Below are 49,815 nucleotides of genomic sequence, written 5' to 3'. Positions count from 1 at the left end.
GCAGTCGTAAGGGCGTCGAGGGTGGCGTGCACACGGCCTCCAAGGTCGGCGTTGCGTTAGCAGCGCCACCCTTCGACGTCCTTGTTATGTCCCCTGGCCGACCCTTCCCGCCCCAGCCGAATACGGAATCAACCGTCTAGGCCGCCGCTCACTTCCTGAGGGTCTCCGCGTGCACGACGCGGCCGTCGGCGGCGCGCTGGCGGACGCGCACCGGACCGGTGTGGCGCGGCAGCCGCAGGACGAAGACGCGGTCGTGGACCGCGAAGGACCGGTGCAGCCCGCCGGCGTCGGCGGTCACGCGCGCCGCGCCGGGAACCGACAGGCCGAGGTAGACGCCGGAGCTCGAGCCGCTCACGACCCCGACCGGCACCGGCTCGCCCGGCGCGACCGGCATGCCGCTCCCCTGGCCCCCGCGGGGCGTCTCGAGCACCAGGTCGAGGCTCTGGACGCCGGGGATCGTGTCGCGGGCGGCCCGCAGCACCGCCTCGGCCTCGATGCGCAGGCGGCTCGTCGGATCGGGCCGAGCGCGCGCGACCCACGCCAGGCGCGCCGTCCGGCACGCGACGGGGTCGACGATGGCGAGCGACCCGCCGCCGACCTTGGCGAAGAGCACGACCCGCTCGCCGTGGCCGAGCGGCACGGTGCGCGCAGCACCGTCGATCACGGGGTTCCCATGGCTGTACCGGCGCGCCGCACGCATCGCGCCGGGACCGGCGCGGTCCGGCAGGAAGCTGCCCAGGTCGGGGTTGAGCGGCACGTCGGCGAACGTCGGTCCGGCGCCCTCGGGCCGCATGCGGCAGGTCGGGAGGGCCGCGGTCGCCCGCATGGCCTGATACGCCACCTGTCGTCCGCTGAGCGGAGCGTCGTCGTGACCGGCGACCACGCCGAGCTGTGCCGCGGTCGCGACCCCGCCGCCCACCACGAGCGCCGCGACCACGACCAGCAGCCCCCGGCGCCCGCCGCGACCACCGCGCGACCACCACCGGGCCGCGCCGCTGCGGGCGCCGGCACCCTCCCGCCGCTCCCGGACGCTCTCGCGCAGTTGCCGCTCGAGCTCGTCGTATCCGCTCATGCCGGTTCCTCCATTCCACCGCGCAACCGTCGCAACCCTCGATGCACCCGCTGCCGCACGACCGCCTCGGAACACCGCAGCTCCGCGGCGATCTCCGGATACGGCCGCTCGTCGATCACCCGGGCCAGCAGCGCGCCGCGTTGCTCGGCCGGCAGGTCGGCCAGCAGCGCCGCGAGCCGCCCCTCGTCGACCGCCGACGCCAGCTCGTCGACCCGCTCGAGATCGGCGTCCAGCAGTGCGACCGGCTCGTGGCGCAGCCGCTCGCGCGCGCCGGCCTCCACCCGCCCGCGCCGCAGGCTGTCGTGCAGCTTGTGCGCGGCGATGCCGAACAGCCAGCCCGTCGCGCTGCCGCGCGCGGGGTCGTATCCGTCGCAGCCGACCACGACCGCCGCGAACGTCTCGGCGGTCAGGTCGAACGCCAGCTCCCGCCGGCCCGTGCGCCGCAGGTGAAAGCCCGTCACCGCCGCCAGATGGCGGCGGTAGAACACCTCGAAGGCGCGCTCGTCGCCCGCCGCCGTGGCGGCCAGCAGCGCAGCGTCGTCCCGATCGGCCACACGGAGCATCCTCGGTGATTCGCCGCGGCCCGCGCGCTGTGACCGCAGCCACGTGTGACCCTGCGCACCCCCGCCGGGCGCCGGCCTGGTGGAATGTGCGCGTGCCCACCCCCGCCACCGCACCCGCTGCTGCGCCCGCCGCCGCCCGGAAGAAGCTCCTGAACCTCGTGCTGACCGTCGGCCTCGCCGACGCGCTGCTGCTCGTCGTGCTCGTCTACTTCGCGTTCGTCGACCGCAGCGACAACGCCGTCCACGTCCTCGGCCCCATCCACGGCCTCGGCTTCCTCGCGCTGCTGGGCCTGACCGCCAACGGCGCCCTCCAGGCGTTCTGGGGCTGGTGGTTCCCCGCGGTGGTGCTCGTCACCGGCGGGCCGGTCGGCTCGATCGTCGGCGACTTCGTGCTGCGCCGCCGGATCGACTGACCGATCGCGAGAGCGCTGCGGCGCGGCAACACGCCGCCGCCGTTGCGCATCGCGCCTCGCTGCTGCACCATGGAGGCTCCCGAGGCCACGCACCCGCGCGTCGCCGGATCGGACACCTCGCGCCATCGTGATCTCCGATGCCTTCGTCAACCTCCTCGACGTCGAGCCCGATCTCGCCTCGCGCCTGCGCGACGACGACCGCGCCGAGGCGGCGCAGCAGCTGCGGATGCACCTGCTCGACGTCCCCGCCGGCGACTGGCTGGCCGCGGCCGGCGGGCGGCCGGGCCCGCTCGGCTTCATGGTCGTCGAGGGCCTGCTGCTGCAGGAGGTGCGCCTCGCGTCGCGCAGCGCGATGCAGCTGCTCGGCCCGGGCGACGTGGTGCTCCCCGGCTGCTCCTCCAGCGAGATGCTCGACGCCGAGGTGCGCTGGTCGGCCGCCGTGCCCAGCCGCGTCGCGATCCTCGACGAGCGTGTCCTGCAGGGCTGCTTCGGCCTCTGGCCAGGGCTCGGGCTCGGGCTCGTGGAGCGGACCGGCGGACAGCTCATGCGGACCGCGATGCACGCCGCGATCGCCCAGCTGCCGCGCGTCGACCAGCGCCTGGAGGCGATGTTCTGGGACCTCGCCGGCCGCTGGGGGCACGTGACGCCGTCCGGGATCCACCTTCCGCTGCCCCTGTCGCATGAGGTGCTCGCGCGGCTGGTCGGCGGCCGGCGGCCGACAATCACCCTCGCGCTCAAGGCGATGGCCGACCGCGGCATCGTCGCCCGGCGGCCCGACCGCACGTGGCTGCTCGTCGCGCCCGAGCCCAGCCTGCCGACCGAAGGCCTGATCGGCGCGGCGCCGCGGCTGCCGGCGTTCCCTGCCGCGACGATCACCCCGGTGATCCGCAAGGAGCCGTGGGAGCCGGAGGCCCGGCGCGAGCTGCTGGCCACCGCGAGCCGGGTGCGGGCGCTGCACGCCGAGCAGGGCCAGCGCCTCGCGGCCAACCGGCAGCGCTACGAGCAGACGCGCGCCCACAGCCGCGAGCTGCGCGAGCGCATCGAGGCCCGGCGGGCGCGGCGCCCCACCCGACGCGACCGCGCGTAGATGAGTTGTTCCACGGGTCCGCTGCCGCCTCGTGGAACAACCCATCTAGGCCAACGCCGGCTCCATCAGCACGATCACGCCGGTGACCTCGTCGCTGCCGACCGTGAGCGGCAGCGCCGTCACGCGACACCGCAGCGCGCGGCCACGGCGGTCGTTGGCGACGACGACGAGCTCGGTGCGCTCGCCGGCCAGGGCGGAGCGGACGCCGGTCCGGAGCTCCTGCACCGGCAGCCCGATGTCGAGGCCGAGGAAGTGCTGGTCGACGGCCTCGCCGGCCCGGATGCCCCACAGCTCCTCGGCGTGGCGGTTCCACACCTGCACCATCTGGCCGGCGTCGAGCACCGCGAGCGCGACGCCCATGCTCGCGAGGATCGCCTCGAGGAACGCGTTGGACTGGTCGAAGTCCTGCGAACGCGTCCGGAGCTCGTCGTTGATCGTCTCGAGCTCCTCGTTGGTCGACTGGAGCTCCTCGTTCATCGTCTCGAGCTCCTCGTTGGTCGACTGGAGCTCCTCGTTGGTCGTCTCCAGCTCCTCGTTGGTCGACTGGAGCTCCTCGTTGGTCGTCTCCAGCTCCTCGACCGTCGACTGCAGCTCCTCGTAGGCCTGCTCCAGATCGTGCTTGGAGCGCTCCAGCTCGTCCTGCAGGCTCTGCGCGTGCGTGACGTCGACGTAGGAGACGCTCGTCCCGTCGGCGTGGTCGCCGTTGCGCAGCGGCGTGAGCTGGACGTCGAGCACGCGCACGTCGCCGTCGCGGATGTTCCACGGCACCGCCCGCAGCTGCACGGGATGGCCGTCGAGCCGCAGGCGGTCGAGATGGGAGCGCAGCTCGATCGGGCGGTAGGAGAGCTCGAGATCCTGCAGCGGACGGCCGACGCTGCCGCCGTCCAGCGAGAACATCGAGCGGGCCGCCTGGTTGACCGACACCACCGTGCCCCGCGCGTCGAGGATCAGCTGGGCGACGGGGCCGGCGTCGAACGCGCTGTCGCGCAGCGAGGCCGGCTGCTCGCCGGACCCGCCCTCGAGCGGTGGGCTTGCGGCGAAGTCCAGCGGCTCGTCGTGCGCCGCGCGCGCCGTCTTGCGGAACACGCGCCGCTTGAGGTCGGTCGGCGAGAACAGGTCGGCGTGGCTGATGAGCATCTCGGACTTGCCGAGGACCAGCACGCCGGCGGGATCCAGGCCGAAGTGGAAGCGCCGCAGGATCCGCGCCTGCGTCTCCGCGTTGAAGTACATCAACGTGTTGCGGCAGAAGAGCACGTCGATGCGGGAGATGGGCGCGTCCTGCACGAGGTCGTTGCGCCCGAAGATGACGGTGCGGCGCAGGTCCTGCCGGAACACGTAGCCCGAAGGCGAGCGCTCGAAGCAGCGGTCCAGCCCCTCCGCCGGCACGGCCTCGACCTGCTTGGCCGTGTAGGTCGCGGCGCGCGCGGTCGCCAGGGCGTCATCGTCGACGTCTGTGGCGTAGATCTTCACGCGCGCCGTGTACGCCGCATCGCCCAGCAGGGCGGAGAGCAGGATCGCGATCGTGTAGGGCTCCTCACCGGAGGCGCACCCTGCGCACCAGATGCGGATCGGCGCGTCCGGGGCGCGCCGGGCCACGACCGCGGGGAGGATCTCGTCGCGCAGGTGCTCCCACAGCGGCGGGTCGCGGAAGAACGACGTGACGTTGATCAGGATGGTGTTGAACAGCTCGGCGAACTCGTCCGGGTGGACTTCCAGGAAGTCCTGGTAGTCGCCGTGGCCGGCGCAGCCGACCTGCTCCATCCGCTTGCCGATGCGGCGCTGGAGGCTGGAGCGCTTGTACCCGGTGAAGTCGAACCCGCGGTTGCGCTTGACGAACTCCAGCAGCCCGTCGAGATCGAGGTCGGTCCGCGTTGCGGCGTCGACGGTCATCCAGTGGCCTCCTCGTGGGCGGGGACGTGGGTGTGCGTGTCGGTGTCGCCGGTCGGCAGGGCCGCGTCGTCGAGCGACACGATCGCGACGCGGATCGTGGCGGCCTGATCGACCGCCTCCAGGGCGCTGACCTCGAACTGCCGCGCGGTGCGCTCGTTGCCGGTCGATCGTGCGCGCTCGGCCATGCGGCGCAGGAGCGTCGCACGGTCCTGCAGGGTGCGCGCCGCAGTCCACATCGCGCGCTCGACGTCCTCGGCGTGCGCGGACAGCATGCTCCGCGGTGAGTAGAGGTGCCCGACGTGGCACGCGAACTGCAGCGCGCCGCCGCGGTTGCGCTCGGTCATCACGCCACCGCACTCCGGGCAGGTGATGGTCAGGACCACGCCGTCCGCCGCGTCGGAGGCGCGGCGGCCCGACGAGCGCTCCAGCATGGTGCCGCTCCCCGCGACGAGGCGCACGAGGGCCGGCCCGATCGCGGCGGCCGGCAGCACCGCGTCGACGGCCGCACCGGCGATCGCGTTGGCGGGCATGTCGCCGTACTGCGCCTCCTGCGGCTCCTGCACCAGCGCCACGCCTCCGTGTCGCTTGACCTCCGCCAGCCCCGCCGTGCCGTCGTCGCGGGCGCCCGACAGCAGCACGCCGCAGCACGCCGCTCCGTAGCCCTCGGCGGCGCTGCGGAACAGCGGGTCGATCGCCGGGCGGTGCCCGTTCTCCCGCGCGCCGCGCAGCAGCCGGACATGGCCGTCCTCGACGACGAGGTGCCGGTCGGGCGGCGCGACCGTCAGCTGCCCGGGCCTCAGCGCGAGGCCGTCCTGCGCCGTCTCGACCCGCAGCGTCCCGGCACGGGACAGGATGTGCGGCAGGACGCTCGTGCCGGTCGCGGAGACGTGCACGACCACCAGGACGGTCGCGGCGAGCTGCGCCGGCAGGGCCTCGATGACCGTGCGCAAGGGCTGCAGCCCGCCCGCCGAGGCCCCGATGACGATGAGCCGGGTGGGGGGCGCCGCCGTGGTCTGGGGCTCGGTCAAGAGATCCTCACCACCGAACTCTACGCCGAACGCGCCAAGCCGCAGAAGCGCGGCCGGGCTCCCGCCGGGTTGGTTCCCAGCCTCCTGGGCGAGTCGGGCGTGGACCGCGACGGCGCCGAAGCGGACGCCTGACCGCGCACGTCTGCTGAGATGCCGGGCCATGACGCCCGCGCCGCCGCCCGACCGCGACATCGAGCCCGACGTCGTCGCGCAGCTGCGCGAGCGGCGCGACCGGATCCGCGCCGAGATGGGCGGCATGGCCCGCATCGAGCGCCTCCACGCCCGCGGGGAGCGCACCATCCGCGAGCATCTGGACGCGCTGCTCGACGACGGCTCGTTCGACGAGGTCGGCACGTTCGTGCGCTCCCTGCGTCCCGAGGACCACGACGACACGCCCGGCGACGGGAAGGTCGGCGGCCACGGGACCATCGACGGGCGCCCGGTCACGGTCGCCGGCGACGACATCACCGTCAAGCGCGGCTCGTCGTCGCCGATGGGCTCGCGCCGCCTCGGCCGCCTCTTCGCCCACGCCGAGCAGTGCGGGCACCCGATCGTGTACTTCGGCGCCACCGGCGGCGCGCGCATCCCCGACTCGCTGGGCTCGGCCGGGTTCGCGCAGGTCGCCGTGGACGTCAACCTCTTCCGCCGCCGCCGGCGCGTGCCGTTCATCACCGTGATCGTCGGCGACTCGTTCGGCGGCTCGTCGTTCGTCTCGGCCGCGTCGGACCTCGTCATCCAGGTGCGCGGGACGTGCCTGGCGGTCACCTCGCCGCTGGTCGCCAAGATCGCCACCGGCGAGGAGCTGACCAACGACGAGCTCGGCGGCGCCGACGTCCATGCCCGCACGACCGGCCAGATCGACCTGATCGCCGAGGACTACGACGAGGCATATGCCTTGATCCGCCGCGCGCTGGAGCACCTGCCGGCCAACGCCGCGCAGCGTGCGCCGCGCACGGCGGCGGGCGACCGCGCACCGCTGGCGCCCGATCCCGAGCTGGCCGAGATCGTCCCGCGCCGGCGCGCCCGCGCCTACGACGTGCACAAGGTGCTGCGCCGCGTGCTCGACGCGGACTCGCTGCTGGAGCTCGGCGCCGGCTTCGGGCGCGGCCTCGTGTGCGGCCTCGGGCGCCTCGACGGCCACGCCGTCGGCGTCGTCGCCAGCCAGCCGAAGTTCTTCGCCGGCGCGCTGGACCCCGCCGCGTGCGAGAAGGCCGTCAAGCTGCTGTGCCTGTGCGACGCGTTCGACCTGCCGGTCCTGTTCTTCCAGGACGTGCCCGGCTTCTTCGTCGGCAAGCAGGTCGAGCACGACGGCATGCTCAAGCACGCGATCCGGTTGCAGACCGCGCTAGCGCTCTCGGAGACGCCGAAGCTCACCGTGCTCCTGCGCAAGGCCTATGGGTTGGCCTACTTCAGCCTCGGCGGCAACGACACCGGGGTCGACGCCGTCTACGCCTGGCCGTCGGCCGAGATCTCGTTCATGGATCCGCTCGTGGCCGCCAACGTCGTCGCCGGAGGCGACGAGGCGCAGCGAGACGCGCTGGCCGGCGCGATGCGCGCCGACATCGACCCCTACGGGGCCGCCGGCCTGATGAAGGTCGACGAGATCATCGACCCGGCGGACACGCGCCCGACCCTCGCGCGGGTGCTCGGGCGGCTCGAGGGCCGCCCGGCCGTCAACGGGGCGGCGCGGCCGCTGGCGAGCTGGCCGACGTGCTGAGCAGCTCGCCCAGCGCGCCGGGCGCGATCGGGCGGCTGAAGAGGTAGCCCTGGCCCAGGGCGCAGCCCAGGCCCGCGAGCTCGTCGCGCTGTGCGGCGGTCTCGACGCCCTCGGCGACGACCTCGAAGCGCAGCGTGCGCGCCATGTCGAGCACGGCGCGGACGATCGACCAGCCTTGGCGCAGCGACGGCTCGGACGGCAGGAACGAGCGGTCGAGCTTGAGGGTGTCGAGCGGGAACTCGCTCAGCGACGACAGCGACGAGTAGCCCGTGCCGAAGTCGTCGAGCGCGATCCGCACGCCGAGCTCGCGCAGGGCGTGCAGCGCCCGCGTCGCCCCCGCCGGGTCGTCCATCAGCGCGGTCTCGGTGACCTCGACGCAGAAGCGCTCCGCCGCGACGCCGTGCTCGGCCAGCGCCGCGGCGACGTCGCCGACCAGCCCGGGATCGCTCAGCTGGCGGCGCGACACGTTCACGCCGACCGTCAGCTGCGGCCAGCGCGCGGCGTGGCATGCGGCGTCGCGGATGACCCAGCGGCCGAGGTCGACGATGCGGCCGGTGCGCTCGGCGAGGCCGATGAACGCGTCGGGCATGATCAGCCCGCGGTCGGGGTGGTGCCAGCGCACGAGGGACTCGGCCCCGACGATCCGGCCGTCGGCCAGCGACACGATCGGCTGGAAGGCGAGGACGAGCTCGTCGCGCGCCAGCGCCCGGTCCAGGTCGTTGGTCAGCGCGACGCGCTGCAGCGCACGGGTGCGCATCGCGTGCTCGAAGATCTCGTAGCCGCCCGGCCCGGCGGCCTTGGCGCGGTGCATCGCCAGGTCCGCGTCGCGCAGCAGGCCCTCGGCGTCGCCGTCGTCGCCCGCGCCCGCCAGCGCGATGCCGATGCTCGCCGTGCACCGGACCTCCTCGCCGACGACCGGCACCGGGAGCGGCTCCGCGGTCGCCGCCAGCAGCCGCTCGGCGACGCCCAGCGCCTCCTCGGGATCCTCGAGCCCCTCGCACAGCGCGACGAACTCGTCGGCGCCGAGGCGGGCCAGCGTGTCGTTGGCGCGCAGCGCGCCCTGCAGCCGCGGCGCGAGCGCGCGCAGGAGCTCGTCGCCCGCGTCGTGGCCGTAGGTGTCGTTGACGTTCTTGAAGTCGTCGAGGTCGAGGACCAGCACCGCGAGCGCCTTGCCGTCGCGCCGGGCGCGCGGGAGCGCGAGGCGCACGCGGTCGACCAGCAGGGCGCGGTTGGGCAGGCGCGTCAGCGGGTCGTGCAGCGTGCGGTGGCGCAGCTCCTGCTCGGCGGCCTCGCGGCGCAGCGCGGCAGTCAGCACGTTGGCCGCCGAGCGCAGGAAGGCGACGTCGTACTCGTTCAGGCGGGTGCCGCCGCGGGCATGGACGGCCAGCACCGCGAACGGCGCCTCACCCTCCCCGAGGACCGCCACGGCCGCGCCGCAGTGCACGCCGGCGGCAACCAGCGCGGCGGTGTCGATGCCCGGCGGCGCGACGGCCACGTCGTCGAGAACGACCGCATCCGGCGCGTCGAGGACCGCGACCGCGTGGCCGCGGGCCGGCTCGCCGTCCCAGCCCTCGGCGGCGAGGATCTCTCCCGCGTCGCAGGCCTCGAGCAGCGTGGCGTACGGCGCGTCGAGGGTCGCGGCGGCGGTGCGCGTCGCCTCGGCGAACAGGTCGGCCAGCGACTCCACCGACAGCGCGTGGCGGCCGAGCGCGGCCAGGGCGGCCTCACGGCGTCGGGCGGCCACGCGCGCGGTGATGTCCTGCAGCTGCACGATCGCGTGCTGCGCCACGCCGGCGTCGTCGCGCACGAGCGCGACGGTCACCGATCCGTGCCGGTCGTGACCGTGGACGTCGCGGTAGCGGCCGTCCTGCTGGAACCCGTCGCGCTCGCCGCGCAGCAGCTCGCCGAGCTCGGTGCCGTCGAGCTCGTCGGGGTGCTGGAACTCGGTGATGCACGCGCCGACGAGCCGCTGCGGCGGGCCGCCGAGCAGCTCGCACATGGCGCGGTTGACCTTGTGCACGACGCCGTCGAGCCCGACCAGCAGCATGCCGGTCCCGGCGTCCTCGAACGCGCGCTCGAAGCGCCGCTCGCTCTGGCGCATGCGCTCCTCGGCCACGCGACGGCCGGTGACGTCCTCGTACTCGGCGAAGTAGCCGGCGCGCTCGCCGCCGCCGTCCTGCAGGGCCGTCGCGCGGACCGCGACCCACCGGATCTCGCCCCCGGGCCGCACGTAGCGCTTCTCGAACGCGATGTGGCCCTCGCGATGGATGACGTCCATCCAGTCCGCGGTGATCGCGGCGTCGTCGGGATGGCCGACCGCGGAGGGCAGCGTGCCGGCCAGCTCGGCCTCGTCGCGGCCGAGCATCGCGGCGAGCGCAGGGTTGACGCGGTGCCAGCGCCCCTCGTGGTCGAGGAAGGCCATGCCGCGGACGCCCTGGCGGAAGCCGCGCTCGAGCTGCTCCTGCGTGGCCTGCAGCGAGGTGACCAGCCCGCGCGTGATGACGCCGACCACGAGCACCGACCCGGTCGCGACCAGCCACCACGAGGCATAGGTCTGCAACGCGAGCGGATCGTCGACGCGCGCGGCCTGCACGGCGAAGGCGCCGGCCAGCGTCACGGCCGCCAGCGCGGTCATCACGGTGCCGGCCCGGCGCCCGGCCATGAACGCGAACGGCGCGATCCACACGTACATGTAGCCCGCGCCGTAGGGCGTCGGGCGCGAGGCGACCGCGACGGCGATCAGGAAGGTGCACAGCGCGCAGACCCACGCGACGTGCGACAGCGTGACCTCCCGGGCGCGCAGCAGGATCGTGGCGCCCAGCACGACGCCGGCGGCGCCCGCGACACCGGTCGCCACCAAGCTCCCCGCCAGCTCGGCGCGCACGAGCGTCACGAGCCCAGCGGCCAGGATGACCGTGCCGAAGGCACGGACGAGGCGAGGCGGTGCGGGCGTGGACGCCATCAAGAGGGCAGTCGGTCTGCGCGCGCCGAACTTGATGGGTCGTCCTCGCGCCGTGTCTGACCGCGCCGGCGCATCCCCCATCCGGGTAGTCAGCGACGTCCGGGCACTCCCCCCACGCCCGCGCCGACCGGCAAGGTGGGCTACGGTGCCCGCTCACATGGGATCTGGTCAGGACTCCCGCCGGCTTCGGGACGCTGGTAACCGTGAGCGCGTTCCTTCTCCTCTGGTGGGCCGGGCGCTTCTGGTGCCCGGCCCATCGACCCTTCCGCGATGGAGCTGACCGGCGCGCACGGCGGAGCCACGCCGTTCTCCCCCATCGCCTCGCTGCACCTGTTCGTGTCGCTGCTCGGCGAGGTCGAGCACGCCACGCCCGAGGCGCCGGGGGCGTTCTACAACCGCCTCGCCGAGGCCGTCTGCCGGCTGGGCTCCATGCGCCGCGCGGTCGTCTTCGTCTACGACGACGTCGCCCGGCGCGTGCGCGTCGTGGGGTCGCACGAGGTCGACATCGAGCTCTTCGACGGCCACATCCTGGCCATCGAGACCGCGCCGATCGCCGGCCGCGCGCTGGACCTCGACCAGGTCCTGGAGGGCAGCGCCGACGAGCTGGCCGCGCCCTACGACACGCTGCTGGGCCTCGAGCACCTGGTGTGCGTGCCGCTGGCCGCCGGCGGCCGCGGCTTCGGCGTGATCATCGCCGAGGGCACCCAGCGGTCGCTGTCGGAGGAGGAGCGCGAGGCGCTGCGCTCGCTGGGCAAGGTGTGCGCGCTCGCCCTGTCGGCGCGACTCGCGACGCGCCAGCAGTCCGACGCCCGCCACCTCGCCGACCGCATCGACCTCGCGCGCGAGATCCACGAGCGCGTGGTGCAGCGCGTCTTCGGCGTCGTGATGGCGCTGCAGTCCGGCGCGCTGCTGGACGAGGCCGACCAGCGCCGGGCCGCCGCCGAGCTCGGCCACGCCCTGGACGACCTGCGCGACGCGATGGGCCGCCCGCTGGCGGCGACCACGCGGCTGGTCACCTCGACGCTGCGCGACGAGCTCGTGCGCCTGCAGGGCAACGCGCCCGACGGCGCGATCGAGGTCGCCTGGCAGGACGGCCTGAGCATCCCCACCGCCTTCGAGCCCGTGACGCAGTCGGTGCTCGGCGAGGCGATCCGCAACGCCCGCCGCCATGCGACGCCGGGTCACATCGCGGTCGCGGTCCGCGGCGACGCCGACACCGTCGAGCTGGAGATCACCAACGACGGCGTGAGCGCCGCGCAGCGCGGCGGCGCCGGCATGGGCCTGCGGATCGCCGCGTTCGAAGCGCTACAACATGGGGCATCCCTGACGTTCGGACCCACGGGGCCGGAGCATTGGCACGTGCGCCTCGTCCTTCCCCGACCGGAGCCCGCATGACCGACCGCAACCTCCGTGTGCTCGTCGTCGACGACCATCAGGTCGTACACTGGGGCCTGCGCCTCATGCTCGGCCGCCTCGACTGGGTCGAGCGCTGCATCCCGGCCAGCTCGGGCGCCCAGGCGACCGACTTCGCGCGCCGCTACGAGCCGCACGTCGCGCTCGTGGACCTGTTCGTCGGCGAGGAGTCCGGACCGGAGATCGTCGGCAAGATCCACGAGGCCTCGCCGGGCACGCGCTCGCTGCTGTACTCGGGCGCGGGCCGGCTGTCGGCCAAGGCCGCGCGCGCGGCGGGCGCGCACGGGTTCATCACCAAGGAGCGCGACGCCGCCGAGCTGGCCGACGCGATCCGCCGCGTCGGGCGCGGGCTGACGGTGTTCGACGACGCGGCGCCCTCGGGCATGGTGCTCACCGACCGCGAGCGCCAGGTGCTGGAGCGTGTGGCCGGCGGGATGACCAACGCCGAGATCGCCGTCGAGCTGCACCTCTCCCCCAACACGGTCAAGCAGCACGCGTCGGGCATGTTCCGCAAGATCGGCGCCCGCAACCGCACCGAAGCCGTGCAGCGCGCCCAGCGCCTCGGGCTGATCTCCTAGGGGTGCCGTAGGCGGCCAGCGAGGCCGAGGCCCACGACGGCCAGCCGTCGCCGCCGGAGGTGGGTCCCCGGTCGCGATAGCGACACAGTCTCCTAGTTATAGGTCGCTGCACCTGGACCGGCGGTCCTGCACCGCATCGGGTGCTTTGGACGGACCAGGGGTCGTAGAACCGCTGTCGGCGGGGGACCCTGGAGACGTGCTGGAACCCAAAGGCCTGGTGACGCCATGAGCGTCGCCTGCGGCCGGTACGCCGCCGCGTTCACGCTCGACGACCCCGATGCGATCGTCGGAGCGGCCCTGAGCTGCCCCGCCTGCCTCGACGGCGGGACGCGCCTGACCGTCGGCATGGCCGGCGAGCGCCTCGACGCCCGCTGCAGCTGCCTGTCCTGCGGCAGCACCTGGTCGCTGACGCTGGCGCCGCAGCAGGCGCTGCGCCTCAGCCTCGACCCGCCCCGGACGGCCGACGTCCACTTCAGCGCCCAGCTTCCGCCGGCGCTCCTTCCCCTCGACCTGGAGGATCTCGATGCGTGACTCCCGTCGCGGCGGCCTCCTGCTCACCGGCGCCTCGGGCTTCGTCGGCCAGAGCGTCCTTGCGCGCTGGCTCGCCCGCACCGACCGTCCCGTCACCGTCCTGGTGCGCGCCGGCGACGACGACGCCGCCCAGGCGCGCGTCGAGGCGCTGCTCGCCGACGGTCCGCCACGTCGCGCGCCGCTGCGGGCGCTGGCGTCCGACGTCACCGACTTCGACCCCGCCGAGCTGGCCCAGCGCATCCTCGCCGGCGGCCACGACATCGACGAGATCATCCACTCGGCCGCCTGCGTGCGGTTCGACCAGGAGATCGACGACGCCCGCGCCGTCAACGTCGCCGGCACCGCTCGCATGGTCGAGCTGGCCCAGCTCCTGCACGCCGCCCGGCCGCTGCGCCGCTACGTGCAGGTCTCCACCGCGTTCGTCGCCGGCGCCCACACCGGGCCGTTCGGCGAGCGCGACCGCCGCATCGGCCAAGGCTTCCGCAACACCTACGAGCAGTCCAAGATCGAGGCCGAGGAGCTCGTGACCGGCCCCGCCGGCGCCGGCCTGCCGCTGCAGATCGTGCGCCCGAGCATCGTCGTCGGCGACCGCGAGTCGGGCTGGACCGCGGCGTTCAACGTGCTCTACGTCCCGCTGCGCGCCCTCGTGGCCGGCGCGGTCGACGCGGTGCCCGAGCAGGACGCCGGCCTGCTCGACGTCGTCCCGGTCGACTACGTCGCCGACGGCCTGCTGGGCCTCACCGACGCGCCGGCCGACGGCCGGACCTACCACCTGACCGCCGGGCGCCACGCGATCACCGTCGGCGAGCTCGCCGACCTGGCGTGCCGCGCCACCGGCCGCAAGCCCCCGCCGCGCGTGACCGCCGAGGCCTTCGCCCAGACGCTCTCGGCCACCGCCGCCGGCCGCGTGCTGGCCGCCAACCTCGGCGACTACCTGCCCTACCTCGACGTGCGCACGACGTTCGACGCGGCAGGCGCCGAGGCGCACCTGTCGCCGCGCGGGATCCGCGTCACGCCGGTCTCCGACTACCTGCACCGGCTCATCGCGTTCGCGCAGGAGCGGCGCTGGGGCCGGCTGCGTCGCGTCCGCGGCGTCACGCCGTCGCTGACGACCGGCTGACCCCGCGCGGGGCGGCGGCCGTCGCCCTGGCGCTGCGCACGGGCTTCGTCGACTGACCGGCCCCCGGCACGCCCCGCCCACTAGGCTCCGACGCCCATGGCCCGCGCTCCCGTCCTCACCCCCCAGGCCGACGACTTCCCCCAGTGGTACCAGGACGTCCTGACCAAGGCCGAGCTCGCCGACAACGGGCCCGTCCGCGGGACGATGGTCATCCGGCCGTACGCGTACTCCATCTGGGAGCGCATGCAGGCCGAGGTCGACCAGCGGATCAAGGCCACCGGGGCCGAGAACGTGTACTTCCCGCTGTTCATCCCGGAGTCGCACCTCCAGCGCGAGGCCGAGCACGTCGAGGGCTTCAGCCCCGAGCTGGCCGTCGTCACGCACGCCGGCGGCAAGGAGCTCACCGAGCCGGTCGTCGTCCGCCCGACGAGCGAGACCGTCTTCGGCGAGTTCATGGCCAAGTGGATCCAGAGCTACCGCGACCTCCCGCTGCTGCTCAACCAGTGGGCCAACGTCGTGCGCTGGGAGCTGCGCCCGCGGATCTTCCTGAGGACCAGCGAGTTCCTCTGGCAGGAGGGCCACACCGCCCACGCCTCACAGGCCGACGCCGCCGCCTACGCGCGCCGCATCCACTTCGAGGTGTACCTCGCGTTCCTGCGCGACGTCCTGGCGATGCCGGTGCTCGTCGGGGTCAAGACCGACACCGAGCGCTTCGCGGGGGCCATCAACACGATGACCTGCGAGGTGATGATGCGGGACGGCAAGGCGCTGCAGATGGCCACCAGCCACGAGCTGGGCCAGAACTTCGCGCGCGCCTTCGACATGGAGTTCAGCGACGCCGACGGCGAGCGCCGCCTGGCGTGGACGACGTCATGGGGCAGCTCGACGCGCATGGTCGGCGGCCTGATCATGGGCCACGGCGACGACAGCGGCCTGCGGGTCCCGCCCGTGGTCGCCCCGATCCAGGTGATCGTGGTCGCCGTCAAGGACGACGACGAGACGCGGCCGGTGGTCGACGCGATCGACCGCGAGCTGCGCGACGCCGGCGTGCGCACGCGCGTCGACGCGCGGCCCGCCGGGCTCGGGCGGCGCCTGACCGAGTGGGAGCTCAAGGGCGTCCCGGTCCGGATCGAGATCGGGCCGCGCGACCTGGCCGAGGGCGTCGTGTCGGTCGTCCGGCGCGACACGGGCGAGAAGGCCGCGGTGCCGGTCGCCGGCGCCGCCGCCGCCGCCCGCGACCTGCTCGAGACCGTGCAGGCCTCGCTGGCCGAGGAGGCGCGCGAGCGTGCCGCCTCGCTGACGCGCGCCGTCACGACGATCGAGGAGGCGCTGGAGGCCGCCCAGACGGGCTTCGCCACGCTGCCGTGGAGCGCCGTCGGCCCCGAGGGCGAGAGGCGCCTGAACGAGAAGGCGGTCTCGGTCCGCTGCGTGCAGACGGCCGACGGCGGCATCCCGGACGACCTCGACGCCGACGACCTCGTCGCGGTGGTGGGCCGCAGCTACTAGCCGCGCCCGGGCGCCGGGCCCTCAGATCGTCACGTAGCGGCGCGAGACTGGGTCACGCTCCCGAGGGTGCTTACGCTCAGATCGTCACGTACCGCCGCGTGACCGGGCCCAGCTCGGTCTCGTGCAGCAGCGCCAGCAGGCCGTTGTCGAGCCCGTTGCCCAGGCGCCGGACCGTGGCGAAGACGGCGTCGGCGTCGCGCGTCTCCTCCGTCAGCGCCTCGAGGACCGCGCGGTGACCGGAGTCCGACAGCAGCGCGATCCACTCCTCGTAGGCGCCGAGCGTGCGCGCGCCCGGCTCGGGGAGCCCGAGATGCAGGAAGGCGCGGGCGAGGCGGTCGGTCGCCGGCTCGGCGAACTGCTCGTCGAGGAAGTCCACCATGTCGCTCGCGCGCACGTAGTGGCACAGCAGCACGGGCAGCAGCCCGCTGACGTAGAGCAGCTTGCGGCTGGTGCGCAGCTTGGCGTTGCGCATGACGAACCGGTCCTCGCCGGCGGCGGCGCGCGTGTCCTGGGCGACCTTGCCCTCGAAGTCGACGGCGATCGTCCGCCAGTAGCGGATGATGTCGTTGAGCAGGAAGCGCGGCGGGCGGTGCGACCGTGACTGGCGCGAGAGGTAGCGCTCCAGCACGCGGCGCTTGACGTGCTGGTGGATTTCGGGCGCGGTGACGGCGACGGACTCCAGCAGCAGGAGCATGCGGCGGGTGAGGTTGGCGCTGTCGTCCTCGGCTAGGCCGATGTGCTCGACCAGCCGCCAGGCGTGGAAGGCGCCGCCGAACATCTGCTGGCCGCCGGGCGGCGCGCCCTCGTCCTCGAGCAGGAGCCGGACGGTCTCGACGGCGCGCACCACGCGCGGGTCGTCGAGCGGCAGGTCGGGATCGTCGACCACGAGCGCCCAGTCGACGTCGCTGTCGATGGTCAGCTCGCCGCGCCCCCAGGAGCCGAAGAGCACGAGCGCCGTGCGATCGGGCAGCGCCGCGTGGGCGACCTTCTCGCGCAGCGCGTCGAGGCGGGCGGCCGTCGAGGCGCGCGCGGCCACCAGCGTGCGGAACCGCCCGGGCGCGCCGGGCAGCTCCTCGAGCGCGCCGGCGGGGCTCGCTATCGGTCGGCCAGTGGCGCTTCGAGGATCCACGGCACGTCCCGGCAGCGATCCAGCAGCTCGGCGAACCGCTCCTCGTCGGCGGCGGTCAGCGGCCGGTGATGGCAGCCGGCGTCCAGCGACGAGAGGTGGACGTGGCGCAGTCGCGCGCCGTGCCGGTCAAGGATCTCGCGCGCGACGCCGAGCGTGGGATCGACGGACGCGGCGTGCGGGACGTCGAAGCACAGGCCCGCGGCGGGCAGCGCGGCGAAGAGGTCTGCGAGCTCGGCGGCCGTGCGGCCGGTGGCCTTCCGCGCGTCCATGTTCTCCAGGACGAGCGCGGAGCCCAGCGGACGGTAGGCACGCGGGTTCTCGATCGTGTCGGGATGGACGACGATCGCGTCGACCCGGGCGGCCAGGCGACTGAGGATCGTGACGAGGTCGGGCTCCGACAGCCTCCGCCCCTTCGTCGGCGCGTGGACGCTGACGAACAGGAACGGCAGGACCGTGTTGTCCTGCAGCAGCTCGACGAGGTCCGGCAGCTCGGGCTCCGACAGCGCGGACAGCTCGACGGCCAGCGTCGACGTCGCGACCGCCCGCTCCAGCAGCGCCGGCCAGTCGCCGTGGTCGGCGGTCATGTAGCCCGTGGACGCCCCGACGGTGTGATGCCCCGCGACCTGCGGCGATGCGGGAGCGAGGGCCGGGATCATTGCGGTTGACCCTAGCGACGGGGCCAGACGGCGCGGGAGCGCCAGACCGCAAAATCCAGCGAACGGGGAACTCGTGCACCGCGACTCATCGGGCGCGCCGCGCGCCGTACCGCGACGGCGGTGGCGGTGCGTCGCTGGCGCCCACGTGGGCATCGAGCCAGGCGTTCAGCGGGCCGCACGCGTCCCAGACCGCGCGGGCGTGCGCGAGGGCGGTGTCGCGCGGGATGCCGCCGGCGTCCGGCGCGCGGCGGCCACCCGCGACGAGCGACTTATGGCGCAGCAGCGCGACCCGCGGATGGTCGCGCGGGTAGCCGCGCGGCGCGGTCTTCAGCGCCTCGCCGAAGAGCGCGACGCCGGCGTCGCGCGCGGTGGCGATCGCCCGCTCGAGCTCCGGGCCGGTGGCCTCGTCGGCGACCGCGGCGCGGAAGCGCCCGAGCTGGTCGGGCGCCAAGGCGTAGTAGCCGGTCCCGGCGAAGAGGCCGTCCTCGGAGACCTCCGCGTACAGCCCGGCGAGCGTGCCGGGCCGGTCGGAGATCAGGCCGTAGGTGCGCGTCTTGTACGGCGACTTGTCGGCCGAGAACCGCGTGTCGCGCTGCTGGCGGAAGACCTTCACGGCGCCGCCGCCGCCCAGCTCCGCGGCGAGCGCTTCGAGCATCGCTTCGAGCGCGCCGCGGACTGCGGCGTCGTAGGTCGTCCGCTGGGCGGTGAAGTACGACTTGGAGTTGTCGTCCCGGAGCCCGGCGAACCACGCGAACGCCTCGGGCGGGAACCCGGTGAACCGCTGCGGCTCGGGCATGGCGACAGTGTTCACCCTGGGGCGGCGGGTATTGCGGCTCGTGGCCCGTGGCCCGTGGCCCGTGGCGTCCCGCGCGGGCGTGGGCGGCGAGCGAGCGCCGTTCGGGGGCAGTGACGAGTGCGTGACCGGGGGCGCCGGCGCCTGGTGTCCTCCGCGGGCGGCGGGGTGGGAGTCGTTCGGGGCTGAACGGCTGACGGATGGCGGATAGGGGTCGAGATGCGACCCGTAATCGCCATCCGTCTTCGTCCGCCGCCGGCGAAAGGCACCTGGACGTTGAGATGCAACGGCTAGGTGCCGCTCGCCGGCCTCGGGCCGGCGGATGGCGTTTTCCCGTTGAGCTGCAACGTCAACTCGCCATCCGTCGCGCCGACTCGACCGTTCACGCCCGAACGACCCGTCCCACCAGCGCCCGCGGCAGACCGGCGGCGCCTGGGCCCGGTCGAACCTCCGTCGTCACTGCCCTCTCCAGCGCGCGCGCGGCACCGCCGAGGCCCGCACCGGGCGCCAACCACGCCAGCGCAACGACGCCCCCTCACAGCACCCCCAAGATCACCAACAACACCACCGTCCCCACCATCGACAGCACCAGCGACCCAATGCACCCGAGGTTGCTGGAGAAGAACAGGAACATCAGGCGGTCAGCAGGGTCCGGACGCGGTGTTCGACGTCTTCGCGTAGCGCGTCGCCGGGGACGTCGGTGGGCAGCTCGATCACGACGCCGTCGCCGCCGGACTCGATGCGCAGTGGCATGGGGGCGTCGGGCGTGCCGGCGGGCAGGTCGATCACGGTGCCCTGCTCGTAGGACGTGATGACGCGCGGATCGATGTAGGAGGCGCGGGCGACCGCCGGCGTGTTGCCCAGGGCGACGCTGACCTCGCGGACCGCGCGGTTGACCGTCCGCCGGCCGCCGGGCCGGCCCGATGCCTGCTCGCGGGCGAGGGCCACCGCGGCGAGCACCGTCGCGGCCCAGGTGCGGAACTCCTTGGCCGAGTACGGCCCCTGCGCCCAGCAACGGAGCGCGTTGTTGACGTCGGAGGCCGTGACGCGGTGCCAGCCGCCGGCGCCGCGGTGGGCCAGCAGCTCGAGCGGCTCGCCGCGGCGGCGGCACAGCGGCGCGATCGCCACCACGGTCTCCGGGTCGCGCACCGTCATGCGCCGCCGCTTGCCCTGCTTGGCGATGTAGTCGAACTGCGCCGCATCGTCGAGGAGCCTGACCTGCTCGCGCCGCAGCGTCGTGAGCCCGACGTGGCCGTTGTCGCGCGCGTAGCGGTCCCAGCCGACGCGGAAGAGCCCGACGTCCAGCAGCCGGATCGCGAGCGCCAGCGCGCGCTCGCGCGAGACGCCGTCGGCGCCGAGCTGCTCGTGCGCGGTCCGCCGCAGTTGCGGCAGCGCCGCGGCGAAGTCCAACATGTCGTCGAACTTGACCTCGTCGCGCCGGCGGCGCCACTCGGGGTGGTACAGGTACTGGCGCCGGCCCTTGCTGTCGAGGCCCGTGGCCTGCAGGTGCGTGTCGGGCCGCGGCGAGATCCAGACGTCGGTCCACGCCGGCGGGATGCGCAGCGCCTCGATCCGCGCGATCGTGTCGGGATCGGTCACCGGCGCGCCGGAGGCGTCGAGGTAGGCGAACCCCTTGCCGCGGCGCGTGCGCCGCAGGCCGGGCTCCCCGCCGTGGACGTGCACGAGCTCGGTCATACCTGGCGGCCAAGGTAGGCCGCCCCGCCCGCGCCGCAACCGCGGTCAGCTGCGCACCTTCTCCGGCACGACGAACACCGGCAGGTCGCTGAGGTGCAGCAGGCGGTGCGCGACGCTGCCGACCAGCAGGCCGCGACCACCGAGCGCCCGCGCGTGCCGACTGCGATCAGGTCCGCGCCCGCCTCGTGGGGGACGTCGAGGATCTTCGGCGCCGGCCCCCCGAGGACCGCCCGGTGGACGTCCACCGTCACGGCGAGGCCGAGCGCCCGCCGGGCTCCGTCGGACCCGTCATGGCCGACCACGATCACCTTGAACATGTGCCCTCCTCAGTCCCCGAGGAGAACGTCCTCGGGATCCGAGCCAGGCCGCCGGCCGGCCGGGACAAGGCGACCGTCGTCGATGCGCAGGTGGCATCCTGGCGTCCCATGAGCGTCGCGATCGCGATCATCGCCGGGCTGCTGGCCGGCTACGTCGCCCTCGTCGTCGCGCTGCTGCTCGCCGGCCCCAAGGGTCCACGGCTCGTCGAAGCCCTGCGGCTGCTGCCCGACCTGCTGCGCCTCGTCGCGCGCCTGGGCTCTGACCGCAGCCTCCCGCGGAGCGTCCGCGTCCGGCTCTGGCTGCTGCTCGCCTACCTCGCCATGCCGTTCGACCTCATCCCCGACTTCGTGCCGGTCCTCGGCTACGCCGACGACGTCATCGTCGTCAGCCTGGTCCTGCGAACGGTCGTGCGCCGCGCCGGCGCGGAGGACGTGCGCCGCCACTGGCCCGGGACCGATGACGGCCTCCGCGCCCTCGGGCGGCTCGTCGGTCTGGCGCTCACGCCCGCGACGCACCAGACCTGATCGCGGCGCCGAGCGCCCGGCCTCACCCCCAGGCCGACAAGACCTCGTCGGGCATGAGCGCGCCGACCTGCAGGACCGCCTTGGCGTGCATCTGGCAGACGCGCGACTCGGAGACGCCCAGGACGGTGCCGATCTCGAGGAAGGTCAGCTCCTGGTGGTAGCGCAGCCCGAGGACCACCTGGTCGCGAGCGGGCAGGCGCTCGATGGCCGCCGCGATGCGCTCGCGCAGGTCCTGCGCGTCGGCGCTGTCGGCGGGATCCACCGCGGCGGGGTCGGCCAGGGTCTCCAGCAGCGTCGGCTGGACGCCCTCGGCCCGTGCCAGGTTCCACGGCTTGTCCAGCGCGACGATCCGCGCGTCGGCCACGCGCTGCAGGGAGGCGTCGAGCTGGTCGGCATCCATGTCGAGCTGCTCGGCCAGCTCGGCGTCGGTCGGCAGCCGCTGCAGGCGCGTCGACAGGTCGGCCGTCGCCAGCTCGATCTCGCGCGCCTCGGCGCGCACGGTCCGCGGCACCCAGTCCAGCGCGCGCAGCTCGTCGAAGATCGCGCCCCGGATCCGCTGGCCGGCGTAGGTCTCGAACGTCGTGCCGCGCTCGGGCTCGAAGCGCTCGACCGCATCGATGAGGCCGCCGAGCCCGTAGGACACGAGGTCGGCGACGTCCACGTGCGGCGGCATGCGCGAGGCGATCCGGCCGGCCGCGTACTTCACGATCGGCGAATAGGCCAGGATGAGCTGGTCGCGGACGTCGCGGTTGCGCGTGGTCCGGTACCGCCGCCAGCGCTCGGAGAGGACGATGGTGTTGGAGGGCCGCGGCGCCTCTTCGAACGGCATCCGGCACCCACCTCGGTCATGGCGGCGCGGAGATCCCGGAGGGCCCGGCACTCCGACGAAACGCCCTTCAGGCTTGTGTCGACGGATCCACAACCCGGCTTGAGCGGTGCCACCGGACGTTCCCGCCGACCCGCGATGAGTTTCGCCGGACCCGTCAGTCTCTGATCGTGTGACCACCACCCTCGCCATCGAGGCCACCGGCCTCGTCAAGACCTTCGGAACGACCCGCGCCGTGGACGGCGTCGACCTCGCCGTCCCGCGCGGCTCCGTGTACGGCGTGCTCGGGCCCAACGGCGCCGGCAAGTCCACCACCATCCGTATGCTGGCCACGCTGCTGCACCCCGACGGCGGCACCGCCCGCGTGATGGGCCACGACGTCGTGGCCGAGGCCGACGAGGTCCGCGACCTGGTCAGCCTGACCGGGCAGCTCGCCTCGGTCGACGACGACCTCACCGGCCGCGAGAACCTCCTCCTCCTGGGCCGGCTGCTGGGCTACTCGACCAAGCCGGCCCGCGCCCGGGCCGACGAGCTGCTCGGCGCGTTCGGCCTCGAGGACGCGGCGACCAAGTTGGTGAAGAACTACTCGGGCGGCATGCGCCGCCGGCTCGACCTCGCCGCGTCCATCGTGGTCACCCCCGAGCTGATGTTCCTCGACGAGCCGACGACCGGCCTCGACCCGCGCTCGCGCAACCAGGTGTGGGACATCGTCCGCGCGCTCGTCGGCCTCGGCACCACGGTGCTGCTGTGCACGCAGTACCTCGACGAGGCTGACCAGCTCGCCGACCGGATCGCGGTGATCGACCGCGGCAAGGTGATCGCCGAGGGCACCCCCGGCTCGCTGAAGACATCGGTCGGACAGGGGGCGCTGCACGTCCGCCTGCTCGACCCCGAGCAGCGCGACGAGGCACGCCGCGTGCTCGCCCGCGTGCTCGACGACGAGCCGCACACCGCCGCCGACCCGTCCGCGCTGTCGGTGCCGGTCGGCGACGGCGACCGGGCCTCGGAGGCGATCGCCGAGCTGTCGCGCACCGGCATCGGGCTCGCCGGCTTCTCGCTCGCCCAACCCAGCCTGGACGAGGTGTTCCTGGCCCTGACGGGTCACCCCGCCGAGGAGGAGGCCGACGCCGCATGAGCACGTCCCCGACCACCCGCCCGTCGGAGTCCGACGTCGCGCCCGACGCGGCGCGGCTCCACGCCGCGCTCTCCTCCAGCGCCCGCCCGCCGCGTCCGGGGCCGCTGTCGGCCGCGCTGACCTTCGGGTGGCGCGGCATGCTCAAGATCAAGCACGTGCCCGAGCAGCTGCTCGACGTGACCATCACGCCGGTGCTGTTCCTGTTGATGTTCACCTACCTGTTCGGCGGCGCGGTCGCCGGCTCGACGAGCGAGTACCTGCAGTACATCCTGCCGGGCATCCTCGTGCAGTCGGTGCTGTTCACCTGCGTCTACTCGGGCGTGGCCCTGAACACCGACGTCACCAAGGGCGTCGTCGACCGCTTCCGCTCGCTGCCGATCTGGCGGCCCGCGCCGCTCGTCGGCGCCGTGCTCGGCGACAGCGTGCGCTTCGTCCTCGCGTCGACGGTCGTCGTGCTGGTGGGGCTGATCATGGGCTTCCGGCCCGACAACGGCGTGGCCGGCGTCGTCGCGGCGATGGCGCTCGTCGTCGTCTTCGCGTTCGCGCTGTCGTGGGTGTTCACCACGATCGGCCTGGTGCTGCGCTCGCCGAGCGCCGTGATGAACACGGGCTTCATGGCGCTGTTCCCGCTGATCTTCCTGAGCAACATCTTCGTCGCGCCGAGCTCGCTGCCGGAGTGGCTGGAGGCGTTCGTCGACGTCAACCCGATCTCCCATCTGGTCCGCGCGACGCGCGAGCTGATGGACGGCGGCGCCGAGGCCGCCCACGTCGCGCTCGTCTTCGGCGAGGCGGCGGCGCTGACGGCGATCTTCGCGCCGCTCACCGTGCGGCTGTACCGCGGGCGCGGCTGAGCGACGCGTCAGTCGACGCCCGACAACGCCTCGGCCACCGGGCCGAGCACGTCGAGGACTTCGGTCAGCGACGCGCCGGCCAGCTCGGGCAGCGTGCCGCTGGCGCGGGTGAGCGAGACGCCCATCGCCAGCGCGACGAGCAGCTCGGCGCGCAGCCGCGCGTCGGCGGCGCCCCGCGCCTCCAGCGCCGCGGTCAGCGGCTCGACGACGCGGCGGCCGACGACCGCGCGCACCTGCTCGCGCATGTCGTCGGTGAGGGTCGGATCGGCCATCGCGCGCGGCACCGGCCCGATGCCCTGCTCGGCGGAGCGGGCGAGCATCGTCTCCAGCGCGTCGCGCAGGTCGGTCGGCAGCGGCGCCCGGTCGTCCTGCGCCATCGCCGCGAGGTACAGGCCCTCCTTGCTGCCGAAGTACCGGGCGATCAGCGCGGGGTCGATGCCCGCGCGCTCGCCGATGTCGCGGACGGTCGCGGCGTCGTAGCCGCGCTCGTCGAACAGCACGCCGGCGGCGTGCAGCAGGGCCTGCCGGCTGGCACGGGCGTCGTGGCGTCGCCGGCTCGGCTTGCTAGAATTGTCAACAGCTGATGACATCGCCCGCTGACACTACCACCCCGGCGTCGGCGCATGGCGATCCCCACCGCCAGCACTACGGGCTGACGTTCGCCGTCCTGGCCCTCGCCGGCGCCATCTTCCCCATCGGCGGCGGCCTGGGCATCGTCCTGGACGGCCCGATCGTGGACGCGTTCTCCTACCATTGGCTCTTCTGGTTCCCATTGGTCCTCGTGATGATCGCCACGGTGATGACCATCATCTTCATGCCCGAGTCGCCGGTGAAGGTCCCGGGCCGCATCAACTGGGCCGGCGCCGCGCTGCTGTCGGCGTGGCTGGTGTGCCTGCTGGTCGCCCAGACCCTGGCGACGGACGCCGCCTGAGCGAGCGATGGGCTGCTACCACCGGATCCTCGTGGCGGTCGACGGGTCACCGGACGCGGAGGCCGCGCTGCGCCACGCGACGACGCTGGCGCGCGACCAGCACGCGCAGCTCATCCTGCTCACGGTGGTCCCGGCGGCGCCGCCGCAGCTCGTGACGGTCGCCGGGGCGACCGAGCTGATCGACCTCGAGGCGACGTTCGCGCACACGCTGCGCGCGGCCGCGGACGGGCTGCCGCAGGACGTCGGCGTCGAGACGCGGCTCTGCCACGGCTCCCCGGCGCGCCGCATCCTCGAGGTCGCCCGCGACGCGCGCTGCGACCTGGTGGTCATGGGCTTCCACGGTCACGGCCGGCTGCACCACGCGCTCGTCGGATCGGTGTCACGCAGCGTCCTGCACGACAGCCCGCTGCCGGTGCTGCTCATGCGGGCCGGGAAGCCCGAGCCCGTCGGTGAGCCGGCGTAGACGCTAGATCCGCAGGTCGACCGCGACCTCGTAGGTCTCGACCGACGTCCGGTGGCCCACGTCGTCGGTGCTCGGGTTCATGTCGTTGAGCGCCGCGTCGCCCTGGCGCAGGTCCTCCTCGGTCTCGAACAGCGCGACCGCCATGCTGCGACCCGTCTCGGGATCGATGAGCATCATGAAGCCCTTGGCGGGCACCCCCGGCGGCGGCCCCGCGTCGGACTCGGCGTTGATCTCGTCGGCGGAACGGCGGAGCGCGTCGCCCTCCGCGCCTTCCCACTTCGCCACGCGTGCGTACATCGGGTTCGTCCCTTCGCTCGGGACCGCCGACGCTACGCCGGCCGCGAGACCCAGTCAATCGCTGCCGGCCGGCACGGCGCTCGCCTCGACGAGGGGCCGCGTGGCCGTGACCGCGCTCCCCCGTTCGCGGCGACGGCGCGGGACGCCCAGGCCCACGACGGCGCCCGTCAGCGCCAGTGCGGCCGACGCCGCGATCGCGGGCGTGAAGCCGTCGGTGAACGCCTGGGCCGAGGCGTAGCCGCCGCCGCCCGCGAAGACCGCGACGGCGATCGCGATGCCGAAGACGCCGCCGAGCTCCCGCACCGTGCTGTTGATGCCGGTGGCCGTGCCCAGGTCGTCGGAGCGCACGGCGTTGACGACGGCGTTCTGCGCGGACGGCAGGGCCATCGACACGCCGCATCCGGCGACCATCAACGCCGGGACCAGCTCGCCGTAGGCCATGCCGGGATCGGCGATGAGCGCGATCCACCCCATGCCCGCCGCCTGCAGGGCCAGCCCGCCGACGAGGAACGGGCGCTCGCCATAGCGGTCGACGAGCACGCCGGCCAGCGGCGCGACGAAGAACAGCGTGCCGGTCCACGGCAGCAGCCGCAGGCCGGTCGCCATGGGCCCGTAGCCGAGGCCGGTCTGGAGGAACTGCGCGAGGAAGAACACGGCGGCGAACAGCGAGGCGAGCGTGAGGAACATCGCGCCGTTGCCCGCCGAGAAGGCGCGCGATCGGAAGAGCGTCAGCGGCAGCATCGGCGCGGGGGTGCGCGCCTCGTAGGCCACGAACGCGCCGAGCAGCAGCACGCCGGCGCTCAGCGAGGCCACCACCTCCGCGCTGCCCCATCCGGCGCCGTTGCCGCGCACCAGACCCCACACGATCCCGAGCGCCGCCGTCGTGATCAGCGCGAGGCCGGGCAGGTCCAGCGCCCGCCGGACGCGCGCGCTCTCGGGGATCCGGGCGAGCACGAGCGGGACGGCGAGCAGCCCGATCGGCACGTTGATCCAGAAGATCCACTGCCAGGCCACGCCCTCGGCGACGGCACCGCCGATCACCGGCCCGCTGGCCACAGCCAGGCCGGTCAGCCCCTGCAGCGCGCCCATCGCCGCGCCGCGGCGCTCCGGCGGGAACGCCGCCCCGACGAGCGCCAGCGCCAGCGGCAGCACGAAGGCCGCCGCCGCGCCCTGGACGGCGCGGGCGGCGATGAGCGCGCCGGTCCCCGGCGCCAGCGCGCACGCGGCGGACGCCAGGGCGAACCCGAGCACGCCGGCGGCGAACAGGCGCCGGCGCCCGAAGCGCTCGCCGAGCGCCGACGCGGTCATCAGCAGCACCGCGAAGCTCAGGTTGTAGGCGTTGACGGTCCACTCGAGCTCCTCGATGCTCGCACCGAGGTCGTGCCGGATCGTGGTCAACGCGGTCGACACCACGAGGGTGTCCAAGGCCACCATGAAGGAGGCGACGGCCGCGAGGCCCAGGACCCAGCGTTGCGTGCGCTTGTCGTCGGTCATGTCCGGTTGGACCGGCGGCGCCGCGCAGATCCATCGATGAGTTCGGGGCGCCGGCGGGGTCTAACGCACATGGCCTCCCTCACGGTCGACATCGCCGACCAGCGCGCGCTGGTGGCGGCAGCCCAGGCCGGCGACGAGCGGGCGTTCCGCGCGCTGGTCGAGCCGTACGGCCGCGCGCTGGAGGTCCACTGCTACCGGATGCTCGGCTCGCTGCACGACGCGCAGGACGTCGCGCAGGAGACGCTGCTGCGCGCCTGGCGGGCGCTCGACCGCTTCGAGCGGCGCGCGTCGGTCCAGACGTGGCTCTACCGGATCGCCACCAACGCCTGCCTCGACGAGCTCGAGCGCCGCCCGCGCCGCCCCGAGCCCACCGTGGACCCGTATCCCGACGAGCGCCTCGAGCCGGACGCCGCGGTCCCCCACGCTGACCCGGCCGCGCGCTACGCCCTCCGCGAGGGCATGGAGCTCGCGTTGCTGACCGCCATCCAGCGCCTGCCCGGGCGCCAGCGCGCGGTCCTGATCCTGCGCGACGTGCTCGGGTGGACGAGCCAGGAGACCGCCGAGTTGCTCGACTCCACGGTCGCCGCCGTCAACAGCGCGCTGCAGCGCGCACGCGCGACGATCGAGCAGGTGGTGCCCGCGCGATCGGCGGCGCCGCGGCGCGAGACCGAGCGCGAGCTGCTGCGCCGCTACGTCGACGCCTGGCAGCGCGCGGACATGGACGCGCTGGTCGCGCTGCTGCGCGAGGACGCCGTGCTGTCGATGCCGCCGCAGCCGTCGATCGCCGGGGCGGCCGCGATCGCCGCGTTCTTCGCCACGCGCGCCTGCGGCGGCCCCCGGCCGCTGGTCGCCCGCGCCACCTGGGCCAACGGCCGGCCCGCGGTCGCGCTGAGCGAGCCGGGTGCGAGCGGCCGCCTTCACCGCCTGCTGGTCCTCGACGTCGACGCTCAGGCCGGCCTCGTCGCGACCCTGCACGCCCATGGCGACGCGGCGGTGCTGGCGGCGTTCGCCGCTAGGGGCTGACCGGGCCCCGATCACGCGCCGTCGCGGTCCCCCGGTTCAGCGCTGCACTTCCCCAGGCCGCCTCCTCGAGGCGCGCCGGGTCGGTCTGCTCGGGCTCGTCGGCCTCCCCGGCGGCGGCGGCGCCCGCGGCCGCGGGCACGAGGCGCTGCAGGATGTCGACGGGCAGCGGGAAGACGATCGTCGAGCTCTGGTTGCTGCTGACCTCGATCAGCGTCTGCAGGTAGCGCAGCTGGATGGTGACCGGGTTGCGGCTGATCACGTCGGCGGCGTCGTGGAGCCGTGCCGCGGCCTGGAACTCGCCCTCGGCGTTGATGATCTTCGCGCGCCGCTCGCGCTCGGCCTCGGCCTGGCGCGCCATCGCGTGCTGCATGCGCTCGGGGATCTCCACGTCCTTGATCTCGACCGTGCTGACCTTCACGCCCCACGGCTCGGTCTGGTCGTCGATGATCTGCTGGAGGTGCTCGTTGAGGCGCTCGCGCTCGGCCAGCAGCGCGTCGAGCTCGGCCTTGCCGAGCACCGAGCGCAGCGTCGTCTGCGCGATCTGCGAGGTCGCGGCGAGGACGTTCTCGATCTCCACCACCGACCGGTTCGGGTCGATGACCCGGTAGTACGTGACCGCGGTGACGCGCGCCGGCACGTTGTCGCGGGTGATGATCTCCTGCGCCGGGATGTTCAGCGTCACCGTGCGCAGGCTCACCCGCACCATCCGATCGACCGCGGGGATCAGGAAGATGATCCCCGGCCCGCGCTGCCCGGTGAGCCGGCCGAGCCGGAACACCACGGCGCGCTCGTACTCGCGCAGCACGCGGACCGACGCGCCGGCGAGCACCGCGGCGGCGACGAGCAGGACGAGCAGGGCCACGACGACGGCGACGATCATGCGATCAGCTCCCATTCCTCGGCGGGGCGGACCGACAGCGTCAGCCCGTCCACGCGTTCCACGACGACGGCATCGCCCTCGTGCAGCGGCACGGCGTCGTCGACGTCGCCCCAGGATCGGCGCGCGCGCCACAGCGCGCCGCCGACGAAGACCTGCCCGGCGGGCTCGCTCCAGCCGCGGACCGTGCCGACCGACCCGCACAGGCTCTCGGCGCCCGACCGGATGCGCCCGTGCTGGGCGCCAGCCACCTTGCGCGTCACGAGGAGCGCCCAGCCGACGGTCGCCAGGCCGAGCCCGACGGCGACCGGGACCGCCAGCGCGGCGCCGCCACCCAGTGCGGCGATGACGAGGATTCCGCCGGCGATCAGGGCCACGCCGCCGGACACGCCGAAGACGCCGCCGGGCACGTGGGCCTCGGCGACCACCAGCATGGCGCCGATCAGCAGAAGCGCGAACCCGAGGGTGGTCATGTCGATGTCTCCTGACCACCGACGATACGCCTGCACGGCGCGAGCGCATAGGGCCGTGCGTCACCGCGTGGTCGCGGCGGGCTTCTCGGCGCCCACGATCTTGCCCGGATTGAGGTTCGCTCCGGGATCGACGCTGTGCAACAGCGCCCGGATCATCGTGACGCCCGGAGCCGAGACGTCCTGCTCGAGCCACGGCGCGTGCTCGGTGCCGACCGCGTGATGGTGCGAGAGCGTCGCGCCGCAGTCCACGAACGCCTGCTGGATCGCGGCCTTGATCGCCGCGTAGTCCTCCAGGCCGTCGCGGCCGGGTGCCGGCTGGAAGGCGAAGGTGAAGTACAGGCAGGCGCCCGAGTGGTAGGAGTGCGACAGGTGGCTCATGACGTAGCCCTTGACGCCGAGCGCGTCGAACCGGCCGCGCGCCGCGCCCATCACGTTGTCATACACCTCGGTCAGCCGGCTCCACGGCGCGGCGGTCTCCGACACGTCGGCCAGCGCGCCGCGGTCGAGCAGGTAGTCGCGGATGTAGGGCGTGTCGAACTTCTTCTGGTCGTACAGCTCCCCGGGGCCGCGGCCGATGCACACGCCGCCGTGCTCGCCGACGATCCGGCCGGTCAGCCTGCGCTGTGCGGTGACGTGCTGCTCGCTGCCCTCGTAGCCGATGAACGCGAGGCACATGGCGCTGACGTCGAAGCCGCGCCGGCGCTCCAGGAACTCGCGCAGCGCCCGGGACTTGACCCGATCGACGATCGAGCTCCCCTTCTTGGTGGCGAACGAGAACAGCGTCTCGGGCGCGTCGGACACGCGGGTGATCGACGGCGCGGCCTCGCTCGCGGCGATGTCACGCATCGCGGCCAGCCCGGCGCTCCAGTCGGGGAAGAGGTAGCCGAGGATCGTGCGCTGCTCGGGCAGCCGATGGACATGGACCGTCGCCTCGGTGATGATCCCCAGCCGCCCTTCGCTGCCGAGCACCATCTCGCGCACGCTGGGCCCGGTGGACGTCGCGGGGACCGGACGCACGGCGAGCATCCCGGCCGGGGTGACGACGCGCAGGCCGCGGGTGAGGTCGGCGACGTCGCCATACTTGTCTGACTGCATCCCCGACGAGCGCGTCGCGATCCAGCCGCCGAGCGTCGAGTGGGTGAAGCTGTCGGGGAAGTGCCCGAGCGTCCAGCCGCGCGCGTTGAGCTGCTGCTCGAGGCGCGGTCCGAAAACGCCGGACTGGACGCGCGCCAGGCGCGACGCCTCGTCGATCTCCAGCACGCGATCGAGACGCCCGAGGTCGAGCGAGATCACCGTGCGCGACTCGTCGTCGGGCACCTCGAGGCTGCCGGAGATGTTCGTGCCGCCACCGAACGGGATCACGACGGCGTCGGCGGCGAGGACCTCGCTCAGGACGGCCGCGATCTCGTCCTCGCCGGCCGGGCGCACCACGACGTCGGGCACGCGCCCGATCTCGCCGCGGCGATGGCGGACGAGGTCGCGCAGGCTCTTGCCGCGCGCGTGCGTGACGCGGTCCAGCCCGTCGATCGAGACGTGGGCGGCGCCGACGGCCTGCTCCAGCGCGGCGAGGAGCTCGGGCTCCAGCGTGGGCTCGGGGACGTCGAGGTCGGCGAACCGCGCCGGGGGCGTCGAGACGTGCGCGAGGTCCAGGCCGAGATGGCGCTCCAGGAACGGTCCGAGCGCCGGCTTGTCCTGCGCCGTGAACCGGACGTCCTCGTCTCCCCACCCCGACCACTTCATACCGGCCATGCCCGCCCCGCCTCCTGTCGCCGTTGCGGCGACGATAGCTGGCGCGGCCCCGGCGCTCATCTTCAGCGCGCCGCCGTCGCCCGGCCGGGCCGTCCCGGTCACCGTGCACGTCTGCGCTGCCGTGTTGCCGGTCGCCATCGGGTCCGAGCGTGGTCACGTCGCCCACAGCCGCGTGCGCAGCCCCGACGCCCGCGCCGCCGGCCGTGCCACCGCGGCGCGGATCGCGTCCTCGGTGCCGACCACGATCAGCTGCCGGCGCGCGCGGGTCACGGCGGTGTAGAGCAGCTCGCGGGTCAGGATCCTGGACGTCGCGGGCGGCACGACGACCGCGGCGGTCTGGAACTGCGAGCCCTGGCTCTTGTGGACCGTCATGGCGTACACGGTCTCCACCGAGCCCAGCTGGTTGGGGCGGACGAGGGACACGCCGCCGCGACGCTCGAACGCGGCCATGACGCGGCCGCCGGCCATGGCGACCACGACGCCCGTGTCGCCGTTGAAGAGGTTCAAGTCATAGTCGTTGGCGGTGACCAGCAGCGGGCGGCCGGGGTAGTCGCGCGCCGGCCCCGCGGCCGCCGCGATCTCGGGCGCGAGCCAGCGCTGCACCGCCGGCATCCAGGTCGACACGCCGTACGGGCCGCGCCGGTGGGCGCACAGCAGGCGGAACGTGCCGAGCGCGTCGAGGGCTTCGCGCGCCCGTCCGTCGCGCGCGCTCGCGATGACGGCCCGCCCGGCGACCACCGCGGCGTCGCGCACCGGCGCCATCGTCGCGTCGCGGTGCTCCGCGGCAGCGTCGACCGGGATCCACGTCACGCCGTCGGCCCCTGCGCCGAGCGCCGCCACCACCGCATCGGCGTCGCCGCGCCGCACCGCGTCGGCGACCGCGGCGATGGCGCCGCCGAACCGGAAGACGCGATCGAGCACGACGATGCCGTCGCCGATCGCCAGGTCCTCCGCGGCGGGGTCGGCGGGGACGTCGGCGCCGGTCACGTCCGCCAGGCGCGCCCGGGACGCGGGGCGCATGAGCATCCGCGTGGTCGCCGGGCCGACGACGTCGCCCAGGACCGCCCCCGCCTCGATGGACGACAGCTGGTCGGGGTCGCCGACCAGCACGACCCGGGCGTCGGGCCGGACGGCCTCCAGCAGGCGGGCCATGAGCGTCAGCGACACCATCGACGTCTCGTCGACGACGATCACGTCGTGCGGCAGCCGGCTCCCGCGGTGATGGCGGAAGCGGCTGCGGCTGTCGGGGCGCCAGCCCAGGAGCCGATGGAGGGTCGACGCCGGGATCGACTGCAGTTGCCGGCGCACGGACTCGTCGACGTCCAGCGTCCCCGCCTGGTGGTTGACGGCCTCCTCCAGCCGCGCCGCCGCCTTGCCCGTCGGGGCGGCGAGCGCGACCAGCGGCGCGGACGCCCCCGTGGCCGCCGCCTGCTCGACCAGCAGCGCGACGATGCGCGCGACGGCCGACGTCTTGCCCGTGCCGGGACCGCCCGCCACCACCGACAGCCTCCGCAGGACGGCGGCAGCCGCGGCCATCGGCCCGCGCGCGTCGCCGGGTTCGTCGCCGTAGAGCCGGCGCAGCCCGGCGGCCAGGACGTCGAGCCGGACGCCGGTGAGCTCGTCGGCGCCACGCGCCCGCAGGTCGGCCGCGACCTGCCGCTCCTCGCGCCAGTAGCGGTCCAGGTACAGCGCCGTGCCGACGAGCCGCAGCGGGCGGTCGGCCGGGCCGCCGCCGTCGCCCACGGCGACCAGGGCGCACTCCGCCACCCGCGCGACCCATCCCTCGGCGTCGGGCCACGGCAGGCCGTCGAGGTCGACCGGCTCCTCGGTGTCCACGGCCACCGTCGTGCGGATGGTCGCGAGATCGACGAGGACGTGCCCGAGCCGCGGCGCGCGCACGGCAAGCGCGAGCGCGAGCAGCAGCGCGGGATCCTCGACGCCGCCCAGCGCGGCCAGGCGGCGCGCCACCTGGACGTCGGCCGACGAGATCACGCCCGCGTCGTTGAAGGCGCGCAACGGCGCGGGCGCGTCGCGGGCGAGCCGGACGTCGAACGGGTCGCGCTCGCGCAGCGAGGTCACGCGCGCGCCCCGCCGTCCAGGACGTCGCTGAGCGCCGTGAGCAGGCCGGCCGGCGGGCGCCACGCGAACACGCCACACGGCATGCCGTCGACGCGCGGCGTGCCCACGCCGGTCATCCCGCGCAGGAACAGGTACAGCACGGCGGGACGGTCCCGGTCGGCGTCGTAGCCGGGCATCCGCCAGCGCAGGTAGCGGTGCAGCGCGACGGCGTACAGCAGCGCCTGGAGGGCGTAGTGCGAGCGCTGCATCTCCTCGGCGAGCGCCGCCGGGCGATGGTGCCATGCGGTCAGCTCCTCGCCGGCAGCCGCGAGGCGGTTCGTCTTGTAGTCGATGATCGCGAACCGCGCGGCGCCGGCGGCCGGGTCGATCCGCGCCACGACGTCGATCGTGCCCGTCAGGTAGCCGCGCAGGTTGGCCTTCAACATGGGATCGTCGAGGCGGTCGGCGTAGCCGGCGAGCGGATCGCCCGCGCCGAGGTGCGCGCGCAGCACCGCGGCGATCGCGGCCAGCGTCAGCTCCCCCGTGGGCGCGTCGCCACCGACGAGCGGCAGTTCGAACGCGAGCTCGTCCAGGCGGTCGCCCCGGCCCAGATCGCGCAGACGCCGGTCGGCCACCAGCGGGCCGAGCGGCGTCTCGATCGCGGCGCGCAGCCCGTCGACCAACACGATGGGGTCGCCGATGTCGGTCGCGCGGCGACGCTGCGCGTCGGCGACGTGGCCGCCCAGCTCGGCGGCGAGGTCGGCCGCCGTGAAGTCCGCGGCGTCCAGCACGTGATGGACGAACGTGCCCACCCGGGTGCCGGCCGGCGTGGCCGACAGCGGCGCCGGGACCGCCCGCAGGGCCGCCGCGCCGGCGTCCTCGGCGTCCGCGCGGTCGGGGGGCGCGACGGGGCGCTCGGCCGGCGCGTCGTCGTCCCCCGCGGCCGCTTCGATCTCGCTGGCCACACGCGCCTCGTAGGCTCCCGCGGTGATCGAGCTGTAGGACATGCGACGCCAGCGGCCGTCGAGCGAGCGATCGAACGTAGCCGCCGTCAGGTCGGCGGCGGCCGGCTCCGCGGCCTTCCACCGCGCGTTCGGCGCGATGAGCGACCGCTCCAGCGCGATGGCGCCCGGCGCGGCGCGGGCGAGGGCCGCGAAGCGCTCGGACGCCGCCCCGGCGACCTCCCCGGCGTCCTTCCGGCGGCCCGATCCGGGCTGTTGCTCGGCGTCGTCGCCGAACACGAGGCGCCCGAGCGCCGACTCGCGGCTGGTGTACGAGCTGACCCACCAGACCACCGCCTGGTGCTTGGCGCGGGTCAGCGCGACGTAGGCCAGGCGCAGCTCCTCGCCGAGCTGCTCGTCCTTGTCCTTCGCCGCATGCTGGACGTACGCGGCGTCGCGGGCATCGAGCGAGACGTCGACGGTGCGGACGTCGCCGTGGTCGGCGTCGTGGTAGATCGCGGGCGACGGCTCGTTGGAGATCCAGAGCGGATCCCACAGGTACGGGCAGTAGACCACCGGGAACTCGAGGCCCTTGCTGCGATGCACGGTCAGCACCTGCACGGCCTCGGCGTCGGACTCCAGCCGGCGGGCACGGTCCTCGGCGCCCGCGTCGCGATCGTCGGTGGCCATCCGCCGGCGCAGCCATCCGGCCAGCGCGGTGATCCCGAGCCGGCCGTCGACGGCCGCGGCGTGCAGCAGCTCGCCGACGTGGCGCAGGTCGGTGAGGTCGCGCTCGCCGCCCAGCACCGCCAGCATCCGCTCGGGAAGCTGCTGCTGCACCGTGATGGCCTCCATCAACGTGGCGACGCCGTTGCGGCGCAGCACACCGGCCCACGTGTGCAGCCGCTGCTGCAGCGCGTCCCAGCGATCGTCGGTGGCCCCGGCGACGTCCTCGGTCGGCCACGCCAGGAACGGCGTGAGCGCGACGGCGCGCGCACGCGGGAGCGACTCGGGCCGCTCCAGCGCCTCGAGCAACCGCAGCCAGTCGCGCGCGGCGTCCGTCGCGAACACGCTGCCCGCGCCGTTGACGACCGCGGGGACCCCCACCATCTCCAGCGCGGCCTTGACGGCCCGGGCCTGGTCGTTCTTGCGCACCAGCACGGCGACGTCACCCGGGCCGAGCGTGACGTGGCCCAGCGACGTGCCATCCGGGCCGCGGGACTCCAGCTGCGCGCCCGAGGCGAGCAGCGCCGCGACGTCGGCCGCGACGTCGCCGGCGACGTGCTCGCGCGCGGAGGGCACCGACGAGAACCCCGTGGCCGTCTGCCGGACCGACGGGGTGCCGCGCGCCACCACCCGGATCCGCAGCGCGGTGTCGACCGGCGCGCCCGAGAGCCGCGGCGCCCGGTTGCCGTCGGCCGCGCGGACGGGGCGGTAGGCGATGTCCTCGTGGCCGAGTCGGGCGCCGCCGAACAGGGCGTCGTAGGCGTCGATCAGGTCCTGGTCGCTGCGCCAGTTGATCCCCAGGGTCGGCCGCGCGTCGGCCGCGCGCGCGGCGTCGAGGTAGGCGTACACGTCGGCGCCGCGGAACGCGTACACCGCCTGCTTGGGGTCGCCGATGAGCACCAGCGTGGTGCCCTCATGGGCGAACGCGCGCCGCATGATCGCCCACTGGTCGGGGTCGGTGTCCTGGAACTCGTCGACGAGCGCGACGCGGTAGCGCGCCCGCAGCCGCGCGGCGATCGCCGCGCCGCCCTCGCCCTCCAGCGTCGCGCGCAGCCGCGTCACGAGGTCGTCGTAGGTCATGAGCGCCAGGGCCCGCTTACGCCGGTCGAGCTCGGCCCGCGCGGTCTCCGCGAGGTCGTGGCGGATCTCCACCATGTCGCCGGCCGGCGCGGCCGGCGGCGCGATCGGGGCCGTCGGGTTGTCGACGGCCGCGCGCACGATTTCTCGCGCCTGCGCGCGGGCGAAGCCCGGCCCTCGGGTCAGGAAGTCGCGGACATACAGGTCGTCGACGACGTCCTCTACGAGGTCCCGCGCGTCCTCGCTGAACCGGTAGCCCCGGTCGAGGTCGCCGGCGACGCCAAGGCCTCCGAGGACCTCCTGGCAGAACCCGTGCGTGGTCGTGATCGTCGCCGCGTCGAAGTCGGCGAGGGCGATCGCGAGGCGGTCGCGGCGCGCCTCGACGTCGGCCCACGTGCCGCCGGCGAGCAGGCGCAGCAGCTCGTCGGCGCCGACGTGGCGCCGCAGCGCATCGCCGCCGGCCAGGGGATCGACTGCGGCCAGCGCCGCGTCGAGCGCCTGGCGCGCGACGGTGAGCCGCTGCCGCACACGGTCGCGCAGCTCGCCGGTCGCCAGCCGCGTGAACGTGACCAGCAGCAGCTGGTCCAGCGGCGTGCCCTCCGCGACGTAGCGCGTGGCCAGCGCGGCGATGGTGTAGGTCTTGCCCGTGCCCGCGCTCGCCTCCAGGACCGTGACGCCCTGTGGCAGCGGGCCGCAGACGTCGAAGTCGCTCGTACGGTCGGCGATGCTCATCGGTCCTCGAGCTGCTCGACGGCCAGAAGGCCGTCCCACAGGCGATGGGCGTAGCGACCCAGCCGCGTGGGCTGCGCGTCGCCGGCCCAGCCCGCGCCCGCCTCGTCGGCGCGCGGGGCCTGCGCCAGCAGCTCGTCGAACGGCTTGTCGACTCCCAGGACGCGCACGTGCTCGTCGTCGCGATCCTCGCGGGGCTTGTTGAAGCCCGAGGTCCAGGCCTCGCGCGCCCGGCCCTCGGCCGACCGGCCGCCGGCGGCGAACGCGGCCGACGTCTCGCAGTAGAGCGGGAGCGGCTCGCGCATCCCGCGGTCGTACAGGTCGACGAGCGTGGCGAGCTGCGCCAGCGCTCGCTCGCGGCGCAGCTCCGGCTCGCCGGCCGGCGCGGGCACGCGGGCGACGGTGACCTTCTTGTAGCGGGCGACGCCGCGCCGGGCACGCCCGACCGTCACCGCGGAGAAGCTCCGTTCCGGGAAGGCCGCGGTGAGCGCGAGCACGCGGGCCCACGCCCCCAGGCGCTGGCGGGCGCTCACCCGCGAGTAGGTCACCACCTGCACCACGTCGCCGGCGAGCCCGGCGACCGTGCCGCCGAGCGTCCGGCCGTCGTCCAGCGCGAGCCGCAGGTCGACCGAGTGGCGCTGCACCGAGAGGTCGATCGCCGCGTGCGCCGCGGCCAGCACGGCGTCGACCACGGGCTCGATGCCGCGCAGCGCGTCCGCCCCGATGGCGCCCGGCGGCAGCGCGCCGCGCGCCCGCTCGGCCGCGAGGGCGACGGCCTCGTCGGCGCCGGCGAGCCGCGCCTCGAGCAGGCGACCGCCGATGGCCCAGGTCGTCAGCCCGTCGAGCTCGACCGGCAGCCCGTCCTGGATCTCGTCGGCGCGGATGCCGGCGCCGATCCCGAGCCGCCCGCGCAGGAACGCGCGCACGGGGTGGCCGAGGAAGGCCACGAGCTCCTCGAGCTCGACCAGCGAGCGATCGACGGCGGGCAGCGGACCGCGCAGGAATGGCGGCCGGGGCGCGCGCTCGCCGACCAGCGCCCGGGCGCCCGCGAGCGTGACGGCGTCGAAGCTCCACGCCCGGGCCGCAACCAGCGCGCCGCGCTCGAAGTTGCGGGCGTCGAAGGGCTGCAGCGGATGGCGGATGACGACGCGGTCGCGTACGGCGCCGTCCGTCGCGACGCGCACCGTGCGCTCGACGACGTCGAGCAGCTCCCCCACCGGGGCCGCCGGCGACCGCGGCGCGTTCGTGCGTTCGTCGTTGCCGGTGTAGGTGATGATCAACCGGTCGGTGGCGGCCATCAGCGCGTCGAGCAGGATCTGGCGGTCCTCGGAGCGCGCGTCGCGATCCCCGATGTGGGGATCGTCGAGCAGCAGGTCGTCGCCGTCGCGTGGCGAACGGCGCGGGAAGACCGTGTCGTCGAGGCCGAGCAGGCAGACGACGCGGTGCGGCACCGACCGCATCGGCTGCAACGTGCACACCGTCAGGTGCCCGGTGCGGAAGTTCGCGCGCGTCGGCCGCCCGGCAAGGCGCGCTTCCAGCAGCGCCGCGACGTCGGCGGCGTCGAGCAGCGCGGGCGCGACCGTCCCGTCCGTGGTCGCCTCGTCCAGCACGTCGGCGAGGATGCGCTGCAGCTCGGAGCGCTGCCACGCGTCCCGCGGCGCCGGTGCCGTCAGGGCATCGGTGGCCTCCGCGATGGCGCGCGCCCACGCGTCGACCGGCTGCACCGCGCCGAAGGCGGCGACCGTCGCCTGCAGGCGATCGACGTACTCCGCGAAGCGGCCGGCCAGGTCGATGGCGGAGCTGTCGACGTCGTCGAACGGCAGCACCCCGGCGAGCAGGCGCGGCTCGTCCTCGGTCATCGCCACGCCCGTCAGCAGCCGGTCCAGACCCGCCCGCCACGTGCCCTGCGCGACGTCGTCCATCCGGAACGGCGCGCGGTGGGCGGCGTCGAAGCCCCAGCGCGCGCCGATCGCGGCGACCCACTCCTCGAGGCGGCTCATGTCTTCCTGGCCGAAGCGGAACCGCCGGCGCACGGGCTCGCGGTCGGCGAGGTCCAGGAGCTCGGACGCGGTGACGCGCGCGGTGGTCAGCTCCAGGAGCCGGGCCACGACGCCCAGGAGCGGGTTGGTCTCGCGCAAGGCGCGGTCGGCGAGGCGGACGCGCAGGCCGGGCGGGTGGGCGCCGGCGACGTGTGGGTCGCCGTCGCCGTCGCGTTCCAGGGGATCTCCGAGGTCGTCCCCCGCGCCGAACGTCGCCTGGATGAGCGGCGCGAACGTCTCGATGTCGGGACACATGACGATGACGTCGCGCGGCTCGAGCGACGGGTCGTCCTCGAGCGCGTGCAGGATCGCGTCGCGCAGCACCTCGACCTGACGGCCGGCGCCGTGGCAGGCGTGGATCTGGAGGCTGGTGTCGCCGGCGTCCAGGAGCGGCGCGTCCGGGCCGCCGGTGGGCATGCGGTCGGCGCGCACCTCGTCCTGGAGGCGCGCGAGCAGGCGGTCGCCGGCCGGCGAGTCGACGCCGTGGTGATCGTCGACCGCGGCGTCGCCGACGCGCGCCAGGCCCATCTGCAGCTCGCGGGCGTCGTGGCCCCAGGACGCCAGCAGCGGGTTGGCGGGCAGGAAGGCCGTGGCGAGCTTCGCGCGCGAGCGCGCGGGACCGTGCCGGTGCGCCGCGGCGGCGACGTGGCGCCACGAGGCGTCGGAGGGCTGCAACAGGAACAGGTGCACGTCGCGGCCGTCGGCCAGCGCCCGCAGGATCTCGAGGTGCCGGGTCGGCAGGCTGGTCAGGCCGAACAGCGAGACCCGCGGAGGCAGCGCCGCCAGCTCCGGGTCGACCACCAGGCGCTCGCACGCCGAGGCCAGCCGCTCCACGGGTCCCGGCCGGCCGATCCGCTCGCGCAGCCGGCGCCACAGCTCGGCCTGCCAGCGGTCGTGGGGCTGGAGCGTCCGTGCCGAGCCGTCGTCGTCGAGGCCGTCGTGCCAGGCCTGCAGCAGCGGCGGGCGGAAGCGGGCGTAGCGGTCGTACAGGCCGGCGAGGTGCCGGACGGAGCGAAACCGCCGGGAGCGGTCGCCGCGGTGCTGGTCGAGATGGGCCGCGAGGCGCTCGAGCCACGGCGCGCCGAGGTTCGCGTCGACGACCTCCAGCAGCGGCCAGACGGCGCGCTGCGGCAGCCACGGATCCTCGTCGGGGTCGAACCCGGACGCGGCCGCCACGACCTCGTCGACGAGCCGCCGCGGCGAGGGGAACACGACGTTCGCGCAGATCCCATCCGCCCGGCCGGCGGTGACGCCGAGCCGGCCCGACAGCCGCTGGGTCAGCCACCGCTCGACCCCCCGCGTCGGAACGGCGACGACCTCCTGCGCAAACGGATCGGCCAGCGGCACACCGAGCACCTCGGCGAGCGCGCCGATCAGGCGATCTGCGCGATCAGCGCGATGGAGGTGCAACACGGGAGGACCTCAGGATAGGTTCGGGGCCGGACGGATGACGGCGTCAGGCGACCGTCACCGGCCGGTGGTGTGCCGCAGGATGGCAGGGACGACGAGGTCCCACGTGGCTCGTGGGAAGTACTCGTGCCCGGTCTGCTCCAGGGCGAGCAGCTCGGCGCCGGGGATCTCCTGCGCCAGCGCGCGCCCGTGCGCGTAGGGGAAGCAAGGGTCCTCGGTGCCGTGCACGACGAGCGTCGGAGCGGCCACCGCTCCGAGTCGTCGCCTCCAGGGACCGCCTGCCTCCAACATGAAGGGGTTGGTCAGGCTTGACGCGATGTCGACGCTGCGGTCGAAGACGCGCCCCGCGAGATCGCGCATGGCCGCTTCGTCGAAGGCGCGCGAACGGGCTGCGAACGGGCGCTCGGCGTCGACGACGTACTCGATCACGGCCGCGCGATCAGCCCAGTCGGGCTCCGGCGGCTCGTCGGCGAAGAACGCCCGGAGCTCCTCCGACATCCCGGGAAGGTCGGGACTCTCATGGCTCGGGTCACCAGGCGTCGACGAGGCCAGGGTCAGCGTGGCGACCCGATCGGGATGATCGAGGGCCAGCACCTGGCCGATCGCCGCGCCGAGCGACATGCCCACGACATGGGCGTTCCCCACGTCGAGGGCGTCGAGCAAGCCCACGGAGTCCGCTACCAGGTCGCGGAGTCCGTACGGCGGGGCACCACGCTCGTACGTCACCGAGCGGCCGGCGTCGCGCAGGTCGTAGCGCACGACGAAGCGGGCGCCAGCCGCGAGACGGCCGCACAACTCCTCCTCCCACGAGAGCATGGAGCTGCCCGCCCCGTGGATGAGGAGGATCGCGGGGTCGGCAGGATCACCGAACGTCTCGACGCAGAGGTCGACTCCGTTGGCCTGGACGGTGTGATCGCCTGAAGTCCGCACCTGCTCTCCCCTGCTCAGTCGAACCAGTATCGGCGCTTACGAGTGCCGTCGCGATCTAGGCGTACGTCTTCGAACGTCCCGTTCAGTCGGGTGAGGACGCCGGCAGATGCGGCGTTGTCGACGTCGCACGTGACCAGCACGCGCTCCACCCCCTCCGCACGGGCGATGACCAGCGCCTGGCGGAGCATCTCCGTGGCGTATCCGCGGCGCCGGTGGTCGGGCCGCACCCCGTACCCGATGTGGCCGCCGACTTCCGCGAGGTACTCGTTCAACTGATGGCGGATCGAGACGCGTCCCACCAGGTCGTCGTCGACCTGCGCCACCAGGAACGTGGCGGGCACACGGTCTGCCGGCACGGCACGACCATGCCGGAGCTGCGCGAGCATCTCGACATACCCCGACCACGCCTGCTCGGGATCCCAATCCAGCAGGAACGCAAATCCCTCGGGAGCCAACTCGGCGTGGGCCCTCTGCGCCTCGCGTTCATCGCTGGGGCGCAGCGGCCGCAGACGCAGGTTGCCGGGCTCGGCATGGACGGCGCCCACGCTCACTGCCGTACCCCGATGCTCACCGGTCGCCGCCGGATCATCGCCCGTGCTCCACCGCCCGCCGCAGCGCCGCTACATCGGCCATCAGGCGATCGTCCGGCATCGGACCTGAGTCCGGATCGGGGAACGGGAACGGCCAGCCGGGCCGCGGGTCGTCGGCGTAGCGCGGCACGATGTGGGTGTGGAGGTGCGGGACCGTGTTGCCGAGCAGGTCGTAGTTGAGCTTGACCGGCTGCAGGACTGCCTCGAGCGCGCGGCCGACCTGGAGCACCTCGCGGCCGTAGGCGGCCGCCTCGGCGTCGGTGAGCTCGGTCGGCTCGGCGACGTGGCGTCCGCGCCAGACGACCATGGAAAGGCCGCGCTGGATGTCGGCGCGGACGAGGTAGGCGTCGGACACCGCGCCCGAGAAGAAGCGCACGCCGCTGGGGGTGGCCTCGGGCCGGCCCTCCTCGCACGCCGGGCACCCGTCGCCGGCGCGCCACGCGTAGAACTGCTCAGGCCACTGCACCGGACGAGACTACCGAGGGTAGGATCCGGTCCATGCCCGAGAGCGCTCACGAGATCCACGCCCGCGCCGTCGACGCGCTGCGCGCCCCCGCGGTCCAGGAGTGGGCCACCTGGCCGTTCGAGGGGCCGGTGCGACCGCACCCGCTGTCGGCGCCCGGTCCCGAGCCTCACCGGGACGGCGAGGGCGGCGTCGACTGCACCGCCTGCGCCAAGCCCGACAGCGACTACGTGTGGACCGACGACAACTGGCGGCTCATGGCGCTCGAGCCCAGCGGCCTCCCGATCATCCTGATCCTCGAGCCGCGCTCCCACCACGACGGTCCCGCCGACCTCCCGGACGACCTCGCGCGCGAGCAGGGGATGATGCTCGGCCGCATCGAGCGCGCCGTGCTCTCCGTCGGCGAGATCGGACGCGTCCACATCGGCCGCTGGGGCGAGGGCGCCGCGCATCTGCACTGGTGGTTCATCGCGCGGCCCGCGGGCCTGCCGCAGCTGGCGAGCAGCATGGCCGAGATCTGGGACGAGGTGCTGCCCCCGACCCCGCAGGAGGTCTGGCGCGGGAACGTCGCGCGCGTCGTGGAGGCGATGCGCCAGGCTTGACGGGCGGCGCGCGAGGACTCCGGCGCGGCGTCCGCGACGAACGTAGACTGAACGCGCCGTGATCGGTGTCCTCGCACTCCCAGCCGTGCTGTTCGCGCTCGGGTCGTTCCAATCCTCGGCCACGCCGTTGTCCGAGCCGGTCCGGGCCGAGCTCAGGGCCGGAGGCTTCTGGCACCAGGGCTGCCCGGTCGGACTGTCGGACCTGCGAGTGCTCACGGTCTCGCACTGGGGCTTCGACGGGCGCGCCCACACCGGGCGCCTCATCGTCAACCAGAGCGCCGCGGGTCCGCTCGCCCGCGTGTTCCGGCAGCTGTACCGCCTGCATTTCCCCATCCGTCACCTGCGTCTCGCCGACGTCTACGGACCGAGCCGCGACCGCCCCCAGGACGGCGATGTCAGCGGCTCGTTCGAGTGCCGGCAGGCGGTCCCGTCGCCCTGCACGGGCGGGAGCGGGACCGGCACGTGGTCGATGCACGCCTACGGCCTGGCCGTGGACCTCAACCCGGTCGAGAACCCCTACGTCGGCTGCGGCCAGAGTCGCGACCCCGCGGCCCAGCGATACCGGGACCGCTCCGAGCACCGCCGCGGGATGGTCACCCGCCGCGTGATCGAGGCCTTCCGGGCGATCGGCTGGGGCTGGGGCGGCGCCTGGACCGGCAACACGAAGGACTACATGCACTTCTCGTCCACCGGGCACTAGGAGCGTGGGTCCTGACCCGGCGCGGGTTTCGCCCCCTGGGCGAAGACCCGCAAGGGAACCTGGCCCTCTGGGCCAGTGTTCCCCTAGCTCCCGCCCTGCGCCAGCTCCGAGACCGGCTGCCACTCGCGCCAGGTCGCCAGGCGGCTGTCGTAGTCCTGCTCGGCGATGCCCAGCGGGGCGCTGCCGAAGAAGACGCGCAGCGGCGGCTCCTCGGCATCGACGATGCGCATGACGGCTTCGGCCGAGGCCGTCGGATCGCCGGCCGACTGCGCACCATGTGCTCGCCGCTGCTGCGAGGCCTCGTGGGCCTCCCGGTAGGCGTCGAGCGCCTCGGCGTGCCGAGCCGACGAGCCGCCCCAATCGGTCGAGAAGCCTCCTGGCTCGATCAGCGTCACGTTGATCCCGAAGCCCTTGACCTCCTGCGCAAGCGCCTGGCTGAGGCCCTCCAACCCCCACTTCGACGCGTGGTACATCCCGATGCCCGGAAACGCCGAGATGCCGCCGATCGACGAGACCTGCAGGAAGTGCCCTGACCCCTGCTCACGCAGGAACGGCAACGCGGCCTGCGTCACCCACAGCGCACCGAACAGGTTGGTCTCGATCTGCTCCCGAGCGTCCTGCTCGCTGAGCTCCTCCACCATTCCGAACTGTCCATAGCCCGCGTTGTTGACCACGACGTCGAGCCGCCCGAAGCGCTCGTGCGCGCGCCGCACGGCGTCGAACACGGCCTCGCGGTCGGTCACGTCCAACGCCATGGGCAGCAGCGTGTCTCCGTGCTCCTGCGCCAGGTCGTCGAGCGTGCTGGGATCGCGCGCCGTCCCGGCGACCCGATCGCCCCGCTTCAACGCCGCGCTGGCCCACTCGCGGCCGAAGCCGCGCGAGGTTCCGGTGATGAACCATGTCTTGCTCGCCATGTGGTTCAGCGTAGCCGCGGGTCGCTGGTCGCACGCGGGACTGCTTCAGGCGGGATAGGCCGGACGACTCATTCGACAAGACGGCGAACCATCGGGCCCCGCGTCGCGCGGCTTGACATGAGACCCGGCCGCCCTACAGGCACGTAGGGCAGATGACGCAGAAGCCGGTGGCCACGAGTCGCGTGAGGGCATGACATGAAGTCGCTCAGGATCGCATTCGACGCTTTGCCGCTGGGCCGCTGGGGCCCGCTCTTCCACGTGCTCCGCCGGCAGCACCCCGACACACGTCTGCAATGGCGGCGCACGGCGTTTCCCACGTGGGAACGCCTCCTGCTCGAGACCGCAGACGTCGGGCTGTTCGTGGAACCGCCGCGAGAGCCGGGCCTCAGCGCGCTGACGATCGAGACCAGCCCGATGTTCGTTCTCGTCGCAGTCGGCCACCCTCTCGCGCAGAACAACGACCTGCACGTCGCCGACGTCCTCGATCAGCCGTTTCCCGGCAGCCCGACGGTCCATCCCGAATGGCGCGCGTTCTGGACCCTCGACGAGCAACGCGGCGGCGCCGCGCTCCTGACCAGCGATCGCGTGGAGAACCCCGACGACGAGCTGACGGTCGTCGCCTCCGGCCGGGCGATCGCCACGATTCCCGCAACCCTCGCGGAGGCCATGCCGCATCCGGGCGTCCTCGCCATCCCGCTGAGCGACGGGCCGCTCGTCTCGACGCGCCTCGTCTGGCGTTCCGATGACGAGAACCCGGTCGTCCGCTCCCTGATCAGGCTCGCCGCGGAGATCACCGGCAACGGCCGACCGGACTCGACGCGGAGGGCGCGGTCGACGCCCGCGCCGCCGGCGGCTCGACTCAACGCGTGATTGCGCTGATCGCACCGCCGCAGCCGGCGTGACCGCGCGATCACTGCTCGTGGAAGAACCGGATGTCGAGCGTGCGCAGATACGTGTGCAGGCCGGCGTCCTGGATCGGGATGAGGTGCGCGGGCGCCCCCGACTCGTTGACGTGCGCGTGCCAGAGGCCGGGCGGGGTCACGAACGCCGACCCTCGCTCCCAGTCGGCCCGTCGCGGGTAGCGGATGTTGCCCTCGTCGTCGAGGTCGCGGCCGATCAGCGTGTAGCAGCCCGGCTCGCAGTCGATGATGAAGTCGAGGGCCACCGACTCGTGGCGGTGCGGGAGCTGGACGGCGCGCTCGGGCAGCACGCCGAGCATCGTCCACAGCACGTGCGTGATCGTGCGCGTCTGCTGGAAGTTGCGGTTGGCCAGCAGCACGCTGACGCGGCTGCGCCGCGCGGCCACCGGATCCTGCTCGACCTCGCGCAGCGCCGCGAGCGACCGCTCGCGCGGGTACAGGGTCGGCTCGAAGCGGGGCGTGCTCGCGTTCGCCCCGAGGTACCGCAACAGCGGCTCGTCGTGCACCCAGTAGAGCGCCGAGTCGGTCTCCGCGTGATGCGCTGCCGCACTGCCGGCCGGGAGTGCGAAGAAGTCGCCCTGCTCCCACCGCAGGTCGCGCTCGCCGAGGCGGCTCCGGCCGCGCCCGCGGATCACGTAGTACACCTCCGACGTCGCGTTGGGGTTCGTCTCGACGTGCTCGTCCGGACGGATGCGGACGAAGCTCGCGCACAGCGACGGGCTCGTCGCCGGGCCGTTGGAGCCCAGCTGCGAGCTGAGGTCGAACGGGATGATCCGCGACGGTCCCTCTTCGTGCAGGCGGCCCGGAAACGAGGCCAGCGGCACCTTGTTGATCAGGCCGGCCCCGATGGGGTTGGCCGCCTTCGTGTACTCGAAATACTGGGCATCCTGTGTCCAGTCCGTGTCTACCTGGATCATGAGACCGAGCCTCCTGCTTTCATAGGGCGGAAAGTGTTGGTACGACCATCGTTCCACTGGGCGAAATACGCGTCAAGGGCTCGGTCCCTAAACTTTTCTAATCGTGGAAACGCAACCTCCATCACCGCCGGTGCAGACGGTCGCCCGCGCCTTCACCGTGCTCGAGGCATTGGCCGAGCTCGGCGACGCCGGCGTGGTGGAGATCGCCCGCCGCGTCGGGCTGCATCCGAGCACCGCCCATCGGCTGCTGGCCGCGCTGATCGATGGCGGATACGCGGCCCAGGATCCGGCGACCGGGCACTACCACCTCGGCGCGAAGGTTCTCGAGCTGGCGACGGGCGCACGTACGCGAGACGGCGGCCGGCACCCGGTCGCCGACGCGCATCCGCAGCTTCTGCGGCCGGCCCACGACGGGAGCGCGAACACCGTCGCCCGTGATGCGGCAGGCGCGCCCGCCGCATCACGACGGACGTTCGAGGCGATCCTGGAGCAGGTGGAGTCCGCGATCACCCAGGGTGCGCTGAGCGCGGGCGACCGGCTCCCGTCCGAACGGGAGCTGGCCGGCAACCTGGGCGTCTCGCGCACGTCGGTACGCGAGGCCCTGCGCGTGCTCGAGGCCCTGGGCGTGGTCGAGACCCGCCGCGGCTCCGAGCACGGCGCGGTGCTCGTCGTCGACCCCGGCAACGCCTTCGTGACCATCGTGCGACTGCTCGCGGCACTGCGCCACATCGACCTCGTGGAGATCGTCGACTTCCGCGCCACGGTGGAATCCGGAGCCGTCCGGAGCCTCGCCGAGCACCCCAACGCGGAGGCGCTGACCGGACTCGAGGGGATCCTCGGCGCCATGGAGCGCGAGGACATCGCCCACGGCGAGTTCCACGCCCTGGACGCCGAGTTCCACCACATGCTCGTACAGGCGGCCGGCAACCGGCTGGTCAACCTCCTGGCCGGCGGCCTCAGCAGCACGCTGCGCCGGATCGTCACCGACGTCGGGTTCCTCGAGTCCCGCTGGACCGACGTGCGACCGCGCATCGTCAGAGAGCACCGGGCGCTGCTCGCCGCGATCCGCCGCGGCGACGCAGCGAAGGCGGCCGACCTCGCAAACCGGCACGTGCGCTACTGGGGCGACCGCGTGATCGCCCACGCGGCGCAGGCGGCTCGCCGCTGACGTCACCGGGCTCTGACCGCGCGGCTTGGTCAGACCATCCCGTTGACCAACTCCGGCCTCGGTGACCGCGAGGCTTTGCGGTCAGACCAACGGGCGGGCGGTCGAGGCAGCCGGGACTTCCGCAGGCGGCTCCGGCGCCACCTCGGCGGGCGGATAATGAGCGGGTGTCGGCGAACCCCAGGTTCCTCCGCGCGTGGTACGCGATGGCTCGATGTCGCAAGCACGTGCTGGCGGGCGTCGTGACGACCGGGCTCCTGGCCATCGGGTGCGGTGCAACGCGCGTTGGCGACGCACCACCGACCGACCCGACGGTCCGGCAGGCGCAGGCCGCGGTGGCCGCGAGCGCTCGCTCGTCGCCGACCGGCTATCGGGGACCAGCGCGCGGGCCTCGCGCCCAGCGCGGCGGTCTGGTGGTCTTCGTCGCCGGCGACCTGACCAACGGCGGCATCGCCGGCGCGGCCCTCGGCGTCCAGCAGGCGGCCGGTGCGATCGGCTGGCAACTGCAGATCCTCGACGGCCGCGGGAGCACGGCGGGACAGGCGAGCGTTCTGCGCGCCGCCTTGCGCCTCCGGCCCACCGGCATCGTCCTCGGCGGCTTCGACGCTACGGCGCAGACGCTCGCGCTGCGACGCGCGCGGGCGCTGGGCATTCCGGCGGTCGGCTGGCACGCCGGCACGCGGCCTGGCCCGGATCGGCGCGCCGGCCTCTTCACCAACGTGTCGACGAGCCCCGCGTCCGTGGCGCGCCTGGCCGCTGACTACGCGATCGCCGACTCCGACGGGACGGCGCATGCGGTGATCTTCACCGACCGCAGATACCCCATCGCCGCCTACAAGGCGGACGTCATGGCGGCGGAGATCAGACGGTGCCGTCGCTGCGCGGTACTCGACGTCGTCGACTCCCCGATCGGCCTCGCCCAGCAGCAGATGCCGTCCGTCGTGTCCTCGCTCCTGGTCCGCTTCGGGGCGCGGTTCCGGTACATGCTGGCGATCAACGGCATCTACATCGGCGGGGCGCTCGCGGCCTTCGTCGGCGCGGGCAGGCGCGGGGACGATCCGCCGTTCGCGATCGGGGCCGGCGACGGCGATGCCTCGGACTTCGAGCGGGTCCGCTCGGGGAATCATCAGACGGCGTCGATCGCCGAGCCGCTGTACCTCCAGGGCTGGCAGATCGTCGATGAGCTGAACCGCGCCCGTGCGGGGCGGCCCCCGTCGGGCTACGTCCCTCCACCGCGGCTGATCACCCGCGCCGATGTGCCGGACGGCGTGGTCTTCGATCCGCCGAGCGGCTACCGCGCGGTCTACCAGCGGATATGGGGTCGCTAGGCGTCGGCTCCCGTCACGGTGGGCGTCGCGAAGGGGATCTGAACGGTCAAGACCGTACCGGCACCCGGCTCGCTGTGCACCGCGAGCACTCCGCCCAGCGCTGCGACGCGGTCCTGGAGACCGATCAGGCCCGACCCTCGGGAGGGATCGGCACCGCCGACGCCGTCGTCGCAGACGGTGAGCGCGATCGACCGGTCATCCACCTCGACGGTGATGCGCACCTCCGAGGCGTGAGCGTGCTTGGCCGCGTTGGTCAGGGCCTCGGAGGCGACGTAGTACGCGGTCACCTCGACGTTCTCGGGCAACCGCGCGCCGGTCTGCATCTCGACCGTCACGGGGACGGGGGAGCGGCGAGCGAGCGTCTCGAGCGCGGGCCTGAGGCCACCGGACGAGAGGATCCTGGGATGGATCCCGCGCGCGATCTCGCGCACATCGTCGACCGCGCCCTGGGCGTTCGCGAGCGCCTCCTCGGCCAGCTTGGCCACCGGCCCGTTGGCGTCGCCCAGCTCCTGTTGCATCAGCTTCAGCACCACCACCGCGCTCACCAGGCGCTGCTGCGCGCCGTCGTGCAGGTCGCGCTCGATGCGCCGGCGCGCCTCATCGTAGGCCGCCACGATCCGCCTGCGGGACGCGGCGAGCTCGGCGCCGCTCTCGGCATTCGCGACGGCGGTCGCCACCAGCTCCGTGAACTGCGCCAGGCGGATCTCCGTGTCGCTGCCGGCCATGTCCGGATGCTTCCAGGCCGCCACGATCGCGCCCCACGGGCGCCCGGAGACGACGATCGGCACGGCGACCGCGGCGGCGATGCCGACGGCGAGCAGGTTCTCGGCGAGGGCGTCGGACCGGTCCCGGAGGGGATCGGTGCACTCCGGGCCCCGGCTCTGCGCGACGCGCCCCCAAAGCCGGTCGCGGTCGAGGCTCAGGTGCGTGCCGACGCCGATCTCGGCGTCCGAGGCGCCGTAGGTTCCCACGACTGAGGCGGTGCCGTCCTCGTCGTGGTAGCGCAGCAGGCGCGTGGCATCGGCGGTCAGGAGCCGGCCGACTTCGACCGCGACGGCGTCGAACAGCTCGTCGGCGTCGTGGCCCTGGGCCACCAGGGTGGCGACGCGGCGCAGCGCGGCCTGCTCATGGGTGAGCACGCGGTTCTCGGTGACGTCGCGCGCCGCGGCGTACACCAGGCCGTTCTCGGGCA

At 74.0% G+C, this 49,815-nt stretch carries 45 protein-coding genes; 19 read left to right on the top strand and 26 right to left on the bottom strand.

Going from position 1 to position 49,815, the window contains the following annotated elements; all coding sequences use genetic code 11:
* Nucleotides 1-148: 148 nt before the first annotated feature.
* Nucleotides 149-1,072: a hypothetical protein gene (locus VK501_RS21765; protein WP_324341154.1), complete on the bottom strand. Its 924-nt coding sequence runs from the start codon at nucleotides 1,070-1,072 to the stop codon at nucleotides 149-151.
* Nucleotides 1,069-1,626, bottom strand: coding sequence for an RNA polymerase sigma factor (locus tag VK501_RS21760; RefSeq protein WP_324341152.1), 558 nt, complete (start codon nucleotides 1,624-1,626; stop codon nucleotides 1,069-1,071). The genes VK501_RS21765 and VK501_RS21760 overlap by 4 nt, the downstream gene beginning before the upstream one ends.
* A gap of 101 nt (nucleotides 1,627-1,727) precedes the next feature.
* Between VK501_RS21760 and VK501_RS21755 the strand changes: the two genes are divergently transcribed.
* The gene (locus VK501_RS21755; RefSeq protein ID WP_324341150.1) at nucleotides 1,728-2,048 is read left to right on the top strand and encodes a DUF3817 domain-containing protein; all 321 of its coding nucleotides are present in this window, start codon (nucleotides 1,728-1,730) and stop codon (nucleotides 2,046-2,048) included.
* Nucleotides 2,049-2,175: 127 nt separating this feature from the next.
* Entirely contained in the window at nucleotides 2,176-3,135 is a 960-nt protein-coding gene (locus tag VK501_RS21750) for a helix-turn-helix domain-containing protein (RefSeq protein WP_324341148.1), read from the top strand.
* Nucleotides 3,136-3,180: 45 nt separating this feature from the next.
* Here the strand turns inward: VK501_RS21750 and VK501_RS21745 are convergent, their stop codons facing one another.
* Together VK501_RS21745 and VK501_RS21740 are read right to left on the bottom strand one after the other, a co-directional pair.
* Nucleotides 3,181-5,025 (bottom strand): CheR family methyltransferase, encoded by a 1,845-nt coding sequence (locus VK501_RS21745; RefSeq protein ID WP_324341146.1) that lies wholly within the window; start codon nucleotides 5,023-5,025, stop codon nucleotides 3,181-3,183.
* Nucleotides 5,022-6,053: a chemotaxis protein CheB gene (locus VK501_RS21740; RefSeq protein WP_324341144.1), complete on the bottom strand. Its 1,032-nt coding sequence runs from the start codon at nucleotides 6,051-6,053 to the stop codon at nucleotides 5,022-5,024. Before VK501_RS21740 ends, VK501_RS21745 begins: the two co-directional genes overlap by 4 nt.
* A gap of 160 nt (nucleotides 6,054-6,213) precedes the next feature.
* Here VK501_RS21740 and VK501_RS21735 point away from each other — a divergent pair, with 160 nt between their 5' ends.
* Nucleotides 6,214-7,770 (top strand): acyl-CoA carboxylase subunit beta, encoded by a 1,557-nt coding sequence (locus tag VK501_RS21735; RefSeq protein ID WP_324341142.1) that lies wholly within the window; start codon nucleotides 6,214-6,216, stop codon nucleotides 7,768-7,770.
* Here the strand turns inward: VK501_RS21735 and VK501_RS21730 are convergent.
* Nucleotides 7,727-10,732 carry a sensor domain-containing protein gene (locus VK501_RS21730; RefSeq protein WP_324341140.1) on the bottom strand — a complete coding sequence of 1,002 codons (3,006 nt, stop codon included), beginning with the start codon at nucleotides 10,730-10,732 and terminating at the stop codon, nucleotides 7,727-7,729. The genes VK501_RS21735 and VK501_RS21730 overlap by 44 nt on opposite strands.
* A 270-nt stretch (nucleotides 10,733-11,002) precedes the next feature.
* Between VK501_RS21730 and VK501_RS21725 the strand changes: the two genes are divergently transcribed.
* The 5 genes from VK501_RS21725 (at nucleotide 11,003) to proS (ending at nucleotide 15,880) form a co-directional block, all read left to right on the top strand.
* Nucleotides 11,003-12,127 carry a GAF domain-containing sensor histidine kinase gene (locus VK501_RS21725; protein WP_324341138.1) on the top strand — a complete coding sequence of 375 codons (1,125 nt, stop codon included), beginning with the start codon at nucleotides 11,003-11,005 and terminating at the stop codon, nucleotides 12,125-12,127.
* Nucleotides 12,124-12,723, top strand: a complete 600-nt coding sequence (locus tag VK501_RS21720) for a response regulator transcription factor (protein WP_324341136.1) — start codon at nucleotides 12,124-12,126, stop codon at nucleotides 12,721-12,723. The genes VK501_RS21725 and VK501_RS21720 overlap by 4 nt, the downstream gene beginning before the upstream one ends.
* A 225-nt stretch (nucleotides 12,724-12,948) precedes the next feature.
* On the top strand, nucleotides 12,949-13,254 hold the full coding sequence (locus tag VK501_RS21715; protein ID WP_324341134.1) for a hypothetical protein: 306 nt from the start codon (nucleotides 12,949-12,951) through the stop codon (nucleotides 13,252-13,254).
* The gene (locus tag VK501_RS21710) at nucleotides 13,247-14,374 is read left to right on the top strand and encodes an SDR family oxidoreductase (protein ID WP_324341132.1); all 1,128 of its coding nucleotides are present in this window, start codon (nucleotides 13,247-13,249) and stop codon (nucleotides 14,372-14,374) included. Before VK501_RS21715 ends, VK501_RS21710 begins: the two co-directional genes overlap by 8 nt.
* A 96-nt stretch (nucleotides 14,375-14,470) precedes the next feature.
* Nucleotides 14,471-15,880: a proline--tRNA ligase gene (gene proS / locus VK501_RS21705; RefSeq protein ID WP_324341130.1), complete on the top strand. Its 1,410-nt coding sequence runs from the start codon at nucleotides 14,471-14,473 to the stop codon at nucleotides 15,878-15,880.
* Nucleotides 15,881-15,956: 76 nt separating this feature from the next.
* On the opposite strand, the gene VK501_RS21700 is transcribed toward proS, so the two are convergent.
* The 5 genes from VK501_RS21700 to VK501_RS21680 all read right to left on the bottom strand — a co-directional run bounded on the left by VK501_RS21700 (nucleotide 15,957) and on the right by VK501_RS21680 (nucleotide 20,470).
* The gene (locus tag VK501_RS21700; RefSeq protein WP_324341128.1) at nucleotides 15,957-16,916 is read right to left on the bottom strand and encodes a DUF294 nucleotidyltransferase-like domain-containing protein; all 960 of its coding nucleotides are present in this window, start codon (nucleotides 16,914-16,916) and stop codon (nucleotides 15,957-15,959) included.
* A 59-nt stretch (nucleotides 16,917-16,975) separates the two neighbouring features.
* Nucleotides 16,976-17,665 (bottom strand): TIM barrel protein, encoded by a 690-nt coding sequence (locus tag VK501_RS21695; RefSeq protein WP_324341127.1) that lies wholly within the window; start codon nucleotides 17,663-17,665, stop codon nucleotides 16,976-16,978.
* Between the two features lie 85 nt (nucleotides 17,666-17,750).
* The gene (locus VK501_RS21690; RefSeq protein WP_324341125.1) at nucleotides 17,751-18,461 is read right to left on the bottom strand and encodes a DUF2461 domain-containing protein; all 711 of its coding nucleotides are present in this window, start codon (nucleotides 18,459-18,461) and stop codon (nucleotides 17,751-17,753) included.
* A gap of 630 nt (nucleotides 18,462-19,091) precedes the next feature.
* Nucleotides 19,092-20,153: a DNA topoisomerase IB gene (locus tag VK501_RS21685; protein ID WP_324341123.1), complete on the bottom strand. Its 1,062-nt coding sequence runs from the start codon at nucleotides 20,151-20,153 to the stop codon at nucleotides 19,092-19,094.
* Nucleotides 20,150-20,470, bottom strand: coding sequence for a hypothetical protein (locus VK501_RS21680; protein ID WP_324341121.1), 321 nt, complete (start codon nucleotides 20,468-20,470; stop codon nucleotides 20,150-20,152). The genes VK501_RS21685 and VK501_RS21680 overlap by 4 nt, the downstream gene beginning before the upstream one ends.
* Nucleotides 20,471-20,578: 108 nt before the next feature.
* Here VK501_RS21680 and VK501_RS21675 point away from each other — a divergent pair, with 108 nt between their 5' ends.
* The gene (locus VK501_RS21675) at nucleotides 20,579-20,995 is read left to right on the top strand and encodes a YkvA family protein (RefSeq protein ID WP_324341119.1); all 417 of its coding nucleotides are present in this window, start codon (nucleotides 20,579-20,581) and stop codon (nucleotides 20,993-20,995) included.
* Nucleotides 20,996-21,017: 22 nt separating this feature from the next.
* Here the strand turns inward: VK501_RS21675 and VK501_RS21670 are convergent, their stop codons facing one another.
* Complete coding sequence (locus VK501_RS21670) at nucleotides 21,018-21,824, bottom strand: FliA/WhiG family RNA polymerase sigma factor (RefSeq protein WP_324341117.1); 807 nt, start codon at nucleotides 21,822-21,824, stop codon at nucleotides 21,018-21,020.
* A 169-nt stretch (nucleotides 21,825-21,993) separates the two neighbouring features.
* Here VK501_RS21670 and VK501_RS21665 point away from each other — a divergent pair, with 169 nt between their 5' ends.
* Both VK501_RS21665 and VK501_RS21660 read left to right on the top strand, forming a co-directional pair.
* Nucleotides 21,994-22,956 (top strand): ATP-binding cassette domain-containing protein, encoded by a 963-nt coding sequence (locus tag VK501_RS21665; protein WP_324341115.1) that lies wholly within the window; start codon nucleotides 21,994-21,996, stop codon nucleotides 22,954-22,956.
* Nucleotides 22,953-23,807 carry an ABC transporter permease gene (locus tag VK501_RS21660; protein ID WP_324341113.1) on the top strand — a complete coding sequence of 285 codons (855 nt, stop codon included), beginning with the start codon at nucleotides 22,953-22,955 and terminating at the stop codon, nucleotides 23,805-23,807. Before VK501_RS21665 ends, VK501_RS21660 begins: the two co-directional genes overlap by 4 nt.
* 8 nt (nucleotides 23,808-23,815) lie before the next feature.
* Here VK501_RS21660 and VK501_RS21655 read toward each other — a convergent pair whose 3' ends face one another.
* Nucleotides 23,816-24,397: a TetR/AcrR family transcriptional regulator gene (locus VK501_RS21655; protein WP_324341111.1), complete on the bottom strand. Its 582-nt coding sequence runs from the start codon at nucleotides 24,395-24,397 to the stop codon at nucleotides 23,816-23,818.
* Here VK501_RS21655 and VK501_RS21650 point away from each other — a divergent pair.
* Both VK501_RS21650 and VK501_RS21645 read left to right on the top strand, forming a co-directional pair.
* Entirely contained in the window at nucleotides 24,391-24,738 is a 348-nt protein-coding gene (locus tag VK501_RS21650; protein WP_324341109.1) for a hypothetical protein, read from the top strand. The genes VK501_RS21655 and VK501_RS21650 overlap by 7 nt on opposite strands.
* 7 nt (nucleotides 24,739-24,745) lie before the next feature.
* Nucleotides 24,746-25,201 (top strand): universal stress protein, encoded by a 456-nt coding sequence (locus VK501_RS21645; RefSeq protein WP_324341108.1) that lies wholly within the window; start codon nucleotides 24,746-24,748, stop codon nucleotides 25,199-25,201.
* A 3-nt stretch (nucleotides 25,202-25,204) separates the two neighbouring features.
* Here the strand turns inward: VK501_RS21645 and VK501_RS21640 are convergent, their stop codons facing one another.
* Nucleotides 25,205-25,498 (bottom strand): hypothetical protein, encoded by a 294-nt coding sequence (locus tag VK501_RS21640; RefSeq protein WP_324341106.1) that lies wholly within the window; start codon nucleotides 25,496-25,498, stop codon nucleotides 25,205-25,207.
* A gap of 54 nt (nucleotides 25,499-25,552) precedes the next feature.
* Nucleotides 25,553-26,992, bottom strand: coding sequence for a DHA2 family efflux MFS transporter permease subunit (locus VK501_RS21635; protein WP_324341104.1), 1,440 nt, complete (start codon nucleotides 26,990-26,992; stop codon nucleotides 25,553-25,555).
* Nucleotides 26,993-27,061: 69 nt separating this feature from the next.
* Here VK501_RS21635 and VK501_RS21630 point away from each other — a divergent pair, with 69 nt between their 5' ends.
* On the top strand, nucleotides 27,062-28,015 hold the full coding sequence (locus VK501_RS21630; RefSeq protein WP_324341102.1) for an RNA polymerase subunit sigma-70: 954 nt from the start codon (nucleotides 27,062-27,064) through the stop codon (nucleotides 28,013-28,015).
* On the opposite strand, the gene VK501_RS21625 is transcribed toward VK501_RS21630, so the two are convergent.
* Genes VK501_RS21625 through VK501_RS21585 form a run of 9 tightly spaced genes read right to left on the bottom strand, consistent with a single transcriptional unit; the run spans nucleotide 28,005 to nucleotide 42,080 of the window.
* Nucleotides 28,005-28,892, bottom strand: coding sequence for a slipin family protein (locus VK501_RS21625; RefSeq protein ID WP_349261049.1), 888 nt, complete (start codon nucleotides 28,890-28,892; stop codon nucleotides 28,005-28,007). The genes VK501_RS21630 and VK501_RS21625 overlap by 11 nt on opposite strands.
* Nucleotides 28,892-29,365, bottom strand: a complete 474-nt coding sequence (locus VK501_RS21620) for an NfeD family protein (protein WP_324341098.1) — start codon at nucleotides 29,363-29,365, stop codon at nucleotides 28,892-28,894. The genes VK501_RS21625 and VK501_RS21620 overlap by 1 nt, the downstream gene beginning before the upstream one ends.
* A gap of 60 nt (nucleotides 29,366-29,425) precedes the next feature.
* Complete coding sequence (locus tag VK501_RS21615; RefSeq protein WP_324341096.1) at nucleotides 29,426-31,252, bottom strand: FAD-binding oxidoreductase; 1,827 nt, start codon at nucleotides 31,250-31,252, stop codon at nucleotides 29,426-29,428.
* 15 nt (nucleotides 31,253-31,267) lie between these two features.
* Nucleotides 31,268-33,193: an exodeoxyribonuclease V subunit alpha gene (recD, locus tag VK501_RS21610; protein WP_324341094.1), complete on the bottom strand. Its 1,926-nt coding sequence runs from the start codon at nucleotides 33,191-33,193 to the stop codon at nucleotides 31,268-31,270.
* Nucleotides 33,190-36,648 carry a UvrD-helicase domain-containing protein gene (locus tag VK501_RS21605; protein ID WP_324341092.1) on the bottom strand — a complete coding sequence of 1,153 codons (3,459 nt, stop codon included), beginning with the start codon at nucleotides 36,646-36,648 and terminating at the stop codon, nucleotides 33,190-33,192. The genes recD and VK501_RS21605 overlap by 4 nt, the downstream gene beginning before the upstream one ends.
* Nucleotides 36,645-40,097 carry an exodeoxyribonuclease V subunit gamma gene (gene recC, locus VK501_RS21600; protein WP_324341090.1) on the bottom strand — a complete coding sequence of 1,151 codons (3,453 nt, stop codon included), beginning with the start codon at nucleotides 40,095-40,097 and terminating at the stop codon, nucleotides 36,645-36,647. Before recC ends, VK501_RS21605 begins: the two co-directional genes overlap by 4 nt.
* Before the next feature lie 54 nt (nucleotides 40,098-40,151).
* A complete protein-coding gene (locus VK501_RS21595; protein WP_324341088.1) occupies nucleotides 40,152-41,024 on the bottom strand; it encodes an alpha/beta hydrolase in 873 nt (290 codons plus the stop codon).
* Between the two features lie 14 nt (nucleotides 41,025-41,038).
* The gene (locus tag VK501_RS21590) at nucleotides 41,039-41,575 is read right to left on the bottom strand and encodes a GNAT family N-acetyltransferase (RefSeq protein ID WP_324341086.1); all 537 of its coding nucleotides are present in this window, start codon (nucleotides 41,573-41,575) and stop codon (nucleotides 41,039-41,041) included.
* Between the two features lie 34 nt (nucleotides 41,576-41,609).
* Complete coding sequence (locus tag VK501_RS21585; RefSeq protein ID WP_324341084.1) at nucleotides 41,610-42,080, bottom strand: HIT family protein; 471 nt, start codon at nucleotides 42,078-42,080, stop codon at nucleotides 41,610-41,612.
* Nucleotides 42,081-42,112: 32 nt separating this feature from the next.
* Here VK501_RS21585 and VK501_RS21580 point away from each other — a divergent pair, with 32 nt between their 5' ends.
* Both VK501_RS21580 and VK501_RS21575 read left to right on the top strand, forming a co-directional pair.
* Nucleotides 42,113-42,679: a hypothetical protein gene (locus VK501_RS21580; protein WP_324341082.1), complete on the top strand. Its 567-nt coding sequence runs from the start codon at nucleotides 42,113-42,115 to the stop codon at nucleotides 42,677-42,679.
* A 58-nt stretch (nucleotides 42,680-42,737) separates the two neighbouring features.
* Nucleotides 42,738-43,379: a M15 family metallopeptidase gene (locus VK501_RS21575; RefSeq protein WP_324341080.1), complete on the top strand. Its 642-nt coding sequence runs from the start codon at nucleotides 42,738-42,740 to the stop codon at nucleotides 43,377-43,379.
* An 83-nt stretch (nucleotides 43,380-43,462) separates the two neighbouring features.
* Here VK501_RS21575 and VK501_RS21570 read toward each other — a convergent pair whose 3' ends face one another.
* Entirely contained in the window at nucleotides 43,463-44,293 is an 831-nt protein-coding gene (locus VK501_RS21570; RefSeq protein WP_324341078.1) for an SDR family oxidoreductase, read from the bottom strand.
* Between the two features lie 195 nt (nucleotides 44,294-44,488).
* Between VK501_RS21570 and VK501_RS21565 the strand changes: the two genes are divergently transcribed.
* A complete protein-coding gene (locus VK501_RS21565) occupies nucleotides 44,489-45,163 on the top strand; it encodes a LysR substrate-binding domain-containing protein (RefSeq protein ID WP_324341076.1) in 675 nt (224 codons plus the stop codon).
* A 40-nt stretch (nucleotides 45,164-45,203) separates the two neighbouring features.
* Here the strand turns inward: VK501_RS21565 and VK501_RS21560 are convergent, their stop codons facing one another.
* Nucleotides 45,204-46,130, bottom strand: a complete 927-nt coding sequence (locus VK501_RS21560) for a cupin domain-containing protein (protein ID WP_324341073.1) — start codon at nucleotides 46,128-46,130, stop codon at nucleotides 45,204-45,206.
* Between the two features lie 103 nt (nucleotides 46,131-46,233).
* Between VK501_RS21560 and VK501_RS21555 the strand changes: the two genes are divergently transcribed.
* Both VK501_RS21555 and VK501_RS21550 read left to right on the top strand, forming a co-directional pair.
* Entirely contained in the window at nucleotides 46,234-47,298 is a 1,065-nt protein-coding gene (locus VK501_RS21555) for an FCD domain-containing protein (protein ID WP_324341072.1), read from the top strand.
* A gap of 203 nt (nucleotides 47,299-47,501) precedes the next feature.
* Nucleotides 47,502-48,623 (top strand): substrate-binding domain-containing protein, encoded by a 1,122-nt coding sequence (locus tag VK501_RS21550; RefSeq protein WP_324341070.1) that lies wholly within the window; start codon nucleotides 47,502-47,504, stop codon nucleotides 48,621-48,623.
* On the opposite strand, the gene VK501_RS21545 is transcribed toward VK501_RS21550, so the two are convergent.
* A partial coding sequence (locus VK501_RS21545; RefSeq protein ID WP_324341068.1) for a sensor histidine kinase occupies nucleotides 48,620-49,815 on the bottom strand: 1,196 nt, incomplete at its 5' end. The two genes, VK501_RS21550 and VK501_RS21545, sit on opposite strands and share 4 nt — an antisense overlap.

Source organism: Baekduia sp., assembly GCF_035318805.1.
In the GTDB taxonomy this organism is placed as follows: domain Bacteria; phylum Actinomycetota; class Thermoleophilia; order Solirubrobacterales; family Solirubrobacteraceae; genus Baekduia.
This window is presented reverse-complemented; position numbering and strand designations above follow the sequence as displayed.

Bases quoted from the DNA above. Each gene is read 5' to 3' on its own strand.
- VK501_RS21765 (WP_324341154.1), bottom strand. From the start codon at position 1,072: ATGAGCGGATACGACGAGCTCGAGCGGCAACTGCGCGAGAGCGTCCGG.
- VK501_RS21745 (WP_324341146.1), bottom strand. From the start codon at position 5,025: ATGACCGTCGACGCCGCAACGCGGACCGACCTCGATCTCGACGGGCTG.
- VK501_RS21735 (WP_324341142.1), top strand. From the start codon at position 6,214: ATGACGCCCGCGCCGCCGCCCGACCGCGACATCGAGCCCGACGTCGTC.
- VK501_RS21730 (WP_324341140.1), bottom strand. From the start codon at position 10,732: ATGGCGTCCACGCCCGCACCGCCTCGCCTCGTCCGTGCCTTCGGCACG.
- VK501_RS21725 (WP_324341138.1), top strand. From the start codon at position 11,003: ATGGAGCTGACCGGCGCGCACGGCGGAGCCACGCCGTTCTCCCCCATC.
- VK501_RS21720 (WP_324341136.1), top strand. From the start codon at position 12,124: ATGACCGACCGCAACCTCCGTGTGCTCGTCGTCGACGACCATCAGGTC.
- VK501_RS21715 (WP_324341134.1), top strand. From the start codon at position 12,949: ATGAGCGTCGCCTGCGGCCGGTACGCCGCCGCGTTCACGCTCGACGAC.
- VK501_RS21710 (WP_324341132.1), top strand. From the start codon at position 13,247: ATGCGTGACTCCCGTCGCGGCGGCCTCCTGCTCACCGGCGCCTCGGGC.
- proS (WP_324341130.1), top strand. From the start codon at position 14,471: ATGGCCCGCGCTCCCGTCCTCACCCCCCAGGCCGACGACTTCCCCCAG.
- VK501_RS21695 (WP_324341127.1), bottom strand. From the start codon at position 17,665: ATGATCCCGGCCCTCGCTCCCGCATCGCCGCAGGTCGCGGGGCATCAC.
- VK501_RS21690 (WP_324341125.1), bottom strand. From the start codon at position 18,461: ATGCCCGAGCCGCAGCGGTTCACCGGGTTCCCGCCCGAGGCGTTCGCG.
- VK501_RS21685 (WP_324341123.1), bottom strand. From the start codon at position 20,153: ATGACCGAGCTCGTGCACGTCCACGGCGGGGAGCCCGGCCTGCGGCGC.
- VK501_RS21680 (WP_324341121.1), bottom strand. From the start codon at position 20,470: ATGTTCAAGGTGATCGTGGTCGGCCATGACGGGTCCGACGGAGCCCGG.
- VK501_RS21675 (WP_324341119.1), top strand. From the start codon at position 20,579: ATGAGCGTCGCGATCGCGATCATCGCCGGGCTGCTGGCCGGCTACGTC.
- VK501_RS21670 (WP_324341117.1), bottom strand. From the start codon at position 21,824: ATGCCGTTCGAAGAGGCGCCGCGGCCCTCCAACACCATCGTCCTCTCC.
- VK501_RS21660 (WP_324341113.1), top strand. From the start codon at position 22,953: ATGAGCACGTCCCCGACCACCCGCCCGTCGGAGTCCGACGTCGCGCCC.
- VK501_RS21650 (WP_324341109.1), top strand. From the start codon at position 24,391: ATGACATCGCCCGCTGACACTACCACCCCGGCGTCGGCGCATGGCGAT.
- VK501_RS21655 (WP_324341111.1), bottom strand. From the start codon at position 24,397: ATGTCATCAGCTGTTGACAATTCTAGCAAGCCGAGCCGGCGACGCCAC.
- VK501_RS21645 (WP_324341108.1), top strand. From the start codon at position 24,746: ATGGGCTGCTACCACCGGATCCTCGTGGCGGTCGACGGGTCACCGGAC.
- VK501_RS21640 (WP_324341106.1), bottom strand. From the start codon at position 25,498: ATGTACGCACGCGTGGCGAAGTGGGAAGGCGCGGAGGGCGACGCGCTC.
- VK501_RS21635 (WP_324341104.1), bottom strand. From the start codon at position 26,992: ATGACCGACGACAAGCGCACGCAACGCTGGGTCCTGGGCCTCGCGGCC.
- VK501_RS21630 (WP_324341102.1), top strand. From the start codon at position 27,062: ATGGCCTCCCTCACGGTCGACATCGCCGACCAGCGCGCGCTGGTGGCG.
- VK501_RS21620 (WP_324341098.1), bottom strand. From the start codon at position 29,365: ATGACCACCCTCGGGTTCGCGCTTCTGCTGATCGGCGCCATGCTGGTG.
- VK501_RS21615 (WP_324341096.1), bottom strand. From the start codon at position 31,252: ATGGCGACCGGCAACACGGCAGCGCAGACGTGCACGGTGACCGGGACG.
- VK501_RS21605 (WP_324341092.1), bottom strand. From the start codon at position 36,648: ATGAGCATCGCCGACCGTACGAGCGACTTCGACGTCTGCGGCCCGCTG.
- VK501_RS21580 (WP_324341082.1), top strand. From the start codon at position 42,113: ATGCCCGAGAGCGCTCACGAGATCCACGCCCGCGCCGTCGACGCGCTG.
- VK501_RS21570 (WP_324341078.1), bottom strand. From the start codon at position 44,293: ATGGCGAGCAAGACATGGTTCATCACCGGAACCTCGCGCGGCTTCGGC.
- VK501_RS21565 (WP_324341076.1), top strand. From the start codon at position 44,489: ATGAAGTCGCTCAGGATCGCATTCGACGCTTTGCCGCTGGGCCGCTGG.
- VK501_RS21560 (WP_324341073.1), bottom strand. From the start codon at position 46,130: ATGATCCAGGTAGACACGGACTGGACACAGGATGCCCAGTATTTCGAG.
- VK501_RS21550 (WP_324341070.1), top strand. From the start codon at position 47,502: ATGGCTCGATGTCGCAAGCACGTGCTGGCGGGCGTCGTGACGACCGGG.